Here is a 57671-nt window from a genome sequence, read left to right as displayed (position 1 = left end):
CTCCATGATCACTTTATCACGTTCACTTTCATAATGAACGATATAATCTTTTTTAGCTTTTCGACTATACAAATAGATATTTTCCACATTTTCACCTGGCTTTTTTACTAAGGCAAAATGTTGGCGCTCATTTTGTAGCAAACTCACAAAACGTTCCCACTCAAACTGATCAATTTCCTGTTTTGCTACCATTTGTTTTTGCATATTCGAGCCGATACCCGCTAATAACGCTAGACCCATAGCTGTCACTACTAGCGCAACCGTGGCCTCGATCAAAGTAAAGCCCCTAATCTTTGTGCAATTCAAGTGTAACTGGATGCCCGGCTCGATCTGTGATCTGAACTTCAATTTTTCCCCCTTTAGCTTTTGTCGTTTGTGCTTGACTCTGCACTAGTAACTTTTGAGCTACTTGAACTTGTAAATAAGCTTGTGTTGTCGCTTGATGCAAACGCAGATCTGTCAGATACAATAACGTACTGATGACTAATAACACACTCATCCCACTGAGTGCATCAGCCAACAAAAAAGCCCGTACGTGCACACTATCACCTACCTTTTAACATGTTCTTCGATCCGATATTGTGTGCCATACCCTAATTGAAAATGCACTTGATACTCTTTACCTAAAGTTGAAGTAAAAGTTTCCGTCGTAGGACTAAGTGAACCTAGACCACTCACCGATAACTCTTGGTGATCGGTCGTCGGCGTCAATGATTTTTGGTATATCAGAATTTTTAAGGCCTTTTGGCCAACACTAAACTTGACCTGTTTTGGTTCAAATTGGATCCAAGTATATTGCTTTTGTTGCTCTCCTTGATAGATCGCTGCAAACCAGGTTTGACGCAATTCATTAAAGAACAGCTTTTCTTGTAAACTAGCTAATGTATGCATCCCTGGACCGATCCCAAATAAAAATATACAAGTTGCAATAAAAAGCGTTAAGGTCACTTCAACCAGCGTAAAGCCTTGAACTTTCATGGTCATTGATCTTTCTTTTCGACTTTAAGATGATGTTTTTCGATGGCAGCGACTTGCTTAGCTGTCAAATATCCAGCTTTTTCGAGATCTGTTGGAGCAACATTTTCCATCGCCGTTCCTTTTTCATCGGCATATAGTTGAGCTTGGGTATCCAACTCGGCTTGTAAGGCTTGAGTGTTGACATTTTCAGCATTGGAACGCTGTTTAGCGACGTTAGGAATGATGATCAAGATCAACAAACTGATGATAAAGATCACGATCGCCATTTCCACCAAAGTGAAGGCTTTCATCTTAGTTTTTTTCATTTATATAGTCCCCCTAAACTTGAATATAGCGGTAATAATAACGCTAAGTATGTGCAAATGATCACTATTGCGATCACCATAAACAATAACGGTTGGATCCAAGCTAACAACTGATCCGTTTTCTCTAATAATTTTTGATAGGCGAGTTTGGAATAAGCCAATAGATCTTTACCGATCTCTTCTTTCGAACGACCTTTTTGAAAAAAAAGCGCCAATTCAGGTGAAATAAATGGATAGTACCCCAAGATCTGTGCCAAATTTTCTCCACGGGCTAACCGCCGTGAAAAGGCATGACCCAAGTGATAAAGTAGACTTTTTTCCTCAAACTGTTCTAGCAATCTACAAATTTGTTGAAACTCCAAACCACTTTCGATCAGTAATCCCAAATTAAAGGTCAAATAATAACAATTATATTGACGATATAGGCTACCAACGATCGGTAAGCTGCTATACCAACTGTGCCGCCCCAAGATCGACTGCTTTTTCCACCAGTAAAAAAAGTAGAGTCCCCCTAAGCTTAATAAACTCAACAAGCCCAGACCACCCAATTTAACAAAGTTCAGATAAGAAAATGGATCTTTACCAGTCGTTGAGACTGAAAATTGTGCGATCTCAGGCGCCAACCATATCTTCAAAGCGATCATCAAAAAAAATAATAATCCTAAAATGATCGCTGTGTATAACAACAATGACTGTAACTTCTCACGTTGTTGCACACACTTTTTTTAGGTACTTTCCTAACTGCAAAACACTTTGATCTACACTACCATGTTTTTCAGCAATCACAAGCTGACAGTAAATATTAGTTGTCACCTTAGATCTTAAGGCCTGACTGAAGCTTTGACCGTTTTCTAACTCTGCGATCACCGTCGCCAACCCATTTTTGGGCAAAAACATCTTTAAACTCTGTAAGGCTTGTTTGAGTGAAAAGCCTGCCGTTAAGAGATCAGCTAAGAGATCAAAAAAATTCGCTTGTTGTCGCAAAGTCCACTTAGCCATGTACAAATTTTTTCGCTGTCGCAACGGTAATTTTTCCCTTAGTCGCATTTTGTTCAAGATAGCGCCCCCAATCTGCTGACATCCCACTATTTGCTCGCTCTACATTTGCGCTAAAAAGCTCATCTTGCTGAATGATGTCAAACAAAACCGCTTGGCCTTTTGACTTTAATGGTAGCAAACGTTGATATGAGACCAATTGCAAAACACTTTCCAATTCTGACCACGTGATCCCTAGGTCGGCTAAACGCTCGATAACACCATAAGCACTGGTTGCATGCAATGTACTCAAAACTAAATGCCCACTTAAAGCAGCTGTCAGCACAGCACGAGCAGTTTGCCGATCACGAATCTCACCGACGATAAAGATATCTGGATGATGTCTTAACGCGGCTTTGAGCAAAGTCGAATAATCCATTTGAGCCTTTGGATTTACTTGGACTTGCAAAAAACTATCTTCTCTGATCTCGATCGGATCTTCAATACACATTACCTGCTGTTGCTTTTGATTTTTAGCCAGTTGATACATTGCTGTGGTCTTTCCCGAACCCATCGGACCAGCAAAAATAACCAGTCCCCGTTTTTGACACGCTTGTTCTAAGAGCGTCCATTGCTCGGGTACTAAATATTGATATTTGACGCTTTTTAGTGGATATATCAATCGAATGACCATTGATTCTCGACCTAAAAAATCACCAACTGTCGAAAAACGCAGGTACAGCTGCTGCTTGCCGATCTTTTGTTGCCACGCACCTAATTGTGGCCTCCGATGTTCACTTAGCATCATATCCGCTTTGAACTTAAAAAAGGCCAGCAACTTTTGGGCTTGTTCAAAAGTTAATTCACTTTGGACAAGATAACGATTACGGATAAAGTATTTAACTTGATAACACGTTTTGGTCGGCAAAAGTAAAATATCTAAGGCCGATACAGCTACCGCATCCGTCAATAGTTTCGTTGCTAATTCCATCTTTCATCCCTCCTTCACTTTATAAATACGCAAAGCAGGGAAAAATATTTTTTGAATTTTGGGATAAAAAAAATGACTGCCGCAACAGTCATCAAATGTCGTTATATTATTAAAAATTTGCTTCACCTAAAGCGTCATTGACTTCACTTAATTGTGGGATCGATGGGATCGCCCCCAATTTTTGTACAGCCAAAGCCGAAGCCATGCTAGCAAAAACGATCGCTTCTTCAATATTAGAGAGATCTTTGTGTAATTGCGAACTAAGCGCACCTAGGAAAGTGTCACCTGCTGCTGTCGTATCCAAAGTAGCAACTTTAAAAGCCTTGATAAAGCCTTCAGCAGTTGTCGTCTTATAGTAAGCACCCTTACTTCCTAAAGTGATGATTGTATTTTTCACACCCATTTTAGCTAACTTAGCTGCAGCTTGATGCCAAGATTCTTCTTCATCGATCTTGATCTCAGTCAACAATTCTGTTTCGGTCTCATTTAATACGATCAGATCAACATTTTTAAGCAATGCTTCTGGCACACGTTTGGCCGGTGCAGGATTTAAGATCGTTACCACATCATTTTCTTTAGCATATTTAAAAGCCGTGATCGAAGCTTCGATCGGTGTTTCAAACTGAGTGATCAAGAAATCTGCTGTTGTGATCTTTTCCTTGGCAGCTTCGATATCGTCATCAGTGATCGCTTGATTAGCACCGCCTAAGACGAGAATACTATTTTCACCGTTTTCTTGTAATAAAATAAATGCTTGGCCAGTTTCTTCAGTTGCCAACGTCACACTAGTTGCATCGATCTTTGCATCTTCGAGGTAACCCTTCATCAAACGTCCCTGTTCGTCAGCTCCTACTTTACCGATAAAAGCGGTTTGGGCCCCAGAGCGAGCAGCAGCGATCGCTTGGTTAGCACCCTTGCCTCCTCCTGCAATTTTTTTAGCTGACATCGTCATTGTTTCACCGGGCAACGGCAGACGCTTGACTTGCATGATATTATCGACGTTCAAGCTGCCTAAAACTGTTACTCTATTGACCATAGTTCCCTCCATAAGTTTTATTACTAGCATATCTTTTAACGTAATTTGAAAATCCAAATCTTTAGTCACAGTCCATATTATAGCATAAATAGCGTTAAAATACTTGGCATTCCTGGATTTTTATGTAAAATAAAAGGGCTGCAAAAATTGCAACCCTATGTTTAATTAGTCTTCATCTGGAAATTCAGCTGAAGTAAATACTTCAGACACATCATCTTCGTCTTCAAGGCGATCGATCAAACGTTGTAATTGTTCGACCTTGTCTTCTGGAACTGGGACCGTATTTTGTGGTACCATCGTGATCTCAGCTGAATCTAAGTCATACTTAGCTTGTAAAGCATCACGTACATCTTCGAAGATCTTTGGTTCTGTATAGATCTCAAAGACTTCATCAGATGTTTGCAGATCTTCAGCACCTGCTTCAATCACATCTTCAAACATTTGATCTTCATCCACATCTAGGTCTTCACGCACGATCGCAATGTAACCTTTACGATCAAACATGAAACTAACGGAACCTGTTTCACCTAAGTTACCGCCGTTACGGTTGAAATCAGTCCGCACAGCCGAAGCAGTCCGGTTACGGTTATCTGTCAAAGCGTGAACTAAGATCGCTACCCCAGCTGGGCCATAACCTTCATAAGTGATCTCTTCGTAGTTAGCACCATTTGCACCAGTAGCTTTATCAAGGGCACGTTTGATGTTATCTTTTGGCATGTTAGCAGCACGTGCTTTTTCCATTACAAGGCGCAATTGTGGGTTGGCGTCTGGGTCAGGACCGCCACTCTTTGCAGCCATGTATAGATCTCGCGAGATTTTTTGGAAAATTTTTCCACGTTTTGCATCTTGAGCGTTTTTACGCCCTTGGATGTTATGCCATTTTGAATGTCCTGACATTTCTAATACCTCTTTCCGAAAAGTAAAATTTAGCAATAAGCCGTGTATATTTTAACAAAAAATATTATCCGTTGCAAGATTCTCAACGATTTCGCCGTTTTTGCAACCTATATAAAAACAATACTGCCAACATGACCCCTAATAACGCTCCACAGGAATCTAAGATCACATCTTGGATCAGTGGTGTCCGGTCACCAGTAAACATTTGGTGAAGTTCATCAGTCTCGGCATAAAGCGTTGCTAACGCCCAACTAACAAACGCTACGTGTCCTAACTTAGACCAATAGCGGGCGAGTCCTAAAGCGGTAAGCCCTCCTAGTAGAAAATATGTCCCAAAATGGGCCCCTTTGCGGATAAAAAATTCCACAAATTTATAATAGCCAATATTTGCGATACTGATCTCTTTCCCAGCATATCTGAATGAAATTTGACTTAACCAATTTTCGAGTGGCTTTTGGGCTAGATGCTGTTCTAAAAATGGGACTGAAGTTTGTTTAGTGTAGGGCATTGATGAACTGATAAACAATACGAGTATAATGAGCCCAGCCCCAAATAAACATAAATTTTGCCAATTAAATAATTTGTTTGTTTTCATTTTTTATCCTTATGACCAAAAACGAGCAAGGGCTTTCCCTGTTCGTTAGGTGACTTATTTAGTTGAAGCGCGCTTGATATAGCCGTATGGTAATTCGATCGTCTTTTCATCTGAAGACATATCTTCTTTATTCATCATCTTAGTCAAGAAGCGCATTGAGACCGCACCGATATCATACAGTGGTTGTGTGATCGAAGAAAGCTGTGGTCGAACGATCTCAGTCAACTTAGAATTGTTGCTGGTAATGATCTCAAACTCAGCTGGTACTTTGACCCCTGCATCCTTAGCCCCGTTCAAAACACCACAGGCTAATTCGTCATCCCCGACAAAAGCAGCTGTTGCTTTAGCCGATGCCAACGCAGGCCATAAAACTTCACCTGCACGATAGCTATAGTCTGTTTCAAATACAAGATCTGGATCATATTCGATACCATGCTTAGCCAAAACGTTCTTGTAACCCTTCAAACGGTATTCACCGTTGATCGGATCACTCATTGGTCCGGTGATGAAAGCTACTCGCTTGTTACCGTGGTTGATCAGATCAGCTACGGCTTCTTCGACCGCAGCCACATAGTCAACATGGACACTTTCAACTTCATTTTTAGCATCAACTGAACCCGCTAAGACGATCGGTGTCTTAGAGCGGGTAAATTGTGCGCGTAACTCGTCTGTCAAATTGTTGCCCATAAAGATGATCCCATCAACTTGTTTAGCCAATAAAGTATTTAAAACTTGTGCTTCCTTTTGAGGATTGCCATCGGAGTTAGCTAAAATAATGTTATATTTGTACATTGAAGCTACGTCGTCGATCCCACGAGCTAAAGAAGAAAAATAGACGTTTGTCACATCAGGGATAATGACCCCGACTGTGGTAGTCTTTTTACTTGCCAAGCCACGAGCGACCGCATTTGGACGGTAATCCAAACGATCGATAACTTCAAGCACTTTTTTACGTGTTGCCGGTTTAACATTTGGGTTGCCATTAACGACCCGTGAGACCGTAGCCATTGAGACAGCAGCTTCACGTGCAACATCGTAGATTGTAATTGTTTGTTTTTCCATGGTTTTATCCTCTCACTAATTTTATTTTCAAAATCGTTTTCATTGCGACCCTATTTAATTTATCAAAGTTTTTAGCCAATTGCAAGCGTTTCAAGAATTTGTAAGCTTCTTTTCATGTATTTTCATTTTCAAAGATATCTAGCCATCACTTATTGCTAAAGTGTGTTATAATGTAGTCGCTTTGAAAACAATTAAAGGAAGTGCTTTTATGTCACATCTTAATACTATCCAAACATGGTTGGCTGACAACAACTTGGATATTGCTTATATCAGTGATTGGAAAAACATCCAATATTTTACCGGCTTTGGTAGCGATCCGTTTGAACGGACACTAGCACTCTTTATCTTCCCGGATAAAAATCCTTTCCTCTTCGCACCTGCACTTGAAGTCGAAGCGATCAAAAAAGCCGGCTGGAAATATCCTGTCTATGGCTATTTAGACCATGAAGATCCTTATGCTTTGATCAAAGAACATATCACCGAGTTAGCATCGCCTAAGCATTGGGCTTTGGAAAAAGATAACTTGACGGTAGTTCGCTTTGAAGCTCTCCGCAAATATTTCCCCCAAGCTGAATTTTCCGGCAATCTCTCGCCTGTGATCGAACGTGAAAAGCTCTTTAAGACACCAGAAGAGATCGAATTGCTAAAAACAGCTGGTAAATGGGCTGATGTTGCCTTTGAAGCTGGCTTTAAGGCGCTTTCGACCAAACGGACTGAACAAGACGTTGTGGCCGAGATCGAATACACGATGAAGAAAAACGGTATTATGCATATGAGTTTCGATACGATCATCCAGAGTGGTGCTAATGCTGCTGATCCTCATGGAGCTCCCAAAGCTGATCTTATCAAACCAAATGAACTTTGCTTGTTTGATCTAGGTGTTGATTACAAAGGCTATATGTCTGATGCTTCCCGAACGGTTGCTTTTGGTAAAGTCAGCGATAAAGCTAAGGAGATCTACCAAGTCTGCTTAGAAGCACAATTAGCCGCTCAAGCTGCAGCTAAGCCTGGGATGCGTGCTTTTGAATTAGATAAGATCGCACGTGACATCATCACTAAAGCCGGCTACGGTGAATACTTCATCCATCGCTTAGGACATGGTATCGGTCAAAGCGATCATGAATTTCCATCTATCATGGAAGGAAATGAATTGGTCCTTGAACCTGGCATGTGCTTCTCGATCGAACCTGGGATCTATGTTCCTGGAGTTGCTGGTGTCCGGATCGAAGACTGTGTTTACTTGACTAAAGATGGTAATGAACCATTCACACATACGACCAAAGAACTTCAGATCATCCCTTTAGATTAGAAAATTAGAGTACAAAAATAGCGCTCCAATGATGGGGCGCTATTTTTGTACTCTAATCGTTGTGTGGATAAAATGTTTCAGTTGGTTTTTCGTAAGGTTGATCTTTTTTATCCTTAGCTTCACCAAAAGCAGAACGGCCATCGATCACGATATCGTCGTTCCAATCTTCAGAAGCTTCATCTTCAGCTAGATCATCGAACTTATCTTTAGTATTCTCCAACCGTTCTTTTAAGTCAGAAGTTGCTTGTTTCAATGAAGCCAAAGCATCTTGAACAGCTTGTTCATTCTTGAATTCGTCAGCTCGGCTAATAACTTTTTCTTTTAAGTCATCTACGCCATTTTCTTCCAAGAATTGTTGCAAGTATTGATTATATTTCAATGCCTTTTCGCGTCCGTTCAAGACGGTCTCATCGACTTTCATCGCTAACTTATCTTTTTGGTCAGCAGTCAACTTCTTTGAAGCGACCAAAGCTGCACCTGCACCAGCTGCAAGCATTCCTAGACCAACTAACAATTTCTTACTCATAATACTCCACTCCTTAAAGTTTACTTACTTTGCTTTTGTTTGTGTCGTTGGTAAAAGCCAAGTGCCATTTTACCGACGCGCAATGCAGCACTTGTCTTAGCTGCACTTTCAGTTGAACGTACTACCTTATCAGCCATTGAACGACTTGCTACGTTCAAATCAGATACACTTTCACTTAGCTCAGCCGCCGTTTTAAACAAAGGATCTAATTCGCTTACTTTATGGTTGACATCTTCCATCAAAACATTCGTCTTTACCAAAAGCTCATCCACATTGCCAGCAATACTGTTAGCGTCCTTGGTCAAGATCTGAATGCTGTTATTCATCTCTTTAACAGTCGTCACTAAATGCTTTAGCACTGTACAAATGAAAACAACTAAGATCAAAAATGCTAACGCTGCAATTAACCCAGCAATCTGTCCAAACGTTATTGTCATTTTATACCCTCCATTAAGTCTTCATTGTCTTTAGAATATCATTCAATTACAAAAACTGCAATTATTACGCAAAAAATATTGTTCAAAATAAAAAAACTTCTTTCGCACTTTTCAAAAAAATTTGCTATCATTAGTACATAAATTCTGAACATAAAGGACGGATCATACTTGTATCTATTAGTTGCAACCGATAAGACGCTCTCATCCGACGTTTCAAAACAAGTGGTCAAACAAACGGGCGTCTTGGACAATTACATAAAAAACATCAATTGGGACAACATTATCACTAAGATCATCATGGTGACTATCTCACTTGTTTTGATCTCCCTACTTTTCTTGATCATTCATTCTATCGGGAAAAAGATCATCACTCGCAGTTTTTCTACCGCTAAGAAAAAGAATTCTAATTACTCGATCGGGCGTTTAGGAACGATCTATACGCTGACCCAAAACATCTTTCATTACTGTGTTTTGTTCTTCTACTTTTACGCCATCCTTTCGATCTTAGGCATCCCTGTCAGCACCTTGTTGGCTTCAGCTGGGATCGTCAGTGTGGCGCTTGGTTTAGGGGCTCAAGGCTTTGTCACTGATATTGTGACTGGTTTTTTCATTCTACTCGAACAACAATTTTCTGTCGGCGATGTCGTTAAAATAAATGCGATCACGGGCAAGATCCACGCTGTTGGTCTACGCACAACGCAAGTGATCAGTGATGACGGAACATTAAACTTTATCCCTAACCGCAGTATCACCGTCGTTAGCAACATGTCACGTAACAATATGCAAGCTGTGATCGATATTCGCTTAGATCCTAAAAAAGATGCTAGTGAAATGAAAAAAATCATCGCCCAAGTAAATCAAAAAGTCGTCCCTAATTTACCCGAGATCGTCACAGGCCCAACGATCTTAGGCGTGGTGCCCCTTACAAATGGCGAATTAGTTTTCCGGGTCACTGCATATACTAAAAATGGTGCTCAAGCTACAGTCCAGCGCATTTTACTGGATAACTACTTACGGGCCCTAAAAGATGCAGGCTTCAATATCCCGACTTCACCGTTGAATTTAGGTGCTACTGCATAAAATCAATGCTCAAACTGCAGATCTGTAGTTTGAGCATTTTTTTGGTTATTTTTTTCGACTGTATATTCTTTTTCTAAATCATGCGCTAAATAATTGACAGCTTTCATCACTTCGCGGCGGGTCAAGATCCCGGTAAAGACTCCTTCTTCATCGACGACTGCCAAAAGGGTCTGATCGACTAAAAGATGCAAGATCTCTTCCATTTCATATGGCGGACAGATCGTTGGAACATCTGTCTGCATGACATCTTTGACCTGGATCCGGCCCAAACGAGTCGGATCGATCCCGGTCAAGCCTAACATCGTCTCTGTGATCATCGCCAACGACAATAGTCCCTTGAAATGTTGATCTTGGTCTAAGACGGGGATCTTAGCGTATTTGACCTTACTTAAAACTAAAAATGCATGTTCAAGACTATTATTTTCTTGGACATTAGCTACGATCTCAGCTGGGATCAAAAATTTTTCTTTACGCTGATTTAGCAATTGTGCAACTGCTTTTGATATCATATAACTTTTATTTAAAACTATCCTTTCATCCAAATATTGATACTACTCCTATAATTGTATGCGTTTTAGTGAAAAACACAACCCTTACCCCCTGTTTAGCTCACTAAAACGCTACTTTTTTAGTAAAAAAATATTTCTGAAAGCCTATTGACACCCGCCATTGCAATCATTATAGTTATATGAGTGTATTATTTCATTGTTATTTATTAGGAGGAAAATATGGAGTTCGCATTAAACTCAAGATTAATGGCCGAATTTTTCGGAACAGCCCTCATGATCATGTTGGGTAACGGTTCTGTGGCCAACGTTGAATTGAAAGGAACTAAGGGTTACCACAGTGGTTGGATCGTTATCTCGATCGGTTACGGTTTTGCCGTAATGATCCCAGCTTTGATGTTTGGTAAGATCTCAGGTAACCACATCAACCCCGCATTTACTTTAGGTTTAGCTATCGCAGGCGATTTCCCATGGCATGAAGTCTTACCTTACATAAGTATGCAATTCTTAGGTGCAATTGCCGGACAATTGGTCGTATTAGCTTGTTTCAAGCCACACTACGATATCACCGAAGATCCAGAAGCTGTTTTGGCTACCTTCTCAACGATCGATGCGACTGAAAGTCGTTTCAATGGTTTTGTCAATGAATTCTTTGGTACATTCACCTTAGTTTTCAGTGCTTTAGCGATCACACATTCACCGATCTTCAACCATGGTAACCAAGGTGCCGGCTTTATCGGTATTGGTCTCTTAGTTATGGTTATCGTAACTTCCTTTGGTGGTCCAACTGGTCCTGCTTTGAACCCAGCACGTGACTTGGGTCCTCGTATCGTCCATGCGTTGTTCCCACTTAAGCACAAGGGATCATCCCAATGGCGTTATGCGTGGATCCCAGTTGTCGCACCATTTGCAGCCGGTGCTTGCGCGACCCTTTTATATAAAGCTATTTTTGGGTTATAATACCTATGTTAAGGCTTGACGTCATAACGTCAGCCTTTTTTTATTACACTTTTTACAGAAAGGACTTTACTATGAACTTAAAAACACTAGGAAGTTATGCCTGGCGCACTATCAAATTCATTTTATTAGGCTTGTGCTTGATCTTGCCGCAACAAGTTTTTTCCTTACCTCATATTCTCCCCCAAAACTTCAGTCCGTTAGCGACAAATATTTTGACATGGGGCTTACTTTTACTGGGATATGCACTCGTGATCGTTATTTTTAACTGGCAATTCAAAAAAGATCAGCCTAATACTGATAAGATCTTCCAAAAATTATCTAATCAGGATATCAATGCCATTATCACAGGTTTTATCACTTTGTTTATCATTAAGATCATCTACGGAATGTTCATGAGTCAATTTGGACAGACCCAAAATGATCAAGCTTTACAACAAATGTTTAAACTTTCGACTAATGCCGCACTCATGATGTTTCTGATGACAGCGATCTTTGCTCCGCTATGTGAAGAATTGCTCTTTCGGGGGATTTTTATGCGTTACTTCTTCCCTAAAAATACCGTTTTAGCGATCTTTTTTAGTGGACTAGTCTTTGGCATGCTTCATTTCCATCTCGGTGATATTTTTTGGACGCTCCTTTTATATTGTACTTTGGGCTGGGTCTTAGCATATTATTACAAAAAGACAGGTAAACTCTTGGTCAGCATTATGATCCACTTCCTAAATAATATTTTGCCCGCACTATTCATGCTCTTTTCAGCATTATTTACCAAATAAAAAGATCCGCAAACTGAGATCAGTTTGCGGATCTTTTTTATTAATGCCTATTTATCTAAACGAGCATTCAATTCTTTAGTTAATTCTTCGTAACCTGGGCGACCGAGTAAAGCAAACATGTTCTTCTTGTAAGCTTCAACACCTGGTTGGTTGAATGGGTTGATACCATTCAAGTAGCCTGAAATACCAACTGCGATCTCGAAGAAGTAGATCAAGTAACCTAAAGTATAAGCTGTTTGATCTGGGATGTTAACGATCATGTTAGGCACATCACCATCAGTATGAGCCAACACAACACCTTCCATTGCACGATCGTTGACATAGTTCATTGTCTTACCTTCAAGATAAGCTAAACCGTCCAAGTTTTCTTCTTCCTTAGGAATTTCAGTATCATGTGTTGGTGTTCCAACGTGGATAACTGTTTCCATCAAGTTACGACGGCCTTCTTGGATGTATTGACCCAAGGAGTGCAAGTCAGTTGTAAAATTAGCTGAAGATGGGTAGATACCCTTTTGATCTTTACCTTCAGATTCACCCATCAATTGCTTCCACCATTCAGCGAAGTATTGTAAGGTAGGTTCGTAGTTTTCCAAGATCTCAGTTGTGTAACCCTTGCGATACAAGATGTTACGCAAAGCAGCATATTGGTAAGCTTCGTTTTTAGCAAGATCTGCATCAGTATATTCACTACGAGCATCAGCAGCCCCTTGCATCAAAGCATCGATATCAGCACCTGAAACCGCGATCGGTAATAAACCAACTGGTGTCAAGACTGAGAAACGACCACCAACATCATCAGGGATCACGAATGTTTCGTAACCTTCTGCATCAGCTTCGGTCTTCAATGCGCCACGTGCGCGGTCTGTTGTAGCATAGATCCGCTTCTTAGCGCCTTCTTCACCATATTTTTCGATCAATTTTTCTTTAAAGACACGGAAAGCGATCGATGGTTCAGTTGTTGTACCTGATTTTGAGATCACGTTGACAGAGAAATCTTTGTCCCCGATGAGTTCGACCAAGTCATGAACATATGAACCAGAGATCGAGTTACCTGCAAAGAAAATTTGTGGTGCATTGCGTTTTTCTTGTGGTAACAAGTTGTAGAATGTGTTTTGCAAGAAATCAATTGCAGCACGTGCACCTAAGTAAGAACCACCGATACCGATCACAACTAAAACTTCTGAATCGTTTTGGATCTTTTTAGCTGCTTCTTTGATACGGGCAAATTCTTCTTTATCGTAGTCAACTGGTAGATCTAACCAACCGCGAAAATCTGCGCCTGCACCAGTACCTTGACGAAGTTGTTCGTCAGCGGCATTGACCATTGCTTGCATTTCGTTTAATTCATTGTCGTGAACAAACTTTGTTAAGTTTGAACTATCAAATTTAATGTGTGCCATGTTATAATTCGCTCTCCCTTTACAATTTTATTACGGGTTTAATTATACTATAAAATACAGAATTTTAAAGTCAAAATCAAATATAAATTAAGATTTACGCTTAAAAACCCTTAATTTTACAATTAGACGATCACCACAAATGTAAACGCCACCGTTCTCCATATATAAAAAGCCATGCCGCTCGTGCGCCATGGCATATAGATCATTATTTTAAAAGACCTAACATTACGCCACCGATGATGACCATCAATGAACCAACTGTAACATAGACCATTTCTTTTTTCGTTTTGTGTTCGCCTAAGAGTAAGATCGAACCAAATGTCGAGATAACGATCCCGGTTTGTGAAAGTGAAAAACTTACTGCTAACCCGATCATTGCAGTTGCTTGGAACATACATAAGTTACCTGTGCCCCAAACTAGACCTGTAATGATATTTTTGAAGCTTTCCTTCTTGAATGCATCTTTACCTAAAGCAAACATCGAAGCGCCAGCGACCATCCCTAAAGCTTGAGGTAAGACCATCGCTTGGGCATCAACTTTTAATAAGTTGACAACGACCGTATAGCCTAAGTAACCAGCTGTTGATAGCACTAAAGCAGTCGTTCCTTTTTTCCAGTCTTCATTTTGTTCGCTACTATTAGCACTCTTATCACGTAAAGCCGTTAAAACAGCACCTACGACTAAAATGACTAAAGCTAGTGAACCTAATGATAATTGGCGCGTTGTTGTCCACTCATGGAACAAGAAGATCCCCGCTAAGGCGTTAGTCACCAACTGCGCCCCCGTTGAGATCGGCACAGTCTTGGAGATCCCGACTGCTTTCATTGCGTGGAACTGTTGATTTTGACCTAAACTCCAGAACAAACCAGATAAGATACCGGCTACCCAAAGTTGCCAATTGTTATTTGCTAAAAAGTTTCCTGGAGCAACCACGGTCATTACGATCGCAAAGAGCAAAGCCCCCCAAGTCATCCCTAAGGTTTGTTGATTAGCATTACCACCCAACTTACCACTGATCAATCCAATACTTCCCCATGCTAAAGCGGGGATCAAGGCTATCCACATAATTAATTCCCTCGTTTCTCTTTAATTCTTTTCTCAATAATTCTCATGCAAGATAATATTTTAGCAGTTTTATGCAAACCATTACAAGAAGAATTTTAGGTTAATTCTTTCATTTTATTTTATATGAAAACTTTTTTCACATACTTTTTTTCACAAATTCTCATCTTCATCACCACTAGGCTTTGCCACAGTAGTAATTTGTTTTATGTGAATAAAATATATATTTTTTAAGAAATCCATAATAATTGAAAACGATTTTTCTGTTTTCATAACTTCAAACTTACCCAACGATATCTTTAATATTTGCTAAAATTCCCTTGAAAAATTGACGCTTGACCGCTAACTGGTTTAGAATTAGGTGATATGTCAATTACTTTGAAAGGACGGTTTGCACCTGTGAACTGGACAAAATTACGAAATTTTATCAATACACGGTGGGGCTTTTTTGCACTTGTCTCGTGCCTGTTTTGGTTAAAAACGATCCTAGTTTATTTGATCGATTTTCACCTTGGTGTTCACGGGATCTATCAGTATTTCATCCTATTGATAAACCCGATCGCGACGACACTCTTGCTCTTTAGCATCGCACTTTACATCCGAAAAACGATCCCTGCCTATTTATGTCTATTATTACTTTACATAGCTAATACGGCATTTTTATTGATCAGCGTTATTTATTACCGCGAATTTACTGATTTTATGACTATGAACGTGATCTTTGGGTATTCTTCGGTCTCTCAAGGGCTAAGTGGCAGTTCCTTCTCACTCTTAAAGCCCCAAGACCTTGTGATCATTATCGATGTAGTAGTTGTCTTACTGCTGCTATTAACACGGCAGATCAAGCTCGATAAACGCTTCATCCCCAAAAATCAGGCTGTCGCCATGACATCTTTTTCCTTAATGTTTCTACTATTAAATATCACATTAGGTGAGATCGATCGTCCGCAATTACTGACACGGACCTTTGACCGCAACTATTTAGTCAAATACCTAGGGATCGATGCCTTTACCGTATATGATGGGCTAAAAACAGCTAAGACGAGCCAAACACGGTCTAAAGCTACTGGGGCTGATCTAAACAAGATCATTGATTTTACCCAAGCTAACTATGCTGCTCCCGATCCCAAGATGTTTGGGATCGCTAAAAATAAAAATATCATCGTCATCCATCTTGAAAGTTTCCAACAATTCTTGATCGACTATAAATTAAACGGCCAAGAAGTCACACCGTTTTTAAACAGTCTTTATCACGGTAAAGAGACGTTCTCGTTTGCTAATTTCTTTAATCAAGTCGGACAAGGCAAGACTTCCGATGCTGAAACGATGCTTGAGACTGGCGCATATGGTTTGCCTCAAGGTTCGATGTTTTCAACTTTAGGCACAGATAACACCTTTGAGGCTATGCCCGCGATCTTGAATCAGAGTCAAAACTATTCTTCAGCCGTTTTTCACGGCAATTCCGGTTCATTTTGGAATCGCGACAAGGTGTATAAGAACTTTGGTTACCAATACTTCTTTGATGCAAGCTACTATAACCAAGACGCTAACAACCTAAGTGAATACGGCCTTAAAGATAAGTTGTTGTTCCATGATTCAGTTAAATACTTAGAAAAGTTACAACAACCGTTTTATGCTAAATTCATCACGGTCTCTAATCACTTTCCATTCGGTTTAGACGACCAAAACAAGAGCTTTGAAGCAGCTAATACGGGCGACAGTTCAGTCGATAATTACTTTGTTACGGCCCACTATTTGGACCAAGCCGTTAAAGAATTCTTTGATTATCTCAAAGCGTCTGGACTTTATGATGATTCGGTGATCGTACTTTATGGCGATCATTACGGGATCTCTAACTCACGGAATTTAAAATTAGCTTCTCTTTTAGGCAAATCTTCCTCGACTTGGAGTGACTTTGATAATGTTCAAATGCAACGTGTTCCATTTATGGTCCACATCCCAGGTCAAGAAAATGGTGGGATCTTCGAACAATACGGTGGTGAGATCGACGTCATGCCGACGTTACTTCATCTAGCCGGGATCGATTCGAAAAAATATCTTTTGTTTGGTTCAGATCTCTTCTCAAAAGATCACGATCAAACTGTCGCTTTTAGAAATGAGAATTTCATCACACCAAAATATACCGTTGTTGGTAGCACGACCTACGAAAACAGCACTGGCAATGTGGTGACGCATCCGTCTAAAAAAGTACAAGCTCAACTAAAAGCAGCACAAGAATATGTTAACTCGGCGCTTTCACTTTCAGATTCGCTCAACAATAAGAACCTCTTGCGCTTCTATGTGCCAACTGGTTTTACGCCGGTCGATCCCAAAGATTTCAACTATAAAAACCAAGTTGAGCAATTGGATAAGATCCAAGCCGCGCTCAAGGGACGTTCAACTAGTCTATGGTCTAAAAATAACGATCACACGACGGCTGATAAATATCACTCCGATGCTCCAGAGCTCAAACAAAGTGATAGTGGCGAAAATACTAACGAACAAGCCCCTACCGTTGAATCGACTTTAGAGGATACACAATAACAAAAAGCCCTTATCGAAAATCTTATCGATAAGGGCTTTACTTATGGAGATGGCGGGAGTCGAACCCGCGTCCAAGCATATCGTAACTCAAGTCTCTACGCTCATAGTCATACTATTTGAATTTCATCGTTGATCACGCCGGATGACAGGGCCAATATCAACGACTAGCCTAAAAGTCTCTTCTCAGTATTTCAGGCTAAAACACTGAGCGTAGTCTGCTAATATAGGACCCGCAACTGACACACAGACGATATCAGACGGATCTACGCAGTGCTGACTAGGCAGCTAAAGCGTAAGAGTTGTTATTATTTTTTGCAGTTATAATTTAAACTGAGCGTTTTATAGTAGCCGCAACCTACTAAGCGCAACTCAAGCCCGACCTATACCTGTCGAATCCTAAACATCCCCAAGTTGACTACTGAGTTATTGTAGCACACCTTTTTTAGAAAAGCAAAAAAGTGATTTTTTTAATTGACAACTAATTTTTAGTATAGTACAATTCACTCATAATCAATTCGGAAAGGAAGAGAACTATGAACAAGACAGTTATGCAACTTACAAATATTCGTTGGCAAAGCCAGCACTAGGTTGCTTCTGTGTGCACAGATGCGACCGTACGTAACGTATCGTTCGTATCTGTGCTGGTTCTCTTAGATCGGCCCGCATGGATCAACTACCATGCGGGTCTTGTTAAAAGCACTTCCCGCGCTCAGTGGGAAGTGCTTTTTTTCTTATCGCAATAGATACGAACGTAAAAAATCAAAAGGAGGAATTTACTTATGAAACGCTTAATTAGCACAATTGCAGTTTTATTTTTATTTTTGATCTTTGCATTTTTCCGCTCAACTGATCAAGCAAAAAAAAATCAGACCCCAACTGTTGGGATCTTACAATTAACATCACATCCCGCTTTAGATGAGATCCACCGCGGGATCGTTGCCGCCTTAAAGGAAGAAGGCTTTGTCGCGGGTAAAAACATCAAGATCGATTTTCAAAATGCCCAAAACGATCAAAGCAACCTCAAATCCATGAGCCAACGCTTTGAAAATGAAGATGCCGCGGTCATGATTGGGATCGCGACCCCAGCCGCCCAATCATTAGCTAATACAACTAAGACGACCCCTATCGTTATGGGGGCGATCAGTGATCCGATCGGAGCTGGCCTAGTTAAAGATCTCAAGCATCCCGGTGGTAATATCACGGGAGTTCAGCACCAAGAACCGATCGCCCGCCAACTTCAATTGATCAAAGCGCTCATGCCTGATCTAAAAACCGTTGGCGTCTTACACACTTCAAGCGATGATTCATCGGCAGCTGAAGTCAAAGAGTTCTCAAAACTAGCTCAAAAATCGGGGATCCAAGTCAAAGAATACACGATCACTTCGACTAATGACATCCAACAAGTTTCCGCTACAATGGCAAGCAACGTTCAAGCAATCTATATTCCAAACGACAACACTGTGGCCTCAGGCTTTCAAACGGTCCTCAAAAATGCCAACCAAAATAAGATCCCGATCTTTCCTTCAACTTCTGAAATGACACGTCAAGGTGGACTAGCCACTGTCAGTGTTAGCCAATACGAACTTGGTAAAATGACAGGGAAGATGACCGCTGCGATCTTGAAAGGAAAAGATCCAGCCGACATGGCGATCGAATACCCGACTGAAGGGATTGCCTACCTCAACCAAAAGCAGGCCCAACAACTAGGTATCACTCTCCCTAATGAATTAATTACACAGATCAGTAAAAAAGGAGTTGTTATCAAATGAATCTAATCGTATCAGCAATCGGACAAGGTTTGCTCTGGGGCATCCTTGGTCTCGGACTTTACTTGACCTTTAGGATCTTAAAATTCCCCGATATGACAGTTGAAGGGACCTTTCCCTTTGGCGCCTGTGTCTGTGTTTCCCTGATCACCCAAGGAACATCACCTTTTATCGCAACTTTAGCTTCCTTTGGGGCAGGACTTTTGACCGGTTTTTTGACAGGGATCTTATACACCAAAGGAAAGATTCCTGTGCTATTGGCTGGGATCTTAGTCATGACAGGGATCTACTCGATCAACCTCCGTGTCCTAGGAAAAGCGACCGTTGGCTTACTCAACCAAAATACTTTACTCAACACTGGGATGTTACGCGAACTACCTAACAGTTTTCCTTCAGTAACTCTGGGCTTGATCTTGCTTACCCTTTTGATCTTACTGTTAGCTTTATTTTTAAATACTGATCTAGGACAAGCATTTATCGCGACGGGTGATAACAAACTGATGGCTCGTTCATTAGGGATCAATACGGATAACATGGAGATCTTAGGCTTGATGATCTCTAACGGCTTGATCGGTCTTTGCGGTGGCTTGATCGCCCAAAATGACGGTTATGCCGATGTCAATATGGGGGTCGGTACGATCGTTATCGGCCTAGCTGCGATCATTATCGGTGAAGTTGCCTTTGGTGAACTCAGTTTGACTGCTCGGTTAGTCGCGGTCATCCTAGGTAGCATCTTCTACCGTTTCGTTTTACTTATCGTTTTAAAACTTGGATTTAGTACTAATGATTTCAAATTGCTTTCATCTTTGATCTTAGCATTATGCCTAATGTTACCGGTCTTAGAGAAGAAATTTAATTTCAGCAAGACATTGAAGAAAGGAGTCCAAAAGCCATGACACTCGAATTAAAAAATATTACGACTGTGGTCAACCCCGGAACAAGTGAAGAAAAAAAGATCTTAAAAGACCTTTCACTTACGATCGAAGCCGGTGATTTTATCACACTTCTAGGTACAAACGGTGCTGGAAAATCGACCCTTTTAAATGTGATCAACGGTTCGCTCAAACCAGCTACCGGACAGCTTCTTTTAGACGAACTTGATCTGACCCCACTCTCAGAAGTCAAACGCGCTTCCTATATCGCGCAAGTCTTTCAAGATCCTAAGATGGGCACCGCTCCTCGAATGACAGTCGCTGAAAATCTTTTACTCGCTTTAAAACGTGGGCAAAAACGCACTTTGCGTCCCCGACGCTTACAAGCTCATCTCCCCCAATTCAAAGAATTGACAGCTAAACTCCCTAACAATCTATCCGAGCGATTACAAACTTTCACCGGTGATCTCTCCGGGGGGCAACGGCAAACATTGAGCTTTTTGATGGCAACGATCGCACGCCCAGATATCTTACTCTTAGATGAACATACAGCTGCACTTGACCCTAACACGAGTGCTGAACTATTAAAGCTGACCGATGAAGTGATCACCGAAAAGAATCTGACCTGTCTAATGATCACCCATCGTCTTCAAGATGCTTTACGTTACGGCAATCGTATTATCGTCTTGAATGATGGTCAGATCGTCTTAGATACCCGTGACAAAGAGAATCTAACTGAAGAACAGATCCTGACTTACTTTGCTAATTAAAACAAAAGAGGCGCTAGAAAATTTCTAGCGTCTCTTTTTATATTCTCGTAATAAAAAAATTTGTCCCAACGGTCGCACCCGGCCTGCTTAAAAGCCTAGTGCAAGCTGAAACAACTATCTTACTATTTAGTTGTTGTATCCACTGTCAAACGAACTTGATGGATCGCATCTTCCAAGCTTTTTAAAGGTGCTTCAAGTGTTACATGGTAAAAGCTTTGCAATCCCTCTTTTTTAAATGAAACTAGACCAGCTTCGCGCAAGATCTTTAGATGATGTGAAACTGCCGGTTGGGTAATGGCCATCATTTTGGTGATTTCAGTAACAGTCATTCCTTCATGGAGTCGTTCACATAATAAAAGAATTATCTTTTGCCGATTGCGGTCAGCTAATGCATTTACAGTTTCAAATTCGTTAGCAAATCCTTTTAACGCTCTGCGCTGTTCTGTCGTCAACTGTATCGTTGGCATGAGTACCACTCTCCTTTCTTGAGACACTATCCTCTAAGATAAGGATAACATTAAATAGCACTCGTCGCAAACGCTTCCACCTAAAAATAAAATATTTTTATTTTATAGATAAAAATAGATCGAACAAAACATCAAAGCTGAGCCTAAGATCACCAGCAAATGCCAATAAATATGGACATACTTCAGTTTTAAGCTATAAACGACCGCGCCTAAAGTAAAAGCAACGCCGCCTGCTAACAGCAATAATAACCCGGGAAAACCTAAGACCTGAAATAGTGGTTTAAAGCCTAAGACACACAGCCATCCCGCTAAAACACAGATCACGGTCTCAACGATCTGGCGCCTAGGGTCAGCTAAAGCATGATACAAGATCCCAAAGAGCATCAAAAGAGCTACCGCGATCCATAATCCCCAACCAAACTTGCCGCCGATCCCGATCAGGCAATATGGCATATAGGTACCGGCGATCAGTAAATAAATACTGGAGTGGTCGAATGCTTGAAATAACCGCCTAGCTTTGGTGAAATATAGACAATGAAATAAAGTCGAAGCTAAATACAAGCTCAACAAACACAAACCGTAGACCAAATATGCTATAAAACTGACAATATTTTGTGTTGCGATCCCCTTTAAGATCAATAAAACTAGTAACCAAATACTTAGTCCTACTCCGATACCGTGTGTGATCGCACTCCAAACTTCATTTGTGATCTGTTCACGTCGATCCATATTTGACACCACCTTCTAAAATCTAGTTTCAGTCTACACCTATTGTATATATAAGTCAATTATATATAGATTTAAAGTCTAGTTTAAAAGTTTTTAAAAATCAATAGTTCTTAAAATAATGTGTTATAATACACTTAAACTAGATAAAAGGACGAGCGCGATGGAGAAGTTAAACATCCAAAAGCAATTAGATCGTTTCACGAATAAACGATTGCCCTATTGGGAAGATTTCCCTGATTTCGAACTATATATGGATCAATTGGTCAATCTTGGCAATCGCTATTTGACTGGCTTTTTAGGAGCACCTTTGACGCCTTCAATGATCAACAGTTATGTCAAAAAAGGCCTCATGTCACGTCCCCTTAAGAAAAAGTACAATGCAACTCACTTAGCCGAACTATTGGTAATCAGTCTCTTAAAATCGGTCTATCCTTTAGAAACGATCAAAAATTATAATGAGCAATTGTTACATGAATTTTCGATCAAGGAATCCTATGATAGTTTTGCGCAGATCTTCAATCAAGCACTGCAAAATGGCGGTTATACCAAGCCACTACCCACCGGTCTATCACTGAGCAAACTAACAAAACACGTGATCATCAATGCTGTGATCTACAAAATGGTCGGCGAACAGCTATTGCAATACAAGAGTAAACATGATCATATCTAAAAAAAGGCCCTAGGAAATTTCCTAGGGCCTTTTTGGCAATCTTTAGATTATTTAGCTTCTGGTGTACCGATCCAGTCGATGATTTCTTCAACTGTATCTGTGATAGCTTGTGTACCAGGTGCAAGAAGTTTACGAGGGTCGTAACCTTTACCTTCTTTATCCTTGCCTTCTTCGATGTACTTACGTGTTGCTTCAGCAAATGCGATTTGGCATTCTGTGTTGATGTTAAGCTTGGAAACACCCATTGAGATAGCTTTAACAACTTGTTCTTGAGGGATACCAGAACCACCGTGCAATACTAATGGCATATCTGGCATAGCGTCTGCTAATTCCTTCAAGCGGTCAAAGTTAAGACCTTGCCAGTTTGCTGGGTATTGACCGTGGATGTTACCGATACCGCATGCTAAGTAGTCAACGCCAAGTGCAGCAATTTGTTTTGCTTCTTCAACGTCAGCTAATTCACCAGCACCAACAACACCGTCTTCTTCACCACCGATAGAACCAACTTCAGCTTCAACAGAAATGCCTTTAGCATGTGCTAATTCAACGATTTCTTTTGTCTTAGCCAAGTTTTCTTCGAATGGTAAGTCATGGCCATCAAACATAACTGATGAGAAACCTGCTTCGATACATTCCTTAGCAGCTTCGTAGTTACCATGGTCTAAGTGCATAACAACTGGAACAGTGATGTTCATTGATTCCATTTCGCTTGCAACTAAGTCACGAACTAATTTGTAACCGCCCATGTACTTAGCAGCACCCATTGATACTTGGATCAATACAGGTACGTTCTTTTCTTGAGCGCCTTTAAGAATAGCACGTGTCCATTCCAAGTTATTTGTGTTAAAAGCACCTACTGCATAATGGCCCTTGCGAGCTGCAGAAAAAATTTCACTACCGTTTACGAATGACATAAAACAGCCTCCTAAAGATTTTACAGTAAATTACTCACTTTCGAGTACACATACATTTTAACACACTTGCTTAAGAAAACGTACTATTTTCCCAAGATTTTAATTAAACTTCATCAAGCTAGCGTAAAAATCCTTAGAAATCGTTGCGCCCTAATTCAGTGATCTTACCTTTTTTGGTATATACGATCCATTCCGCGATATTAGTGATATAGTCGCCTGAGCGCTCTAAGTGATTAGCGATCTGCAAGTAATCGATCCCATCACTGGCAAATTTAGGATTTGTTTTGATCAAATCCATCACACGCTTTCTGATATCCAAAAAGATCCCATCATTACCGGCATCCATTTCGGCGATCTTGATCGCTAATTTTTCATCCATTTCAGTGTAGGCTTTCAAAATACTTGCCAGCATCTCTAAAACATTATCACCCATCTTAACGATCATCATATCGATCTCATCGTCACGGCGTTCTTCTTTGAGTAATAACACATTTTTAGCGATACTTACAGCGTGATCGGCTAAACGTTCAAGATCAGAACTAGCTTTTAAGATCGAAATGATCTCACGCAGATCGCCTGCTACTGGACTTTGCAAGGCAATGATCTGAGCTGTCTTTTTCTCTAAATGTGTCTCGTGATTGTTGATCACTTCATCGTGTTCGATGATCTCTTTGGCAGCTTGTTTGTCATCTTCTTTAAGTGAGATGATCGCTTTTTCAAGTGACGCCTTAACTTCAAGGCCCATTGTGATAAATTCCTGACGTAAAGCTTGGATCTGAGTATCAATGTGGCGTTGCATAAAATTCCTCCTTGTTCAATTAACCAAAGCGACCGCTTAAATAGTCATCGGTCTCTTTTTTATTCGGATTAACAAAAATCTGTTTCGTCGGTCCCGTTTCAATCAGATTTCCATTCAAGAAAAATGAAGTCGTATCTGAGATCCGGGAAGCTTGTTGCATATTATGGGTCACGATAATACAAGTATAATCATCTTTTAGCGTCAAAAGCATCTCTTCGACTTTATTACTTGAAACTGGGTCAAGCGCACTCGTCGGTTCATCTAATAAGATAACTTCTGGTTTGACCGCAAGCACCCGGGCAATGCAGACCCGTTGTTGCTGCCCACCTGATAAGGCTAAAGCACTCTTATGCAAGTCATCTTTAACATCATCCCATACGGCTGCTTGCTTCAAACTCGTTTCGACCCGCTCATCCAACAGTTGTTTATCTTTGACCCCAGCGATCCGTAGACCATAGACAACATTTTCATAGATCGAAAACGGGAAAGGATTGGGCTGTTGAAAGACCATACCAACTTTTTTGCGCAATTCGACCGTATCTGTCTTAGGACTATAGATATCTTGCCCGTCTAATTTGATCGCTCCTGTAATTTTAACATTATCGATCAAATCATTCATCCGATTCAAACATCTCAGATAAGTCGACTTCCCACAACCTGAAGGCCCGATCAGCGCATGGATACCAGATTTAGGAAAATCTAGATTGATCCCTTTTAAAGCTTCTTTTTGCCCATAGTACAAATGGACATTTTGACTAGTAATAATTTTTTCTTTTTCCATGATAAACCTCGTCCTAACCAAAATTCCCTGAGATATAATCTTCAGTTGCTTGTATCCGTGGATTGGTAAAGATATTTTTTGTCTTATCGTATTCGATCACATGCCCCATGTGGAAAAAGGCTGTATAGTCACTGGCCCGCGAAGCTTGTTGCATATTATGGGTCACAATGATGATCGTATATTTTTTCTTTAATTCAAGCATCGTTTCTTCAACTTTTAAAGTTGAGATCGGATCAAGCGCACTACAAGGTTCATCCATCAATAAGATATCAGGTCCCATTGCGATCGCCCGCGCAATGCAAAGTCGTTGTTGCTGTCCCCCAGATAAGGCCAAAGCACTCTTATTTAGGTCATCTTTGACTTCATCCCAAAGTGCAGCCCCGCGCAAACTCTTTTCGACGATCTCATCTAATTTTTGCTTATCTTTGATCCCATTTTCCTTGAGTGCAAACGTGATGTTTTCTTTGATCGATTTAGAAAATGGATTAGGTCGTTGGAAAACCATCCCGATCTGTTTACGCATCTCATAGAGGTTGATCTTCTTAGAATTGATATCGATCCCGCGATACATGATCTCACCCGTCACTGTTGCTACATCGTCATTCATCCGGTTCAAAGAACGCAAGAAAGTTGATTTTCCAGATCCCGATGCCCCAACTAGAGCGGTGATCTTATAGCGCTCAAATTGAAGGTTCCCATCAAAAAAAGCGTGTTTGTTACCATAATAAACTTGCAGATCCTGGGTCGAGAGCGCAACTTCTTGAACTTTTGGATCAAATTTTAAGATCGATGTCTCATTTAAATCATATTTACCTACATTCATTGTCATCTTCCTCATCTATTTACTTGCAGTTAAACGTTTATACAAGCGATTACCCAAATAACGCGCCGATAAATTAAAAATCAAAACGGCTACGATCAAAACTGCTGACGCACCAGCTGAGATCTGTTCAGCATCCGGCATAATCCCTTCCGAGTTGATCTTCCAGATATGCACCGCCAAAGTTTCCGCTGGTCGGAAAAGGTTGAGCGGACTGGATTCACTAAAAGGATTCCAATTCATAAAATCGATATTAGTTGCACTTTGACCAGCAGTATAGATCAAGGCTGCTGCTTCACCAAAAACACGGCCGGCACAAAGGACGATCCCGGTAATGATCCCCGGTAAGGCCTCAGGTAAAATGATCTTTGTGACCGTGTGCCATTTAGATAAACCTAAAGCTAAGCCCGCTTCACGTTGCAATTTAGGAACGTTATTCAATGAATCTTCAACATTACGCGTCAATAATGGTAAGTTGAAAAATGTCAAAGCGATCGCACCCGAAATGATCGAAAAGCCCATCTTGAATTGAACAACAAAGAGCAAGAAGCCAAACAAGCCGACAACCACTGACGGTAAAGAACTCAAAACTTCGATCGCCATTCGCACAGTTTCGGTCACACGATTTTTAGGTGCATATTCGGCTAGATAGATCCCAGCGCCTAAAGAAAGTGGAAATGAGATCAACAGCGTCAAGACCAAGAGATAAAAGGAATTGAACAACTGGATCCCGATCCCGCCACCAGCAGTAAAGGAACGTGAAGGTGTCGTCAAGAAATGCCACGAAACATGTGGTAAACCGTTCAATAAGATCCGACCGATCAAAAAGGCTAAGATCAAGACCACGATCCCGGCGATCAATTTGATCACACCTAAAGCAAGTTTATTTACTTTTTTCGTATTCATAGATTACATCTTTCCTTTCCGACTGATAAAGCGCACTGCAATGTTGAAGATAAGTGACATCAACAAGAGGACTAACGCCAATGACCATAAAGCGTTGTTTGAGACAGTGCCCATGACCGTATTACCGATCCCCATCGTCAAGACACTGGTCAAGGTCGAAGCAGGAGCCAATAAGCTTTCTGGTAACAGGGTCGCATTCCCGATGACCATTTGAACAGCTAAAGCTTCACCAAAAGCTCGTGCCATCCCAAAAACGATCGCAGTCATGATCCCCGGCAAGGCCGCGCGTAATAAGACGCGGTAGATCGTTTGCCATTCAGTCGCCCCTAAAGCTAGGGAAGCTGATTTGTAATATTTTGGTACAGCGCGTAAACTATCGACTGTCATTGAAGTGATCGTTGGTAAGACCATCACAAAGAGCACAAACGCCCCGGACAAGATCCCATAACCTGAACCGCCAAAATGATCGCGCACAAAAGGTACCACGACCGTCAATCCGATAAACCCGTAAACAACCGACGGGATACCAACTAATAATTCGATGACACTTTGCATAAACTTTTGACTTCGTTTAGACGAAAGTTCTGTCATGTAAAGTGCTGTCCCGATCGCAAATGGGGTCGCAAACAGCGCAGCCAATAAAGTCACCCCAAAAGATCCTAAGATCATCGGTAATGCTCCTACTAGCGGTCGGCCATTTGGTCCAGTAGCTCCTGGATTCCATTCACTTCCTGTCAAAAATTCCACTAAGCTAGCTTTATTTTGTGTAAAAGTCGCGATCCCCTTCGACGCAACAAATAAAAAGATCGCTAGCACAACTCCGACGATCAAGAAAATACTGGCATAACTCAATGTTTTACCAATGAAGTCTTGGCGCGTCTCCTTAGACGGTTTTAAAATTTTTTCTCTAATTGGATCCATCTTGTTTCACCTCATCTGTGATAATTGGTGTTACTTGGTTATTAGCATCTTTTTGCACTTTCATCTCATTGATCGGAATGTAACCTAATGCTGTCACCAAATTCTTTTGCACGACATCTGAGTACATATAGTCTAAAAACTGTTTTGTCATTTTATCTGGTTTGCCCTTAGTATACATATGTTCATATGCCCAGATCTTCCAAGAATTATCTTTGATATTTTGAGCGGTCGGTTTGACGCCATCCACTTTTAGGGCCGTCATATCCTTATTGATATATGAAAATGATAAATAGCTGATCGCACCAGGCGTACTTACGACCATACGTTGCACCGTCCCATTTGATTCTTGTTCTTGAGCTTTCAACATTTTCTGTCCCTGCATCACGTTATTTTCAAAAGCAACACGTGTCCCACTACCTTGGGCACGATTGATGACCATGATCTTTTGATCTTTACCACCCAACTGCTTCCAGTTAGTATACTTACCAGTAAAGATACCACGTAATTGCGCCATTGTTACTTGTTTTACGCCACTGTCTTTATTGACAACTGGCGCTAGCCCTAAAACTGCCACGGTATGATCGACTAGTTCTTTCGGTTTGATCCCCGGTAATTCTCGGGCAAACACATCTGAGTTACCGATCGTGACCGCCCCAGCCTGAACTTGGCTCAAACCTGTACCTGAACCGCCACCTTGGACTGTGATACTTACATCACTGTGATCGCGTTGATATTCTTCAGCCGCCATTTCTACCATTGGTTGTAAGGCAGTTGATCCAACGATCGTAATATTTTGTTTATCACTCTTTTGTCCCGCACAGCCCGCAAGAAAGAGGACTGCTGTCAAGAGCATTACGAAACTAACAATTGCTTTTTTCATCCTAATTTCTCCTAAAATATTAGAGTTAATTACACCTTTAATTTTATGCCTTTTTTGTAAAAACATGTGGGTCGTTATGTAAAGATTATGTAAAAAAACAAGCGTATTCAACACACAGAACGAACTATAAAAAATACCACGATCACAAAAAAATAGTGTCTAGAAGAACTCGCTCCTAAACACTATTTTTATTTAACAATTATCAGATGTTAGCGTGAGGCTTTCAAACGGTCCAAATTCTTTACCATTGGCCTTAGTCGTCATTGCCCGTAGATTCCATTCATCATGGAATCGCTGTAATTTATCGGTATAGAATATACTTGGTTTTTCACTGGCATTCAACAGATAGACTATCTCACGTCCAGCTTGATAGCGTCCGACTCCAAAGAAACCTTCACCAGCTAGCAGCGTCAACTCTCCCTTGGTCAAAGCGGGTTCAGCTTGACGTTTAACCGTCAATGAACGTACATGTTCCAAAAGAGCGTGATCTTCACGATCCCAAGGATAAAAGCGTCTATTATCTGGATCAGTTCCACCAGGCACCCCAGCTTCATCACCATAATAGATACATGGTACTCCTGGGAACATGAAAAGTAGTTCAAAAGCCCGCTTGACTTTAGTCATATCGCCACCTAAAGCGGTCAAGACCCGCTTTGTATCATGGGTCCCGATATTATTGAGCGAATTTAGATAGAAGTCCAGGGGATAATTTTCCCGTAATTTCATCATCTCTTTAGCGATCGTCTCAGCGGAACGCTTTTGCTCCAATAGATCTAAGATCGCTTCGCGTAAAGGATAGTTCATAACACCATCTAACTCATCACCCTTGACATAGTGGCGACGTTGACTGTAAGCAACTTTATTAGATGCATCTTCCCAAACTTCACCTAACAACAATCGGTCACGATAACCGTCTAAATTCTTACGGATCTTAGCAATAAAAGGATCAGGTAACTCATCGGCGACATCTAACCGCCAACCATCTACACCCAATTGATTCCATTTAGCTAAAACACTGTCTTTTTCACCGTAGATAAACTGTTGAAATTGCGGGTTGTTCTTATCTACAACTGGGAGATCGGCATTGCCCCACCAACAACGGTACTTGTCGGGATAGCGTTCAAAACTAAACCACGGATAATACTCGCTATTCTTATCCTGCGCAGCTCCAACATGTTCACCGTAGTTGCCGTTAAAGTTAAAGTACTTACTGTTACGCCCCACATGCGAGAAGACTCCATCTAAGATCAAGTGGATCCCAGCTTTATGCAACTTAGTCACTAATTCTTTAAAGACTTTTTCATTGCCCAACATCGGATCGATCTTGAAATAATCACTCGTATCATAACGGTGATTACTTGCAGCTTCAAAGATCGGATTCAAATAAATGATCGAGACACCTAATTCCTTTAGATACGGGATCTTTTTAATGATCCCTTTGAGATTTCCACCATAGAAATCCCAGCGGGCAATACTGCCGTCGTGATTTCTGATGTACATCGGATCATCTTGGATCGTTGCATAGATAAAAGTATCCCGCTTTTTACCTTCGATGTAACCATCGAGATTTCCATTGTAAAAACGGTCGGGAAAGATCTGATAACAGATCCCATTTTGATACCATTCAGGTGCATTGACCGTTTTATCATAACAGGTCAGCTGGTAAGAATTATTTTCCAATATTTCGCTACTCTCAGTTAACTGTCCCTGACCACCACCATTAGCACAGTAATAGCGCACAAGTTCATGTTCATTTTGCCGGATCACCAGTTTGAAATAATAGAAGTATAATCCACTTTTTCTTGGGATGTAAGTCGTATAATAACGCCCTGAACTCTTATTTTCCATTCCGATGATCTCCGGGATCAACTTTCCATCAGCATAGACGTAAAGTTCAACACTGGTAACATCAACGTCATAGGCCTCAAGCATGAATTTTACCGGTCGATCGACTTTGATAGCCCCAAATGGTTTTTTATACTTTTCTTGCCACGAATCAAAGTGGATATACATCTTTTGCTTTTCCCCTCATTTCAGTTGAGTTTGGCTTGATATCCCAAATCTCTTTAGCATATTTTTCAACCGTATCATCAGCTGAGAAATAGCCTGCATTGGCAATATTTATCAAACACATCTTGTTCCAGTTTTGCTTATCTTTGTAAGCCTCACTGACAGCCTCTTGCGCTTGGACATAGGAAGCAAAATCACGTAAAACAAAGTATTCATCATTGACCCGCAATAAGGAATCATAGATCTCATGCCCTTCAACTTCAATATTTGGGATCGTTCCATCAACAAAAGCATCTAAGACACGTTTGATGACAGGATTGCTATTGTAGTATTCGGCAGCATAGTAGTGATGATTCTTCTCGTATTCTAAAACTTCATCTTTGGTTAAACCAAAGATAAAGATGTTATCTTCACCAACATGATCTTTGATCTCAATGTTAGCTCCATCTAAGGTCGCCACTGTCAAAGCACCGTTTAACATCAACTTCATGTTAGAAGTCCCTGAAGCTTCCTTAGTTGCAGTCGAGATCTGTTCACCCACATCAGCAGCTGGGATGATTTTTTCTGCCAATGAAACACCGTAGTTTTCCAAGAAGACAACTTTTAACTTATCATTGATCGTCTTATCGTTATTGATCATATTGGCAACTTCATTGATACACTTGATGATTGCCTTTGCATAGTGGTAACTTGGTGCGGCTTTAGCCCCAAAAATAAATACCCGTGGTTCAACATCGCGGTTTGGATCATCTTTAAGATCTAGATACAATTTAACGATGTGTAACAAGTTGAGCAATTGTCGTTTGTAAGCGTGAAGTCGCTTGATCTGAACATCAAAGATCGCATGCGGTGAAACTTCGATCCCGGTATCTTCTTTGATAAAGGCTGCTAACTTTTTCTTATTATCCAGTTTAGCTCTACCGATCTTTTCTAGTAACTTCTTATCGCCGACATGTTTTTCTAGCTCATGTAATTTCTTAGCATCAAAGCGCCAAGCCGTTCCGATAGTTTGATCGATCGTCTTGGACAATTCAGGGTTAGCTACTTGGAGCCAATGCCGAACTGTGATCCCATTTGTCTTATTATTGAAACGTTCAGGGTACAATTCGTAGAAATCACGTAAAACATCATTTTCTAACAGCTCTGTGTGTAATTTAGCTACACCATTAGTGCTATGTGAACCAATAATTGCTAAGTGAGCCATCTTGACCATACCGTCTTTGATAATCCGTGTCCGTTCGATAAAGTCATGATCTTTTTTACCTTCAAGTTCCAAGGCATAGCGCCGATCGATCTCTTGGATGATCTGCAAGATACGTGGTTGGACTGTGGCCAACATTTCAACAGGCCATTTTTCCAAAGCTTCATCCATGATCGTGTGGTTAGTATAACTCATCGTCTTGACTGTTTGTTGCCAAGCTTCATCCCAATCCATGTGTTCTTTATCGAGCAAGATCCGCATGAATTCAGCCACACACATAGCTGGATGCGTATCATTGATATGGATCGCAATATGTTCACTGATCTCATTTAACGGACGATCATATTTCTTATAGTGCCGAATGATACTTTGGATCCCAGCTGAGGTAAAGAAATATTCTTGCTTCAAGCGTAAAATACGTCCTTCGTAGTTCGAATCATCAGGATAAAGCACTGAGGTCAGATCCTCGACCCGACGACGGTCCTCGATCGTTGGATATTTAACTTCTTCAGAAGCTGGGATCTGAGCATCCCAAAGGCGCATCGTATTAACGTGATCATTGCGATAACCGACGATCCCCGTGTCATAAGGGACAGCCTTGATCACATCGGCCCCTTCATAGATCGCTTCTAAATATTTACCATTATCGATCAAGTGGACTTGACCACCCATCAAAACGTCGACCGCTTTACTTTCACGTGCTACAGCCCAATTGTTACCGTCAGTCAGCCATTCATTTGGTAACTCGATCTGGTAACCATCAACAAATTTTTGCTTGAACAAGCCATATTTATAGCGGATACCATTTCCATTACCTGGTAAGCCATCTGAAGCTAAAGCGTCCATAAAGCAAGAAGCTAAACGACCTAAGCCCCCGTTGCCAAGTGCCATATCAACTTCAGACTCCGAGATCTTATCCAGACTAAGTCCCATTTGCTTTAAGCCTTTATCGACCACATCGTACCAACCCATGTTCAAAAGATTGCTCTTTAATAAACGACCTGGTAAAAATTCGATCGAAAAATAATAAACTTGCTTTTGGTCATTTTTGACATAACTCTTCCAAGTATTACGCCAAATTTCGGAGTAACCGGATTTGACCACTGAAACTAAAGTCTGATACAACTCGATCGGAGCAGCATCTTTGACATCTAAAGCAAACTTCTCGGCTAATTGCTTCTTAAACTCGCGTACAAAACGCTCCTGTGTGATTTTCATTAAGTATCCTCCCTTATAAACCGATAGCTGACAAACTCCTTGCGACTATCTTAAAATCTGTGTATACAAGTCCAAATAATTTTGACTTGCACTATCCCAACTAAAATCTGATTCCATTGCAATGCGCATCATCTTTTGCCAAACCTTTTGTTGATCATTGTAAACGCTAAGCGCCAACTTGATCTCTTCCATCATCCAAAATGAAGAGAATTTCTCAAAACCAAAGCCGGTCCCGACCTGTTCAATTGGATTATAAGCCCACACACTGTCACGTAACCCCCCGATCTGATGAACGATCGGCAAAGTACCGTAACGCATTGAGATCAATTGTGATAATCCACATGGTTCAAAAGCAGATGGCATCAAGAACATGTCACAGCCAGCATAGATCTGCTGAGCTAAATTAACATCAAAGTCGATGCTGACGCTGCATTTATCTGGATAACGTCCTGCAAAATAAGTAAAGTCATGCTCAAAATTCTCATATCCGGTGCCCAACAAGACAAATTGGACGTCAAATTGCATCAAATTTGCCATCTCTTGGACTACCAACTGAAAGCCCTTTTGATAAGTCAAGCGACTGACGACCCCGATCAATGGGACATCTTTTCTGACTGGCAACCCAAATTTCTTTTGCAAAGCAGCCTTATTTTTAGCTTTACCCTTTAAGTTCTTACGGTCGAATTTATACGGCAATGCCTTATCAGTCTTAGGATCAAAAGTATCATAATCGATCCCATTCAAGATACCTGAGAGCTTGTAATTGACCATCCGTAAAACTTCATCTAAGCCACATCCAAATTCAGGCGTCTGGATCTCAGCGGCATAAGATGGACTGACCGTATTGACCCGATCAGAATAAAAAATACCTGCTTTCATAAAGTTTACGGCTGTGCCCATTTGGATCGTTCCATCATCGTAGCGTTTAGTCGACATGCCAAAGAGTTCAGGCAAAACTTCACGCCCATACTGCCCTTGAAATTCAAGGTTGTGGATCGTAAGCACAGTTGCAATGCGGCTGAATGCTTCGATCCAACCGTATTTTTCCCGTAACAAGAAAGGAATAAAGGCAGTATGATAGTCATTGACATGTAAGATGTCAGGAATATAATTGATCCGCCCCATCAATTCGATCACGGCTTGTTGGAAGAAAGCAAAACGTTCGCCATCATCGTAATAGCCATAAAGATCAGGGCGATCAAAATAATACTTGTTATCTAAGAAATAATATTCGACCCCGTCTAATTCTAAAACTTTGACACCACAATACTCATTGCGCCAACCAACAGCAACATAAAAATTAAAGAGATCAGTCAACTGTGACTGATATTTTTCTGGCATTTTTGTGTAAAAAGGTAAAAAGACTTTAACTTCATTGCCCTTTTTAGCCATGCTCTTAGGTAACGCCCCGGCCACATCACCGAGACCCCCCGTTTTAAAAAATGGTGCGCATTCCGCTGCGGTAAATAAGATCTTCACTAGTTTTCGCCCCCGTAGATATCTGCCACAATATGACTATCTTTTGTGATCACAACTGGATTTTCAGGTGTTCCTTGAATGGTGACGCCAGCTTCTACTTCAACGTTTTTATCTAAGATCGCATATTGCAACTTAGCTCCGCGTTTGATCTGCGCATTACTCATGATCACAGAATCTTTGACACGCGCACCCTCTTCGATCGTAGTCCGTCGTGAGACCAAACTGCGATCGACTTTACCTTTGATGACACAGCCAGTCGCAAATTGACTGGAGTTGACATCAGAAGAATCGTAAAAGTGGGTCGCCACTTCGTTTTTAGTCCGAGTGATCACACGCTGACTGGAGAACAACAAAGTGTTGAAATGCTCTGGATCAAGCATATCCATGTTGGCATCATAGTAGCTCTTGATGTCATAAATATTGCTCAAGTAACCCGTATATTCGTAAGCACGTGTGTTGGTCCGTGTCATCTCACGGTTCAATAATTCCTGCACACTTGCTGGTGCACCTGCATTTTGACCCTTGTGTAACAGATCGATCAACCAATCAGTTTTGACTAAAAAGATGCTCATCGATAAGTTGTAAAGGTCAGAAGCTTCATCAAGCTCGCTGAAAATATCTGCTTGCTTAACTCTATTATCGTCTTCAAGCGTCAAAATGCAATCATCGGGCGCTATCTTTTCTTTAGGTACCCGTTTAAAGACGACCGTGATCTTGCTATCGTGAGCTTGATGAACATCCAAGATCGAACGCAAGTCGACATTACATAACATCTTATTGCCAAAGAAAACCGTATATTCTGATTTTGATTTCTTCAAAAAGCCGATCATATCACTAAAATATGGTTTACCTTCAACTTTTTTACGTAAGATATTTTGATAAAAGCCAAGATATTGGTAACTCCCGATGCTATCCAAGCCCCATTCACGACTACCACCTAAATGATCAAAAACTGACTTAAAGCGCCCGTCATTTAAGATCATGTAAACTGTCCTGATATTGGCATTGACAGCACTTGATAGTGCAAAGTCCATGATCCGATATTTACAATCAAAATAAAGTGTAGAGAGTGGGCGATTTGCCGTTAATGGCAATAACCCGTTATATTCATGCTCATTACCTAAAATCGCACACATCTTATTAGCCTTCATTAATTGTCACCCCTAATACTTCTGAATTGCCTACGACTGCGATCTCATCAGTTCCGTCGATCACAGAACCATCACCAATAATTGCATTTTCACCGATGATCGCACGGTTGATGATCACATTTTTACCGATCGAAGCGCCCGTCATCACAACACTATCCTTCACGACTGAGCCTTCTTTGACTTGTACATTAGCTGCTAAAATACTGTGATCGATCCTACCTGAGATAAAGCAACCATCCACGATCATCGAGTTTTTAACGCGTGCAGTGTTAGTGATGAATTGCGGTGGTGCGATCGGATTTTTCGAATAGATCGGCCACGTCTTGTCGCGCACATCTAGATCGCCTTCATTGTCGATAAATTCCATGTTGGTCGTCCATAAAGAATCGATCGTCCCAACATCTTTCCAGTAACCTGAGAAGTGATAAGCCTGCACATTATCGCCACTTTTAATGTAAAATGGAATAACGTTTTTACCAAAATCATACATATCAACGTCTTTTTTGAAACTATTCAACAAGACATCGCGCAAACGAGCCCAAGTAAAGATATAGATCCCCATTGAAGCGTGGTTGCTCTTTGGCTTTTCGGGTTTTTCTTCAAATTCAATGATCCGGTCATTTTCGTCGGTATTCATGATTCCAAAACGACTAGCTTCATCCCAAGGAACATCGATCACGGCCACACTGAGAGTTGCATTGCTCTTTTTGTGTTTAGCTAACATATCTTCATAATCCATCTTGTAGATATGATCACCTGAGAGAACTAAGAGATACTCTGGGTCCATTGAATCAATGTAGTCGATATTTTGGTAAATTGCATGTGAGGTACCTTCAAACCACTTAGAACCCTCATTATTTGAATAAGGTTGCAAGATCGTGACCCCAGAATCCAAACGATCCAAGCCCCAACTAGCACCATTACCGATATGATTATTTAAAACGAGCGGTTGATATTGGGTCACGACCCCAATATTTTTGATCCCTGAATTGACACAGTTACTCAAAGTAAAATCGATGATACGATACCGTCCCCCAAACGGTACGGCGGGTTTAGCGATATTTTGCGTTAATTTCCCTAGTCTGGTACCCTTACCACCAGCTAAGATCATTGCTAACATTTCGTTTTTCATTATTTTTTCGGACGCTTCACCTGACGTCCTTTACCTCCCTTAGCTTGTTGTTTTTGCTTTTTAGCGACTGTTTTTGCTTTAACTTTCTTTGGTTCTTTAGGTTCGAGATATTTCTTGTTGATGTAGCGCAAATTCACATCTTCTGGTTTTAAGATCACGACGCCTAGAGCCGGAACCGTTAAGCTGATCACTTGATCATAGTTCTTAAAGACTTTTTCTTTCGTCTTAGCCAATGGGTTATGTTTAGTCCAAGTCCCACCGAATTCTTCCATTTCCGTGTTCCAAACTTCACGATAACTCCCTGGATAGGGTACGCCGATCTCGAAGTTTTGTTGCTCGATCGTGGTGAGATTCATGACCACCACTAAGAAATCTTTCTTCCGCTTGCCATGGCGAATAAAACTCAAGATGGTCGCCGTCTTGTTATTAGCATCGATCACTTCTAAACTCTCTTCTTTATCCTCTAACTCCCATAGCGCACGGTGTTCACGATAAAATTCATTGAGTTTAGCTGTGAAATGTTGCATTTTCTTATTCAGTTCGTCATCTAAACTATCCCAAGTCAACCCTTCGTAGTAGCGCCATTCGATAAATTGACCAAATTCGCCCCCCATAAAGAGTAATTTTTTTCCGGGGTGTGTTATTTGATAAGTGAGTAAATTCCTAAGTTGGGCAAATTGCTTGTAGCGATCCCCACCCCACATTTTGTGCAACAGGCTCTTCTTACCATGAACGACTTCATCATGAGATAATGGCAAAATATAATTTTCCGATAAGCGATACATCCAAGAAAAGGTCAACATATCTAAGTGATCTCCTCTAAAGAGTGGATCCATTTGATAAAAGTTCAAGACATCATTCATCCAGCCCATATTCCACTTGTAATCAAAGCCTAATGAATCTTCTTCTAACATGCCCGTCACTTTCGTCCCAGCCGAACTTTCTTCAGCAATCAAGATCACCTTAGGATGCGCAAACTTGACTTCTTTGTTCAACTTGCGCAAAAAGTGCCAACCCTCTAAATTTCTGTTTCCACCATAAATGTTTGGTTTCCAAGGACCTTCATCATAATCCAGATAGATCATATTGGAGACCGCATCGACCCGTAAACCATCTAGATGGAATTTTTCGATCCAGAAAAAGGCACTTGAAAGCAAGAAGGATTGAACTTCTGGTTTGCCCAAGTCAAAGTTTTGCGAACCCCAACCGATATTTTTGGCGCGATCGGGATCTTCATATTCAAAAGTCGGCGTCCCATCGTAATATGGCAAGGTATCATCATTGATACAAAAATGACCTGGGACCCAATCCACGATCACTCCGATATTTTCTTTATGACATGCATCAACGAATGCTTGGAATTCTTCAGGAGTTCCATAAGCGGAACTGACCGCAAAATACCCGATCAATTGATACCCCCAAGAAGCACCTAAGGGATGTTCCATTAAAGGCATAAATTCAACATGGGTATAATTCATTTTCTTTAAGTATGGGATCAACTCTTTTGTTAGATCACCGATCGTATACGGGGTACCATCAGCATGTGACTTCCATGAACCGGGATGGATCTCATAAATGTTCATTGGACGTTCAAAGTAATTCGAACGTTTATGACGTCCGCGCCATAGTCCATCATGCCATTTATATTCTGGAATATCATAGATGATCGAAGCATCATTTGGACGTTCTTCAAAGCGAAAGGCAAATGGATCGATCTTATATACGATACGCCCATCATGTTGTTTGACTTTAAATTTGTACATTTGGCCACGTTTGGCATTGGGAGCCACCGCACTCCAAATACCATGATCTCCCAACTTCATTGGTAGATCTTCTTCCCAATCATTAAACTCACCAACTAGCCAAATTTGTTGAGCTTTTGGGGCCCACACGCGAAAGACATATCCCGCTTCTGCAGCTGGATGTGCCCCCAAAAAAGTTTGCGCATGAAAATTTTCGCCTCGGGCAAACGTTTCCATTTCCTGAGACAAATCAAAACCAGCGGTCATTCCTCTTTCCTCCTTATCAAAATAATTAACACATATCCTGTATACATAATAACATATCAATGTAAAAAACATTAAAAATATACCCTGTATTTTTAACAAAAAAATATATAACATTCTGTTAAGATATTTAAAAATATCCGTATTTTTACAGGTTTTTTGTTTGATACTCACTCCCACAAGGTGTATAATTGAATTTTAAGAATTAATTGAGACTTTAATTAACATTTTACTAATATATAAAATATTAAAGATAAAATAAAAACCAGAGTTTTGAGAATATCATCTCTTGACTCTGGTTTTTATATATAATTAGGCAATATGATTTTCCCGCAAGATCGTATTTACAACTTCTTGCATTTCAGGTGTTTTGACCCATTCCTCAAAATGATCAAAATCTTCAGCTGGCATTTCAAAATTTTCATTGATATATTTTTCGTACTTGATCAAACTACTTGAACGTGGGATATTCAGTTGTAAGATCCTAACGCTCTCAATAAATCCCCGTACAGCCGCTAATTCAGCCCGACCGTTTTGCGGAATATTGGAGATCTCGTAATATTTAGTGCCATCTTTACGCGTGATCTCTTCGATCAAATTCAAAGTTTCATTACTTTTCATCTAATAGCGTCCTCCCTTTTATCAAAAGTCCCATTCATTATACACAAAAACCGCTGTAGCTTCTAGTAAGACTACTAAGACTACAGCGGTTGCATAAGAGAGAAAGAGAATTGATTAGAAGGTAATTAATCATACCTTACACTCTTACGATATACCTTTTTGAAAGCGATGTCAAACTTTAACTCTCAAACTTTTAAATTTTTATTGTCCTTCAAAAAATCCCTACTCAAGTCAGCTTATCCATATTATAATAAATCTATAGTTCTAACACTTTAGACTTCACTAGTCTAAACGTTTTAGTAATAGATAAAGAAAGGATTCGCTATTTAAACTAACGCAGATAGCCTGGCTACTATTCATGATCAATCGTACTCAATTTAAAGCAAGCCTCTACTTAGGATTCTTCATTTCGCTTATTCGTCTAGTTTTTTTACTCTTAGATCAAACAAAGGGCGCTAAGGCTGAACTTCAGACTATGTTAGTCTTGTTTCATACCAATGCTTGGTTTGTTCCGATCTTATTTGCCCTACTTTACTTTTTCATCGTAACTAGCTGTATCTACTTGGCATTCAGGGTCTTAAATTACATAATCAATTTATTTAGATAAAGTGAAATATTAAAAAAGCAGGTATACACACCTGCTTTTTTTGATACTATTCTTCGATACCCATTTCAGCCTTAACGACATCTACGATCTGCATCACGTAGTCGTGGACCAATTCTTTAGTTGGTGCTTCTGCCATTACACGCAAAAGATCTTCGGTACCACTAGGGCGAACCAACACACGTCCTTCATTTCCCATTTGTTCTTCAACTTGTGCGATAACATCCTTGATTGCTTGATTTTCAAGGGCTAATTTCTTATCTGTTACACGAACGTTGACTAATTCTTGTGGATAAGTCATCACTTCGGCAGCCAATTCTGAAAGTGGCTTACCAGTTTGTTTGATCACATTCAATAATTGAAGTGCTGTTAACATCCCATCACCAGTTGTGTTGAAATCCAAGAAGACTACGTGTCCTGATTGTTCACCACCAACATTATAGCCACTCTTACGCATTTCTTCGACCACATAGCGGTCACCGACCTTTGTCTTGACCGAATTTAGTTCATGTTGTTCCATTGCCTTATACAAACCAATGTTACTCATGACGGTCGTTACGATCGTATCCTTCTTCAAACGGCCACGTTCACTCATATATTTCCCACAGATATACATGATCTTGTCACCATCGATGATATTTCCTAATTCATCGACTGCGATACAGCGATCGCCATCACCATCAAATGCTACCCCAACTTGAGCTTTAGTTTCTAAAACAAACTTAGCCAAAGCTTCTGGATGAGTAGAACCTACCCCAGCATTGATATTTAGACCATCTGGACTTGTAGCCATTGTTTCAAATTCAGCCCCCAGATCAGCAAACAACCGTGAAACTAAAGCACTAGTTGCACCATTAGCCCCGTCAACTGCGATCCGCATTCCACTGAGATCATCTGGGATCGTTTGTTCTAAGAATTGCGTATACTTTAAGGCACCTTCACGATAATTATTCAAAGTTCCTAAGCCTTCAGCTGCTGGACGCGGTAAGATATCTTCATCTTTTTCAAGTAATGCTTCGATCTCTTCTTCTTGATCGTCGGATAATTTGTAACCATCGCCCCCAAAGAACTTGATCCCATTATCTTGAACTGGATTATGCGAAGCTGAGATCATGACCCCTGCATCAGCGGCTTGTAAACGAACTAAGTAAGCAACACCTGGAGTTGTGATCACACCAAGTGAAAAAACTTCGATCCCGACTGAAAGTAGACCTGCGATCAACGCCTGTTCTAACATTTGGCCCGAGATCCGGGTATCACGTGCGACTAAGACCCGTGGTGGTTGTTCGCTATTTTTAGCGTGTTGCGTCAAAACATAGCCCCCACAGCGTCCTAACTTAAATGCTAATTCTGGTGTTAATGTTTGATTTGCAATCCCTCTGACACCATCAGTCCCAAAATATTTCATCTTAAATCCTCATTTCTTTATATACTCATTTTCAATTAGTAGTTTGATCGCTTGAATCTTCTGAACTACTTGTTGCACTGGAAGTTTCAGTCGTATCTTTTTTTGACTCATCCGTTGAACTTGGCTGACTTGAACTTGTGCTTTCCGCCGCTTTACTTGAACTCGAACTCGTTGGTAGTGAGCGTTCGAGCGGAGCATCAGCTTGCTCATCGCCAACTGTTATTTGCACAACGACCGAAGCTGGCGTAACACTGGCTACTCCCGCTTGGGTCGGACTCAAGCTGACCGTCTTAGTCGTTGATTCATTGACCCCAGTAACTGAGACTGGGACCCGCAAGCTATTTATCTTATTTAAAGCACTCTTAGTCCCTCGCAATTTGATCGACTTAGTTTCCGTTGAAAGCTGATACGTTTTACCAGGAACGCCGTTATTCTCGGTCACTAATTCTAATTTGACTTCCTTAGTTGCGGTGGCTTGGCTGATCGGTAAATTGACCTTGACCGTTTCTGGCGATAAGCTGACGGGCAAAGGATGCCCTTCTTTATCTAACGCCTGCAATAAAACGGTCCGACCATAATCGCCGTGACTATTTTCAGGTAAATTGAGGTTAGCTACCACACTATCCAACTTATTGATATCGACTTTAGCCCCGGTCACATCGACTGTTTGGGTACTTAGTGACGGGCTGCCCGCCACATAACCATTTTGGATCAAGCTGGTATCATATCTGACCTGGATCGGCATCTTGACCGTCTTTTTAGGCGCGATCTTGACTTTGATCTTTTCAGGCGATAAAGCTACACTCAATTCTTTATTGAAACCGCTCGTCTTTAACTTAACGGTGTGTGTACCTGACTTTAGATCTGATAGATCGGCATAGACTTCAAAATTCCGGGTATTGTCCAAGGCCGTGACCAGCGCACTAGGTCCTGAAATATCAACTTTGACTTGTTCAGGATAACCCGTAACGTAATACTTACTATTGTCAACATTTAAGGTCAACGGCACTTTAAGTGATAACGTCTTAGTCGTCGTCAATTTCGAATTAGCAACTTCTTTATCCGAGATCCGCGTCGTTCCTAGCCTTTGATAGCTAACATAGAAAAATAAGAGCAGTGCAAAAAACAGCGAGAGTAACCGATACATATTTTTAGTACCTAAAATTTTGTCAAATTTCAATGTTTTTGCCCCCTCTTACCAAAGATCTCAGTAAAAAAGCGCGCAACGGCATTCGTCTTTTCTTCTTGTGTTGGTACTAATTCATTATACAAGAGTTTACGATAATCTTGTTGCGTTAGATCACGGATCAATTCATTATTTTTAGTGATCGTCACACCACCAGTCTCTTCGGATACAACGATCGTCAAAGCATCAGTCACTTCGCTGATCCCAACAGCTGCTCGGTGGCGCGTACCTAATTCCTTTGGGATCAAATTACTTTCAGATAAAGGTAAGTAAGCCGCAGCAACGGCGATCCGATTATCTTTAATGATAACAGCCCCATCGTGTAACGGAGTATTAGGGATAAAGATATTGATCAATAATGCCCCGCTGACATCCGCATCCAGTGGGATCCCGGTTTCGATATAATCATCTAGCCCTGTATTCATTTGAACCGTGATCAAGGCACCGATCCGCCTTTTTGACATATATTGGATCGCTTGATCAAGGGCATCGACCAATTTTATCTCGGCTTCATTTTCTTTCTTATTATAGTTAGCAAATAACGACCCACGACCTAGATGCTCTAACCCGCGCCTGATCTCGGGCTGGAAGATCACGATGATCGCGATGATCCCCCAATTGATCACTTGGTCCATGATCCAAGAAACAGTCTCAAGTCCGATATACCAACTTGCCAACTTGATCAAGATAATAACTACGATCCCACGAAAAAGTTGGACCGCTTTGGTTCCGCGTAAGAGCATCATCAGCATGTAGATCACATACCAAACGACCAGAACATCTAGTAAGCTAACTAGATGCTGCCATGAAAATAGATTGCTCCAATCAAAAGACATAATTTCCCCCCTCTGCTACATTTCAACAATTTGTATTATAGCATGGATCACAAACTTTGGGGCAGGGAATACTTACTCACCCAATAATTTAAGATTTCGCTAAATCGAGTCAAAGATTACTCATCGTCCCTGATTTTTGCTACAATAGAGGGCAATAATGGCAGGTGATTTTTATGACAAAAAAATTGACTTGGATCGTTAGGGTCACGTTTTGGCTATATATGCTCTACGTTTACTTGACCGTTTATCGGCAAGGATCGTTTTACAGCTTTCTTTTGCTCAATACATTCCTCGGCTATATTCCGATCGAGATCGCTATGCATATGCACAAAACACAACCTAAACTGATCTACTGGGGGTTATTTTTACTATGGCTTTTATTCTATCCCAATGCCCCTTATGTGATCACCGATCTTTTTCACTTAGCGCGGATGGATCCGTATAATCCCACCAACGGATTAATGAGCTTTGATCTTCATATGTGGCTCAACTTTACCAATCTAGTTGCCAGCGCCTTTGGTTGTGCACTGATGGGGATGTGGAGTTTGGAGCATGTTACCCAGACGCTGCAAGCCCGTTTCAAATTACGAGGCTGGATCCCGCGCACATCGCTTGCTTTGATCTTGACTTTAGCCGCTTCGATCGGGATCTATGTGGGGCGTTTCTTACGCCTTCACACAGCTTATCTTTTTATCGAGCCTGATGCCGTCATCAAGCAACTCATTGCGATGTGGAACCCACGCATGTTGATCTTTGTGATCTTTATGACGATCATTCAACTCATCATTTGGGCTGCGATCGCCATTGGTCGCCAGTTGATCAACCAATATGACAGTCAAAATAAGCTTCTCTAACATAAATGGTTAGCAAAAGACCCAGTATGGTACAAATCATGCTGGGTCTTTTACTACATTCTTATTTTATTTTTCTTCACCGATGATCCGGACCTCAGTCTCCAATCGAACATCGAATTCTTTTAAGATCACAGCTTGAATATGCTTGATCACAGCCAAATAATCTGTCGCTGTTGCTCCACCGATATTCACGATAAAGCCAGCATGTTTTTTAGATACTTGCGCCCCACCGATCGTAAAACCTTGAAGTCCTGCATCGTGGATCAATTTCCCCGTAAAATGGCCAACTGGACGCTTAAAGACGCTCCCACATGACGGATACTCCAGTGGTTGTTTAGATGCCCGCAAGAAATTGAGTTCATCCATCCGTTGCCGGATCTGTTGCTTATCGCCTGTTGCCAATTCAAAGGCAGCTTCTAATACGATATCGTCTTCGGCTTGTAAACGGCTCATCCGATAACCAAATCTTAATTCTTCGTTAGTGTAAGTTTTTAGCTCGCCTTGAGGTGTCACCACGGTAACTTGGGCTAAGACATCCTTGATCTCGCCCCCGTAAGCACCAGCGTTCATAAAGACCGCGCCACCGATCGAACCGGGGATCCCCGCGGCAAATTCCAAACCGGTCAAACCGTGTTGATATGCCACTTCAGTCGTTTCGATCAAAGAAGCCCCAGCAGTCGCGTGAACTTTGTTTCCATCACACCAGATCTCATTTAATTCGGTCAAGATCATCACTAATCCACGGATGCCACCATCTTGGACGATCAAATTGCTAGCATTGCCGATCACGGTCAAAGGCAGATCATTTCCCTTAGCAAATACAACTAAAGCTTGGGCTTGTTTGCCCGTTGTGGGAAATGCTACGATATCCGCTGGCCCACCGGTTTTTGTGTTGGTGTACAAAGATAACGGTTCAGCTAAACGGATCTTGATCTCTGGAAATTCATTTATGATTTTTTCATTTATTGTCATTGTCATGTTTTACACCTTTAAATCTCTTTTATCTTCTTAATTTTACCATTTTTTATTTTGACTTGCGATAGTCCTTGCCTTATCCTTAGGTAAATAAGTTTATTTAATAGTGAGGCGTGCTGATGAAATTTATTTCGTGGAATGTGAATGGCTTGCGAGCTGTTTTAAAGAAAAATTTTTTAGAAGTTTTTACCGACTTAGATGCTGACTTCTTCTGCTTACAAGAAACTAAACTCCAAGCAGGTCAAGTTGACCTAGATCTACCTGATTACTATCAATATTGGAATTATGCGCAAAAAAAGGGCTATTCCGGAACAGCTATCTTCACCAAGAAAAAGCCACTGGCTGTAACTAAAGGACTCGGACTTGCTGAATTCGATCAAGAAGGTCGGGTTTTAACGTTAGAATATGAAGATTTTTATCTCGTAAATTGTTATACCCCTAATTCGCAAGATAAATTAAAGCGCTTGGATTTTCGCCTTCAATGGGAAGCAGCTTTTAGCGATCATCTAACCAACTTAGCAACCAAAAAGCCCGTTATCTTATGCGGCGACCTAAATGTGGCTCATAATGAGATCGACCTCAAAAATCCTAAACCAAATCAAAAAAATGCCGGGTTTAGTATCCAAGAACGCCAAGCGATGACCGCCTTATTAGCACGGGGCTTCACCGACACTTTCAGACACATTTACCTTGATAAAACTGGCGCTTACTCGTGGTGGAGCTACCGGTTCAATGCTAGAGCACGCAATGCTGGTTGGCGGATCGATTATTTCATCTGCTCCAATGCTCTACTCCCCCAAGTAAAGGACAGTCAGATCCTACCTGAGATCTTAGGTTCTGATCACTGCCCCGTAATGCTAGAGACCAATGAACTAAATTAAATTTATCATACTATGAAAGGAAGTTATCAATGAATTTTATTGCTTTTGATTTCGAAACTGCTAATGCTAAACGCAGTAGTGCCTGTTCATTAGCCCTTTCTGTTGTTCGCGATGGTCAAATCGTTGATGAGCTTTATTCTTTGATCGATCCCCAGACTTATTTTTCGAGCTTTAACACTAAGATCCACGGTATTACCGCCAAAGACGTCGCCAATGCCCCAACGTTTGTGGAGCTCTGGCCCCATATCAGTGACTTTTTTACTCCCGATCAATTAGTGGTAGCCCATAATGCTCCATTTGACTGTAGCGTCTTAAACAGGACCCTAGCAGCTTATGATCTAGCGACCCCGAGCTTCATGGTCCTAGATACAGTCAAAACCAGCAAGAAATTTTATCAAGATCTCCCCAACCATAAGCTAAACACCGTCTGTGATAGCCTAGGTATCGACTTAAAACATCACCACAATGCGCTTTTTGACAGTCATGCTTGTGCTGAGATCTTATTGCACCAAGCTAAGGAATTTGGGACAACAAAGTTAAAGCCTTTTGTGCGTCAATACAATAAATAGTAAAAACGTTCAATACCGTATAAACAACAAGGGACCTAGCATGAATTTACATCGTACTAGGTCCCTTGTTGTATTGAATTTTACCCGCTATAAGTTGGCTATCAATTGTTCATAGTGAGCTCCATGTGGTTCAAAGACTAGTGTCCGCTTGTCATCGTCTGTTTCGTCTTTTAACAGCTTGACGACCAAATATTGCGCTGGAAGTTCATCAGCAACAAATTGTGACCACTCGACCACACTGACACCTTCACCATTAAAATATTCTTCTAACCCTAGATCAGCTCCACCAGTATCTTCTAAACGATAAACATCCATATGATACAAAGGCAAACGACCTTCATGGTACTCACGGATCAAAGTAAAAGTCGGACTTTTAACATTTTTTTTGATCCCAAGTCCCTTAGCTAAGCCCTTTGTAAAAGTCGTCTTTCCCGCTCCAAGATCACCATCTAATAAGATAAGATCTTGGGGCTTTAAATATGACGCCAATTTTTGAGCGAGCGCTTGTGTTTCTTCTGCATTACTTACTTGAAATTCCATGTTACTTCCCATCTGCTGCCTGTGCGGCTGTGATCAATGATACTTTGTAGACTTCTTCTTCGTCACATCCCCGTGACAAGTCTGAAACTGGTTGATTCAAGCCTTGTAAGATCGGACCGACCGCTTCAAAGCCGCCTAAACGTTGGGCGATCTTATATCCGATATTACCTGATTGTAATTCCGGAAAGACAAAGACATTGGCTTTTCCAGCTACCGGTGATTCGGGTGTTTTTTTAGCAGCAACTCCGGGTACAAAAGCAGCGTCAAATTGTAATTCACCATCGATCTCTTCTTCGGGTGCTAATTTTTGAGCGATCTTAGTTGCTTCGATCACTTTTTCAACTAATGGTGATTTAGCAGAACCCTTAGTCGAAAAACTCATCAAAGCGATCCGGGGTTCAATATCAAATAAGCGTGCTGTTTTAGCACTTTCAACCGCGATCTCAGCTAGATCTTGGGCATCGGGATCGATATTGATCGCACAATCTGAAAAAATGTATTTTTCATCGCCTCGTAGCATCAAGAAAGCCCCACTTGTCCGTCTGACATTTGGCTTTGTCTTGATGATCTGTAACGCTGGTCGAACTGTGGCCCCAGTTGAGTGGATCGCCCCCGAGACCATTCCATCGGCTTGACCTAAATAAACCAGCATCGTCCCAAAATAGTTTACGTCCTTTAACATCTCGGCAGCTTGCTCGGGCGTATTTTTGCCCTTCCGGCGCTCCACAAAAGCAGCCACTAACTTATCAAATTCTTCTTTAGGATAAGTTTCTGGATCTAAAGCTTGTAAATTTTGTGGTAAAGGCTCACGGCTATGCGCTTGAACTTGTTCTCTAGAGCCTAACACGATCGGCGTCAATAATTCTTCTTTGGCTAGACGAACCGCTGCATTGACGACCCGACTGTCATTTCCTTCTGGGAAGACCAACGTCAGTGTTTGCTTACTTACTTTTTGCTTTAATGTTTCTAAGATCTCCATTTAAAATCCTCCTTTTTGTGACACATTTACGGTCTGTGGCAATTGCCAGTCGATCGGTGTTTCCCCCATTGCCTCTAAGGCTGCATTCGTTTTTGAAAATGGTTTTGAACCAAAAAATCCCCGACTTGCCGATAACGGACTCGGATGTGATGACATGATGACTACATTTTTACTCTGATCGATCAAAGCCAGCTTATTTTGTGCTGCTTTTCCCCACAAGACAAACACAACTGGCATAGGTCGCTTGGACAATTCCTGGATGGCTAGATCTGTTAAAGCTTCCCAGCCTTGACCACGATGAGAAAATGCTTGCCCATCTCGGACAGTCAAGACCGAATTGAGCAATAATACACCTTGCTTAGCCCACTTTTCGAGATAACCATGGTTTACCGGTGCGATCCCTAAGTCACTTTGCAATTCTTTATAGATATTTTGCAGTGACGGTGGGACTTTGACTCCAGGTAAAACTGAGAAACTCAAACCATGAGCTTGATCGGGGCCATGATACGGATCTTGGCCTAAGATCACCACTTTGACTTGTGAAAAAGGTGTCCATTCAAAGGCCTCGAAGATGTGGTACATATCTGGATGGATCGCGTAATGACCATATTCATATTTTAAAAAGTTATGCAGTTTGGCATAGTTTTCCGATTCGAACACTGGCGCTAAAACTTGCTGCCAATCATTATGAATCAATTCTTTCAATATATTACACCTCGCATTAATTTTACCATAACTGAAAAATAATAACACCGTTAGCGCTTACAAGTGCTAGGTGTGTAAAATTTTTACTTTCATGTTAGAATAAAGTCATTAGATAAATTAAGGTGGGATATTATACTATGGTTCAAATTATTGCGTCTGACATGGACGGAACATTGTTAAACGACAAAATGGTCATTTCCAAGCGAAATGCTGCTGCAGTCAAGGAAGCACAAAAACAAGGGGTCCATTTTATCGTTTCAACTGGACGTGCTTATGATGAAGTTAAACCGTTGATCACCGAAGCAGGCTTTAACTGCCCAATGATCACCTTGAATGGAGCCTTTGTTTTAGACGAAGAAGGTAAAGAGATCAGCGCTGCTCCGATCCCAGACTCCATTGCCAAAAAGATCATGTTGACTTTGAAGAAAAATGGACTCTACTTTGAAGTGATCACAGCTAAAGGCGTTTGCTCTGATAACAAGGCTAAACGGATCGAAAATTTTGCTGAATTATTAGCTAGCATCAGTCCTGATACCCCTTATAAATTAGCTGTGACTCTGGCTTCGGCCCGCATGGAACTTATGAATATCAATTACGTTGACAACTATATGGACTTAGTTGATGATCCTAAAACTGTTATCGGTAAGATCGTGGTCTTTAGTCCTGAAGGCCAAAAAGTTTTAGGACCGATCAAAGATGAACTTTCTAAAAATGACAATCTTGTGATCACATCTTCGGGTCCCGGAAATATCGAGATCAACCACGTCAATGCACAAAAGGGTGTCGCACTCCAAGCTTATGCGGATAGCTTGAACATCCCAATGGACAATGTAATGGCGATCGGTGATAACAACAATGACGTCTCGATGCTCAAAGCTGCTGGGATCAGCTATGCCATGGGCAACGGTAGTGATGAAGTTAAGATGTTAGCTAAATACATCACTGCACCTAACACCGAAGATGGCGCTGGGATCGCGATCGAAGAAGTTTTGGCTAAGAAAAATTAAAGTCAATCAGTGCTAGCAAGAGCGAGGTGCTTAATGTGCGCAATCTATATACTCGACGCACCGAACTGTCCAATCGTGGGACCATCCGCGTCAAAGATAGTTCTGGTCGCCTGATCTACCTATTAGTTGGCAAATGGGGCCTTTCACCTGGCGTCTTATCAGTCTATGACGTTACAGGTAAGCGACTAGCCGAGATCAAACAGCGGACCCTGGGCCTTTTTCCAAAATTTGATCTCTATGACAAACGCCACCATGTTGGTTCTTTGCGACGTTATTATGGTATCAGCCATGAAATGCTCTTTGTCAAAGGGCTCAATTGGTTTATCATCGGTAATCTAATGACATTTAACTACAAAGTCTACCATGGACGCCAATGTATCATGACGATCTCAGAAGTTCAAACCGCTACTGGGACTGCCTTAGAATTTCATATTGCTGAACAGGCCGATGAACCGCTATGTTTTTGTATTGCTGCGATCCTCGATCACTGGGCACGTCTTGACCTAAAAGCCAAGAACAAAGCTTACTATGGTAAATTAGCTTGGTGACTTGACACACTGAATGGGTGATAAGAATACAAATTTTTTTACTAACTGTCGGTGGATCATTTTTAGTGCTATGTATTCAATTTTTTAGAGGTAAATGGTTACGTTTGCTGGCTGGTAACACTTTTGGTGACATTTCACCGCTAGCAGCCACTAAAGCTGGTAAACATGTTGCTTTGATCATGCTCAGCTTTGGCTTGGCTTTGATCTTATTAGCTTTTGCTGACTCTAGGACAGATATGTTAAGCCTGATCTTGTTTAGCGTAGGTACGATCTATACTATAAGCTTAGTCATTTTGACTTACTACTTTTGGCTCAAGAGCTGATAAAAAAGAGCATTCGAAATTCTTTAAATTTCGAACGCTCTTTTTTTATCCCAGTTTTGCGACCAATTCTTCTAATTTTGTAGTGATCTCAACGGGTAATTCTTCTTGTGGATGCGTCTTGGTGTAATTATTTACCCAATCTAGACGATCTTGCAAACGTTGGCGTAATTTTTTAGCATAGGCGGTATCATTTAAATCAACCTCATACCCTGGAAGACTTAGATAACTCATCTGTGGTAATGCACCAAATTCAGTCCAATCAGCTGTTTCATTGGCGATCGCTTCTAAAATGCCCAACGTCGTATCTTTATCGATATTTTTACCGTTATACGAATCCGTATTGATGATATAACAATTAGCCTGCTGTTTTTCAAAGAGTTCCTTGAAGTCTTGATAATCCTCTGTCAGCGGATAGACTCTAAATGGGTTAGCAAACGGCTCGATCACTAGCTTATTGCGGGATTCACCGATAACATTTTCCGCCGTCGAACGCTTAGTCGCTAAAGTCAATCCAAAGGTCGCTGCGATCACGGGATCCGATAATTTAACGACTGGTGGCAAACTGTCATCTTTCATGATCCAAAAGATCGAATCAAGTGGTGCTTGTTCACGATCGACCCGATTTTTAGCCGAATAACGTGATTTGATCGTACGACCATTACCGTTGCGCAAGTCATCAGTTACTAAGATCTTCTTGCCCTGCATATCTTGTGTAACTCCAACATTCATTACGGTAGTGAAGTATTCCATTTCTTTTGATCCAGGTAAATAATCACTTGTCTTGTCAAAATATGCTGGTTCAAGCGCGATCGAACTCCCATCCTTACGATCAATGATAAAAGCATCATCGTGTAAGATCGTGATATCATCGAATTTTCCAGCATGTTTGGCATGAGTCAGAGTCGACTTGCCTGAACCAGAAAGACCGTAGAAGGCAAAGACTTTATCCTCTTTATCTTTGAAATGAAATGTCTTTTCCCCTCCATGACATGCAGTATAGCCATTGCGATGCGCTGTTGCCCAAGCAAGGGTCAAAGTTGCCTTTTTTAACTCACCAAAATAGCGTAGCCCTAGGATCGCAGCTACATTATGTTCGGGATCAAAAAGCGCTAAGCCATCTGGATATTGAGGATCATTCCATTCAGGATCACAGTAAAGATAGATATCGTCTTCACTGTACGCTTTAGAAGCTGCATAGCGCTTAGCATACTCTGAATCAAGGATCTGGAAATTCAGTAAATACGATAGCAAATTGACCTCATAACCCTTTGGTACCATCAGATGCGCTTTTAACATGAACTCTTCATCCAAGCCTACGATCGCTTGTGCTTGATAAAATTGACGCTCATTTCCTTGATAGACTGCTTCACGCAAAACGGCCTCTAATTCATCATTATCTACTCCAGGGCGACCTAAGATCTTCCGTGCAGCTGCTGTTCGACCCACGATCCGTCCATGATTATCGACTAACATCACAGCATCTTTAGGTAAACCTAGTTCACTGGTATGCTTGATCGGTTGATCGGTCACGATCGTTTTTGGACTCTTTTTAGCTAGCTCGTATGCCATCTTTAAGTCAGTTACCGCCTGAACATTATTTCCATAGAAGGCAGTCTCAATGATCGTTTTAGTTGGCGAAAATAAGCGATTACGCCCATTTATTTCAGTCGTTTCAAATCTTTCACGTGTACTCATCTTCCGCTACACCCCATTCTCTAAATATTTAGTAAACCTTTAAAAATAGCAATTAAAGCACTTACATTAACAAGAATAGTTTAGCACAGATCGTATCAAAATAGTTAAATTTTATACCTTAAAAAAAGAGTAAGAATTACTTCTCACCCTTTTAAAACTATAAACGTTCTTTTTTATTGATCTTTTGGACATCGATCAGCGGACAGCCGGCATTGTGGCACGAACTACATTCGCTGTTTTTTTGCTTAATGATCCTAGTATACACGACCCATGCAACTAGCCCAAAGATCACTAGACCCAAGATCACCGTTGCGACCATTCTGAATCCCTCATTTCTATTGCTTGTTCTAACGGTTGTGGTTTACTTTTCTTGATAAATAAGCCGTAAACGATCAATGTGATACCTAATAAAACAAGGATCACATTATAGCTTGAATAATCACCACTTGCAAGGACTGAGATCTGATAGATCAACATGGCTGCTAAATAAGCTAAAAACGTTTGGTAACCGATAGCACGCCAAGTCCAACTCGCATCCCCATATTCTTTATGCATTGCTCCGATCGCAGCAAAACACGGCGCACATAACAGATTGAACGCCAGAAAAGCATAGGCTGCCATTGGGGTATAGGCTGCTGTCAAAAGTTGGTCAAAGCGCGCTTGGGTCGGCGGATTGCCAAAAGCCACTTGAAGAGTCGCGACACAATTTTCTTTAGCGATCAAACCAGTCAAGACAGCTGAGACAGCACGCCAATCGCCAAATCCAAGGGGCACAAATACTGGAGCTAATAAGCTTCCGATACTCTTCAACATACTGCTTTCTTGGGGAACTTGTTCTAATCTAAAATTGAAATTCGATAAAAACCAGATCACGACCATTGAAGCAAAAATGATCGTTCCTGCTTTTTGGACGAAACCTTTACTCTTTAGCCAAACATACCGTACGATATTATCTAATCTGGGGAGATGATAAGCGGGTAACTCCATCACAAAGGGCTGAGGATCGCCAGCAAATAAAGCCGTTTTTTTCAAATAGATCCCCGAGCCGATCACAGCAATGATCCCTAAAAAATAAGCCGCTGGAGCAGCTAAACTTTGACCCTTAAAAAAAGTCCCCACGATCAAAGCAATCACGGTCAATTTAGCCGAACATGGCATAAAAGTCGTTAGCATGATCGTCATCTTGCGATCTTTTTCGGCTTCGATCGTTCGGGTCGCCATGATCCCAGGAACTCCACAGCCCGTAGAAACTAATAGCGGGATAAACGATTTGCCCGATAAATTGAAACGCCGAAAGATCCGATCCATCACGAAGGCGATCCGAGACATATAGCCACAGTCTTCTAAGATCCCTAAACATAAAAAAAGCATCATGATCTGTGGCAAAAAGCCGAGCACCGCTCCGACCCCACCGATGATCCCATCAATGATCAGTCCTTGCATAAACGGAGCTACTTGCCATGAGCTAAGCAGATCTGCGGTAAATTTAGGAATATACTCTCCAAATAAAACATCATTTAACCAATCCGATCCAGCTGTTCCAATAACTTGGATCGATAAATAATAAACAGCCCACATGACTCCAAAAAAGATCGGCAATGCCAAAAAGCGATTCGTCACGAAAAGATCGATCCGATCAGAGATGCTCAATGAAAAATCGCCTTCATCGATCACACATTGATCCATAACGCGTGAAATAAAGTCATAGCGGGCATTAATGATAATACTGCTACTCTCATCGTCAAAAATCTTTTCTGCTGTTTGGATCAAGTCAGCGATCGTTTCTCGGCGTTTAGCATCTAACTTCAATTCAGCCCGGATCTGTTCATCGCGTTCAAACAACTTGATCGCGTAAAACCGCAACTCATCTTTGGCTACGATCCCCTGTAACTGGTCTGTTATTTGAGCTAAAGCTGATTCTAACCGGGGATCGTATTTGGGAATGATCTCTGGTGGGGCTTGCTTTTTTTGTATCTCCCCCACTAATATATCGATATTTTTCCGTTTGAGCGCACTGATCTTGATCACTGGGATCCCCAAAAGATAAGCTAACTTTTTCGTATTGATCCGTCGCCCTTGTTTTTTTAAGAGATCGGCCATATTTAACGCCAATACAAGCGGTATCTTAGTTTCTAATAATTGCAAAGTTAAGTATAAATTGCGCTCGATATTGGTCGCATCAACTACATCAACGATCTTCGCTGGTCGTTTTTCCAATAAATACTTACGTGTGACTAATTCTTCTGGTGTATATGGTGATAGTGAATAGATCCCAGGTAGATCTTGTAATAAGATCGCCTTATCCTTTTTTAAATACCCTGCCTTACGCTCGACCGTAACCCCTGGCCAATTTCCAACGCGCTGATTAGCTCCAGTCAAATAATTGAATAAAGTCGTTTTACCACTATTGGCATTTCCGGCTAGTGCTATTTCTTTCATATGCTTATCTCCCTTACCATGATCAACTCAGCTTCCGATCGACGTAAGGTCAGCTTATAGCCCCGTAACAAGATCTCGAGCGGGTCGCCTAATGGTGCTGTGTTTACTAGAGTAACTAAAGTATTTTGCGTCAATCCCATATCCATCAGGCGCCGCTTTAATTCTTTTTTACCACCTATCTTGGCAACTAAACAGCTTTGTTTTAAATTCAACTGGGAAAGCGGCTTTAATTCTTGCTCCGCTAGCTCATTAACACTTAAAACCTCAATACAACTTGCAATACTATCACTTAAAGCTAGACGTTGCCCTTGAAAATGGATCATAGCCCCATTGGCCTGCATATTTTGAGTGATCACTGTTAAAACTTTACCTCGCACCATCCCCATCTCGCTGAGACGTTTTTTCAATTGATGCTCCGCCGTCACTTGAGCTACGACATATTTGCCCCGCGTCATTACTTCAGATAATTTTTGCATTATCTCACCCCCCAATTCTAATTGAGAATTATTTTCAATTACAATTTAAAAATAGCATAATTCCGCTTTCATTTCAAACAAAGACCTGTAAAAATAGCGTACTATCAGCAGATAGTACGCCATTAACTAAAAGAATAATTTAGCAGCCCCAGCGGCTAAGATCAATAATACGATCGAAGAGATCAAAGCTGCTGTAAAGACGCTTTTACCACGTTTAGCAATCACCGCAAAGTTGACCGACATTCCTAAAGCAGCCATTGCCATTCCCAAGAAAATATAAGCTGCTTGAACTAAACCATCGATCAAAACTTGAGGTAACGGAATAAAAGTTCCAATGATACTTGAGATCAAGAAACCAGCCATAAACCATGGAATTGGTAATTTTTGTTTTCCAGTAGTCGTTGTGCCCTTAGCTTGATTTCTTTTAGCAAGTAGTTTTTGATACCAAATACCGATCAATAACGCTACGGGAGCTAACAATAAGACACGTGATAGTTTCATGATCAAAGCATCATCTAAACTAAGTGTCCCCCCAGCTCCACCAGCAGCAACGGCATGGGCGATCTCATGTAGTGAGCCCCCTGCCATGATCCCAAACTGCGACTGTGTCATATGTAATACTGGCTTTAATCCGATCTCGATCAAAGTAAATAAAGTCCCCATCACGCAGACCACTGCGATCGCTAAAACTTCATTTTCTCGCTTAGTCTCTTCATCAACACCATCACCGGTGATCTGTGGTGAAACACCCATAACAGCAGCCGCGCCACAGATACCACAACCGGCAGCTGTTAAGATCGCTAAATCACTTTCCGCTCCAAAACGTTCACAGAGATAATACGTTAAACAGATCGTCACGGCAACTAAGAAAATAGCGATCAAGATCGTTTTAACACCAGCCTGAGCTAATTTCATCAAATTGAGTCTAAACCCTAACAAAATGATCCCTAGCCGTAAAAATTTATTAGAAATAAAACCAATCCCTGTTTTGGAAGCATTGATCCAACTAGGTTTAACTTGTAAAGCCATCCCTAATAACAAGGCGATCACTAATGTCCCGACTAATTTTAACCCTGGCAGTTTAGCAAGTAACACCCCTAATACAGCACAAGCTAGCGTTAAAACCGCAGCTTGCCAAAAGGAACGTGTTTTAAGTACTTTCAACATTCTCACTCCTATATGGTAATATTTATTGTATATATTAGCCTAAAAATACTAGCTTTATTTAAAAAACTTGGTAATACTAGATTCTTAAACAAAGCATCATAATTTACACCAACATTAACATAATAAATTATAACTAATTTTTTTGCACGAAAAAAGGCTAGATTTAATATCTAGCCTTTAAAATGATACCGGTGATCGGGGTCGAACCGATACGTCCTCAACGGACACTGGATTTTGAGTCCAGCGCGTCTGCCAATTCCGCCACACCGGCATAATTAAATTTTATTAGTTACCTTATATTAAGCCAACAAAAGGCGGTAACCGGATTTGAACCGGTGATAAAGGTTTTGCAGACCTCTGCCTTACCACTTGGCTATACCGCCATTTCAAAAGGAACAAATCCCTAAACTGGGGTAGCTGGATTCGAACCAGCGCATGAGGGAGTCAAAGTCCCTTGCCTTACCGCTTGGCTATACCCCAATCAAAGGGCGATAGGTGGGAATCGAACCCACGCGTGCCGGAGCCACAATCCGGTGCGTTAACCACTTCGCCACTATCGCCATCATGGCAGGGATAGTAGGAATTGAACCCACACCGACGGTTTTGGAGACCGTAGTTCTACCTTTAAACTATATCCCTATCATAAAAAATGGAAGGGAGTGGATTCGAACCACCGAACCCGAAGGAGCGGATTTACAGTCCGCCGCGTTTAGCCAGACTTCGCTACCCTTCCATGGTGGCGCGGGACGGAATCGAACCGCCGACACAAGGAGCTTCAATCCTTTGCTCTACCAACTGAGCTACCGAGCCACAACAATATTTAAAATGCAATCAATAATTGCAACGGTCCTAACCGGATTCGAACCGGTGATCTCCTGCGTGACAGGCAGGCGTGATAACCCCTACACCATAGGACCATAATTATA

At 41.1% G+C, this 57671-nt stretch carries 59 protein-coding genes, 8 tRNA genes and 1 other RNA gene (1 of these 68 only partly in view); 15 read left to right on the top strand and 53 right to left on the bottom strand.

Annotated features, from left to right (window positions below):
- From FC30_RS07660 to ccpA, 11 genes are all read right to left on the bottom strand, one after another.
- Positions 1-276, bottom strand: partial view of a ComGF family competence protein gene (locus tag FC30_RS07660; RefSeq protein WP_010688042.1) — the 5' portion only. Its footprint begins 153 nt before the window's first position; the window shows 276 of its 429 coding nt (coding positions 1-276); its start codon is at positions 274-276; its stop codon lies beyond the left edge, outside the window.
- A 10-nt stretch (positions 277-286) separates the two neighbouring features.
- On the bottom strand, positions 287-541 hold the full coding sequence (locus FC30_RS07655; protein WP_010688043.1) for a hypothetical protein: 255 nt from the start codon (positions 539-541) through the stop codon (positions 287-289).
- Positions 542-549: 8 nt separating this feature from the next.
- Positions 550-984, bottom strand: a complete 435-nt coding sequence (locus FC30_RS07650; protein ID WP_235804188.1) for a comG operon protein 4 (comGD) — start codon at positions 982-984, stop codon at positions 550-552.
- Complete coding sequence (locus tag FC30_RS07645) at positions 981-1283, bottom strand: prepilin-type N-terminal cleavage/methylation domain-containing protein (RefSeq protein WP_010688045.1); 303 nt, start codon at positions 1281-1283, stop codon at positions 981-983. Before FC30_RS07645 ends, FC30_RS07650 begins: the two co-directional genes overlap by 4 nt.
- A complete protein-coding gene (locus FC30_RS07640; RefSeq protein WP_050778936.1) occupies positions 1280-1972 on the bottom strand; it encodes a type II secretion system F family protein in 693 nt (230 codons plus the stop codon). The genes FC30_RS07645 and FC30_RS07640 overlap by 4 nt, the downstream gene beginning before the upstream one ends.
- 13 nt (positions 1973-1985) lie before the next feature.
- Positions 1986-2282: a type II secretion system F family protein gene (locus FC30_RS07635; RefSeq protein ID WP_050778937.1), complete on the bottom strand. Its 297-nt coding sequence runs from the start codon at positions 2280-2282 to the stop codon at positions 1986-1988.
- The gene (gene comGA, locus FC30_RS07630; protein WP_010688046.1) at positions 2275-3249 is read right to left on the bottom strand and encodes a competence type IV pilus ATPase ComGA; all 975 of its coding nucleotides are present in this window, start codon (positions 3247-3249) and stop codon (positions 2275-2277) included. Before comGA ends, FC30_RS07635 begins: the two co-directional genes overlap by 8 nt.
- 109 nt (positions 3250-3358) lie before the next feature.
- Positions 3359-4285, bottom strand: coding sequence for a ribokinase (gene rbsK / locus FC30_RS07625; RefSeq protein ID WP_010688047.1), 927 nt, complete (start codon positions 4283-4285; stop codon positions 3359-3361).
- Between the two features lie 165 nt (positions 4286-4450).
- The gene (locus FC30_RS07620) at positions 4451-5182 is read right to left on the bottom strand and encodes a YebC/PmpR family DNA-binding transcriptional regulator (protein ID WP_004051694.1); all 732 of its coding nucleotides are present in this window, start codon (positions 5180-5182) and stop codon (positions 4451-4453) included.
- Between the two features lie 82 nt (positions 5183-5264).
- Positions 5265-5777, bottom strand: coding sequence for a VanZ family protein (locus FC30_RS07615; RefSeq protein ID WP_010688048.1), 513 nt, complete (start codon positions 5775-5777; stop codon positions 5265-5267).
- Positions 5778-5831: 54 nt separating this feature from the next.
- Entirely contained in the window at positions 5832-6839 is a 1008-nt protein-coding gene (gene ccpA, locus FC30_RS07610; RefSeq protein ID WP_010688049.1) for a catabolite control protein A, read from the bottom strand.
- Between the two features lie 208 nt (positions 6840-7047).
- Here ccpA and FC30_RS07605 point away from each other — a divergent pair, with 208 nt between their 5' ends.
- Positions 7048-8148 (top strand): M24 family metallopeptidase, encoded by a 1101-nt coding sequence (locus FC30_RS07605; protein ID WP_010688050.1) that lies wholly within the window; start codon positions 7048-7050, stop codon positions 8146-8148.
- Between the two features lie 52 nt (positions 8149-8200).
- On the opposite strand, the gene FC30_RS07600 is transcribed toward FC30_RS07605, so the two are convergent.
- Together FC30_RS07600 and FC30_RS07595 are read right to left on the bottom strand one after the other, a co-directional pair.
- Complete coding sequence (locus FC30_RS07600) at positions 8201-8674, bottom strand: hypothetical protein (protein ID WP_010688051.1); 474 nt, start codon at positions 8672-8674, stop codon at positions 8201-8203.
- Positions 8675-8694: 20 nt separating this feature from the next.
- Positions 8695-9111: a DUF948 domain-containing protein gene (locus FC30_RS07595; RefSeq protein ID WP_010688052.1), complete on the bottom strand. Its 417-nt coding sequence runs from the start codon at positions 9109-9111 to the stop codon at positions 8695-8697.
- 168 nt (positions 9112-9279) lie between these two features.
- On the opposite strand from FC30_RS07595, the gene FC30_RS07590 reads away from it, so the two are divergent.
- Positions 9280-10191 (top strand): mechanosensitive ion channel family protein, encoded by a 912-nt coding sequence (locus FC30_RS07590; protein WP_010688053.1) that lies wholly within the window; start codon positions 9280-9282, stop codon positions 10189-10191.
- A gap of 2 nt (positions 10192-10193) precedes the next feature.
- On the opposite strand, the gene cbpB is transcribed toward FC30_RS07590, so the two are convergent.
- Positions 10194-10700 (bottom strand): cyclic-di-AMP-binding protein CbpB, encoded by a 507-nt coding sequence (gene cbpB, locus FC30_RS07585; protein ID WP_033192971.1) that lies wholly within the window; start codon positions 10698-10700, stop codon positions 10194-10196.
- A 219-nt stretch (positions 10701-10919) separates the two neighbouring features.
- On the opposite strand from cbpB, the gene FC30_RS07580 reads away from it, so the two are divergent.
- Complete coding sequence (locus FC30_RS07580) at positions 10920-11657, top strand: MIP/aquaporin family protein (RefSeq protein ID WP_010688055.1); 738 nt, start codon at positions 10920-10922, stop codon at positions 11655-11657.
- A gap of 71 nt (positions 11658-11728) precedes the next feature.
- Positions 11729-12433 carry a CPBP family intramembrane glutamic endopeptidase gene (locus tag FC30_RS07575; RefSeq protein ID WP_010688056.1) on the top strand — a complete coding sequence of 235 codons (705 nt, stop codon included), beginning with the start codon at positions 11729-11731 and terminating at the stop codon, positions 12431-12433.
- Positions 12434-12480: 47 nt separating this feature from the next.
- Here FC30_RS07575 and FC30_RS07570 read toward each other — a convergent pair whose 3' ends face one another.
- Positions 12481-13833, bottom strand: coding sequence for a glucose-6-phosphate isomerase (locus FC30_RS07570; RefSeq protein WP_010688057.1), 1353 nt, complete (start codon positions 13831-13833; stop codon positions 12481-12483).
- A 205-nt stretch (positions 13834-14038) separates the two neighbouring features.
- The gene (locus tag FC30_RS07565) at positions 14039-14899 is read right to left on the bottom strand and encodes a GRP family sugar transporter (protein ID WP_010688058.1); all 861 of its coding nucleotides are present in this window, start codon (positions 14897-14899) and stop codon (positions 14039-14041) included.
- 396 nt (positions 14900-15295) lie between these two features.
- Here FC30_RS07565 and FC30_RS07560 point away from each other — a divergent pair, with 396 nt between their 5' ends.
- Positions 15296-17440 carry an LTA synthase family protein gene (locus tag FC30_RS07560; RefSeq protein WP_010688060.1) on the top strand — a complete coding sequence of 715 codons (2145 nt, stop codon included), beginning with the start codon at positions 15296-15298 and terminating at the stop codon, positions 17438-17440.
- 41 nt (positions 17441-17481) lie between these two features.
- On the opposite strand, the gene ssrA is transcribed toward FC30_RS07560, so the two are convergent.
- Positions 17482-17848: a transfer-messenger RNA gene (ssrA, locus tag FC30_RS09375) on the bottom strand.
- Positions 17849-18219: 371 nt separating this feature from the next.
- On the opposite strand from ssrA, the gene trpX reads away from it, so the two are divergent.
- The 3 genes from trpX to FC30_RS07545 are packed head-to-tail and all read left to right on the top strand — an operon-like array spanning position 18220 to position 20848.
- The gene (gene trpX, locus FC30_RS07555) at positions 18220-19209 is read left to right on the top strand and encodes a tryptophan ABC transporter substrate-binding protein (protein ID WP_056938499.1); all 990 of its coding nucleotides are present in this window, start codon (positions 18220-18222) and stop codon (positions 19207-19209) included.
- Entirely contained in the window at positions 19206-20102 is an 897-nt protein-coding gene (locus FC30_RS07550) for an ABC transporter permease (protein ID WP_004051661.1), read from the top strand. The genes trpX and FC30_RS07550 overlap by 4 nt, the downstream gene beginning before the upstream one ends.
- A complete protein-coding gene (locus FC30_RS07545; protein ID WP_010688063.1) occupies positions 20099-20848 on the top strand; it encodes an ABC transporter ATP-binding protein in 750 nt (249 codons plus the stop codon). The genes FC30_RS07550 and FC30_RS07545 overlap by 4 nt, the downstream gene beginning before the upstream one ends.
- Before the next feature lie 122 nt (positions 20849-20970).
- Here the strand turns inward: FC30_RS07545 and FC30_RS07540 are convergent, their stop codons facing one another.
- Entirely contained in the window at positions 20971-21315 is a 345-nt protein-coding gene (locus tag FC30_RS07540; RefSeq protein WP_010688064.1) for an ArsR/SmtB family transcription factor, read from the bottom strand.
- 102 nt (positions 21316-21417) lie between these two features.
- Positions 21418-22044, bottom strand: coding sequence for a PAQR family membrane homeostasis protein TrhA (gene trhA, locus FC30_RS07535; RefSeq protein ID WP_010688065.1), 627 nt, complete (start codon positions 22042-22044; stop codon positions 21418-21420).
- Between the two features lie 160 nt (positions 22045-22204).
- Here trhA and FC30_RS07530 point away from each other — a divergent pair, with 160 nt between their 5' ends.
- Complete coding sequence (locus tag FC30_RS07530; protein WP_010688066.1) at positions 22205-22714, top strand: DUF1836 domain-containing protein; 510 nt, start codon at positions 22205-22207, stop codon at positions 22712-22714.
- A 47-nt stretch (positions 22715-22761) separates the two neighbouring features.
- Here the strand turns inward: FC30_RS07530 and FC30_RS07525 are convergent, their stop codons facing one another.
- From FC30_RS07525 to cdaA, 17 genes are all read right to left on the bottom strand, one after another.
- The gene (locus FC30_RS07525) at positions 22762-23628 is read right to left on the bottom strand and encodes a class II fructose-bisphosphate aldolase (protein ID WP_010688067.1); all 867 of its coding nucleotides are present in this window, start codon (positions 23626-23628) and stop codon (positions 22762-22764) included.
- Between the two features lie 133 nt (positions 23629-23761).
- Positions 23762-24427 (bottom strand): phosphate signaling complex protein PhoU, encoded by a 666-nt coding sequence (gene phoU, locus FC30_RS07520; RefSeq protein WP_010688068.1) that lies wholly within the window; start codon positions 24425-24427, stop codon positions 23762-23764.
- Between the two features lie 19 nt (positions 24428-24446).
- Positions 24447-25208 carry a phosphate ABC transporter ATP-binding protein PstB gene (gene pstB, locus FC30_RS07515; protein ID WP_056938498.1) on the bottom strand — a complete coding sequence of 254 codons (762 nt, stop codon included), beginning with the start codon at positions 25206-25208 and terminating at the stop codon, positions 24447-24449.
- Between the two features lie 13 nt (positions 25209-25221).
- On the bottom strand, positions 25222-26031 hold the full coding sequence (pstB, locus tag FC30_RS07510) for a phosphate ABC transporter ATP-binding protein PstB (protein ID WP_010688070.1): 810 nt from the start codon (positions 26029-26031) through the stop codon (positions 25222-25224).
- Between the two features lie 15 nt (positions 26032-26046).
- Complete coding sequence (gene pstA / locus FC30_RS07505) at positions 26047-26934, bottom strand: phosphate ABC transporter permease PstA (protein ID WP_004051651.1); 888 nt, start codon at positions 26932-26934, stop codon at positions 26047-26049.
- Between the two features lie 3 nt (positions 26935-26937).
- Positions 26938-27855, bottom strand: a complete 918-nt coding sequence (gene pstC, locus FC30_RS07500) for a phosphate ABC transporter permease subunit PstC (protein WP_010688071.1) — start codon at positions 27853-27855, stop codon at positions 26938-26940.
- Entirely contained in the window at positions 27842-28735 is an 894-nt protein-coding gene (locus FC30_RS07495) for a phosphate ABC transporter substrate-binding protein PstS family protein (protein WP_010688072.1), read from the bottom strand. The genes pstC and FC30_RS07495 overlap by 14 nt, the downstream gene beginning before the upstream one ends.
- A gap of 192 nt (positions 28736-28927) precedes the next feature.
- Complete coding sequence (locus tag FC30_RS07490; RefSeq protein WP_010688073.1) at positions 28928-30748, bottom strand: glycoside hydrolase family 13 protein; 1821 nt, start codon at positions 30746-30748, stop codon at positions 28928-28930.
- A complete protein-coding gene (locus FC30_RS07485; protein WP_010688074.1) occupies positions 30732-33164 on the bottom strand; it encodes a glycogen/starch/alpha-glucan phosphorylase in 2433 nt (810 codons plus the stop codon). The genes FC30_RS07490 and FC30_RS07485 overlap by 17 nt, the downstream gene beginning before the upstream one ends.
- A gap of 45 nt (positions 33165-33209) precedes the next feature.
- Positions 33210-34643 (bottom strand): glycogen synthase GlgA, encoded by a 1434-nt coding sequence (gene glgA / locus FC30_RS07480; RefSeq protein WP_010688075.1) that lies wholly within the window; start codon positions 34641-34643, stop codon positions 33210-33212.
- Positions 34643-35794, bottom strand: a complete 1152-nt coding sequence (gene glgD, locus FC30_RS07475; RefSeq protein WP_056938497.1) for a glucose-1-phosphate adenylyltransferase subunit GlgD — start codon at positions 35792-35794, stop codon at positions 34643-34645. The genes glgA and glgD overlap by 1 nt, the downstream gene beginning before the upstream one ends.
- Positions 35784-36926, bottom strand: coding sequence for a glucose-1-phosphate adenylyltransferase (locus tag FC30_RS07470; RefSeq protein ID WP_010688076.1), 1143 nt, complete (start codon positions 36924-36926; stop codon positions 35784-35786). The genes glgD and FC30_RS07470 overlap by 11 nt, the downstream gene beginning before the upstream one ends.
- Positions 36926-38935 carry a 1,4-alpha-glucan branching protein GlgB gene (gene glgB / locus FC30_RS07465; protein ID WP_010688077.1) on the bottom strand — a complete coding sequence of 670 codons (2010 nt, stop codon included), beginning with the start codon at positions 38933-38935 and terminating at the stop codon, positions 36926-36928. Before glgB ends, FC30_RS07470 begins: the two co-directional genes overlap by 1 nt.
- A 309-nt stretch (positions 38936-39244) precedes the next feature.
- Positions 39245-39553: a hypothetical protein gene (locus tag FC30_RS07460; RefSeq protein WP_004051641.1), complete on the bottom strand. Its 309-nt coding sequence runs from the start codon at positions 39551-39553 to the stop codon at positions 39245-39247.
- Positions 39554-40206: 653 nt separating this feature from the next.
- Complete coding sequence (gene glmM, locus FC30_RS07455; RefSeq protein ID WP_010688078.1) at positions 40207-41565, bottom strand: phosphoglucosamine mutase; 1359 nt, start codon at positions 41563-41565, stop codon at positions 40207-40209.
- 31 nt (positions 41566-41596) lie between these two features.
- Entirely contained in the window at positions 41597-42745 is a 1149-nt protein-coding gene (locus FC30_RS07450) for a CdaR family protein (RefSeq protein WP_010688079.1), read from the bottom strand.
- Positions 42742-43587, bottom strand: a complete 846-nt coding sequence (gene cdaA / locus FC30_RS07445) for a diadenylate cyclase CdaA (protein WP_010688080.1) — start codon at positions 43585-43587, stop codon at positions 42742-42744. Before cdaA ends, FC30_RS07450 begins: the two co-directional genes overlap by 4 nt.
- A gap of 173 nt (positions 43588-43760) precedes the next feature.
- Here cdaA and FC30_RS07440 point away from each other — a divergent pair, with 173 nt between their 5' ends.
- Positions 43761-44441 (top strand): DUF1361 domain-containing protein, encoded by a 681-nt coding sequence (locus FC30_RS07440; protein WP_010688081.1) that lies wholly within the window; start codon positions 43761-43763, stop codon positions 44439-44441.
- Positions 44442-44507: 66 nt separating this feature from the next.
- Here FC30_RS07440 and murB read toward each other — a convergent pair whose 3' ends face one another.
- On the bottom strand, positions 44508-45413 hold the full coding sequence (murB, locus tag FC30_RS07435) for a UDP-N-acetylmuramate dehydrogenase (protein WP_029507262.1): 906 nt from the start codon (positions 45411-45413) through the stop codon (positions 44508-44510).
- Positions 45414-45535: 122 nt separating this feature from the next.
- Here murB and FC30_RS07430 point away from each other — a divergent pair, with 122 nt between their 5' ends.
- Positions 45536-46297 (top strand): exodeoxyribonuclease III, encoded by a 762-nt coding sequence (locus FC30_RS07430; protein WP_010688083.1) that lies wholly within the window; start codon positions 45536-45538, stop codon positions 46295-46297.
- 29 nt (positions 46298-46326) lie between these two features.
- Positions 46327-46866 (top strand): 3'-5' exonuclease, encoded by a 540-nt coding sequence (locus FC30_RS07425; protein WP_010688084.1) that lies wholly within the window; start codon positions 46327-46329, stop codon positions 46864-46866.
- Positions 46867-46953: 87 nt separating this feature from the next.
- On the opposite strand, the gene tsaE is transcribed toward FC30_RS07425, so the two are convergent.
- From tsaE to FC30_RS07410, 3 genes are read right to left on the bottom strand one after another with little or no spacing between them, the layout of a single operon-like run.
- A complete protein-coding gene (gene tsaE, locus FC30_RS07420; protein ID WP_010688085.1) occupies positions 46954-47406 on the bottom strand; it encodes a tRNA (adenosine(37)-N6)-threonylcarbamoyltransferase complex ATPase subunit type 1 TsaE in 453 nt (150 codons plus the stop codon).
- A gap of 1 nt (position 47407) precedes the next feature.
- Positions 47408-48385 (bottom strand): phosphate acetyltransferase, encoded by a 978-nt coding sequence (gene pta, locus FC30_RS07415; protein ID WP_010688086.1) that lies wholly within the window; start codon positions 48383-48385, stop codon positions 47408-47410.
- Positions 48386-49090 (bottom strand): uracil-DNA glycosylase, encoded by a 705-nt coding sequence (locus FC30_RS07410; RefSeq protein WP_010688087.1) that lies wholly within the window; start codon positions 49088-49090, stop codon positions 48386-48388. It lies immediately after the preceding gene.
- Between the two features lie 137 nt (positions 49091-49227).
- Between FC30_RS07410 and FC30_RS07405 the strand changes: the two genes are divergently transcribed.
- The 3 genes from FC30_RS07405 (at position 49228) to FC30_RS07395 (ending at position 50968) form a co-directional block, all read left to right on the top strand.
- Positions 49228-50097: a Cof-type HAD-IIB family hydrolase gene (locus FC30_RS07405; protein ID WP_010688088.1), complete on the top strand. Its 870-nt coding sequence runs from the start codon at positions 49228-49230 to the stop codon at positions 50095-50097.
- Between the two features lie 35 nt (positions 50098-50132).
- Positions 50133-50645 (top strand): LURP-one-related/scramblase family protein, encoded by a 513-nt coding sequence (locus tag FC30_RS07400; RefSeq protein ID WP_010688089.1) that lies wholly within the window; start codon positions 50133-50135, stop codon positions 50643-50645.
- A gap of 65 nt (positions 50646-50710) precedes the next feature.
- Positions 50711-50968, top strand: a complete 258-nt coding sequence (locus tag FC30_RS07395) for a hypothetical protein (RefSeq protein ID WP_143828558.1) — start codon at positions 50711-50713, stop codon at positions 50966-50968.
- Positions 50969-51013: 45 nt separating this feature from the next.
- On the opposite strand, the gene FC30_RS07390 is transcribed toward FC30_RS07395, so the two are convergent.
- From FC30_RS07390 to FC30_RS07335, 13 genes are all read right to left on the bottom strand, one after another.
- Positions 51014-52663: a phosphoenolpyruvate carboxykinase (ATP) gene (locus FC30_RS07390; RefSeq protein WP_010688091.1), complete on the bottom strand. Its 1650-nt coding sequence runs from the start codon at positions 52661-52663 to the stop codon at positions 51014-51016.
- A gap of 157 nt (positions 52664-52820) precedes the next feature.
- Positions 52821-52982 carry a FeoB-associated Cys-rich membrane protein gene (locus FC30_RS09370; protein WP_010688092.1) on the bottom strand — a complete coding sequence of 54 codons (162 nt, stop codon included), beginning with the start codon at positions 52980-52982 and terminating at the stop codon, positions 52821-52823.
- On the bottom strand, positions 52967-55102 hold the full coding sequence (gene feoB, locus FC30_RS07385) for a ferrous iron transport protein B (protein ID WP_010688093.1): 2136 nt from the start codon (positions 55100-55102) through the stop codon (positions 52967-52969). The genes FC30_RS09370 and feoB overlap by 16 nt, the downstream gene beginning before the upstream one ends.
- Complete coding sequence (locus tag FC30_RS07380; protein ID WP_010688094.1) at positions 55099-55578, bottom strand: ferrous iron transport protein A; 480 nt, start codon at positions 55576-55578, stop codon at positions 55099-55101. The genes feoB and FC30_RS07380 overlap by 4 nt, the downstream gene beginning before the upstream one ends.
- A 126-nt stretch (positions 55579-55704) precedes the next feature.
- Positions 55705-56745, bottom strand: a complete 1041-nt coding sequence (locus tag FC30_RS07375; protein ID WP_010688095.1) for a YeiH family protein — start codon at positions 56743-56745, stop codon at positions 55705-55707.
- 186 nt (positions 56746-56931) lie between these two features.
- A tRNA-Leu gene (locus FC30_RS07370) sits at positions 56932-57016 on the bottom strand.
- A 41-nt stretch (positions 57017-57057) separates the two neighbouring features.
- A tRNA-Cys gene (locus tag FC30_RS07365) sits at positions 57058-57128 on the bottom strand.
- A gap of 25 nt (positions 57129-57153) precedes the next feature.
- Positions 57154-57225 (bottom strand) — tRNA-Gln (locus FC30_RS07360).
- A gap of 7 nt (positions 57226-57232) precedes the next feature.
- Positions 57233-57305 (bottom strand) — tRNA-His (locus tag FC30_RS07355).
- A 5-nt stretch (positions 57306-57310) separates the two neighbouring features.
- Positions 57311-57384: transfer RNA gene (locus tag FC30_RS07350), tRNA-Trp, on the bottom strand.
- An 11-nt stretch (positions 57385-57395) separates the two neighbouring features.
- Positions 57396-57478, bottom strand: a tRNA-Tyr gene (locus FC30_RS07345).
- A gap of 1 nt (position 57479) precedes the next feature.
- Positions 57480-57555, bottom strand: a tRNA-Phe gene (locus tag FC30_RS07340).
- A 34-nt stretch (positions 57556-57589) separates the two neighbouring features.
- Positions 57590-57662, bottom strand: a tRNA-Asp gene (locus FC30_RS07335).
- Between the last annotated feature and the right edge of the window lie 9 nt (positions 57663-57671).

The organism is Ligilactobacillus animalis KCTC 3501 = DSM 20602, from assembly GCF_001434535.1.
GTDB classification, from domain to species: domain Bacteria; phylum Bacillota; class Bacilli; order Lactobacillales; family Lactobacillaceae; genus Ligilactobacillus; species Ligilactobacillus animalis.
This window is presented reverse-complemented; position numbering and strand designations above follow the sequence as displayed.

Coding starts and splice junctions, on each gene's coding strand:
- glgB (WP_010688077.1), bottom strand. CDS start 38,935: ATGACCGCTGGTTTTGATTTGTCTCAGGAAATGGAAACGTTTGCCCGA.
- glgD (WP_056938497.1), bottom strand. CDS start 35,794: ATGAAGGCTAATAAGATGTGTGCGATTTTAGGTAATGAGCATGAATAT.
- rbsK (WP_010688047.1), bottom strand. CDS start 4,285: ATGGTCAATAGAGTAACAGTTTTAGGCAGCTTGAACGTCGATAATATC.
- comGA (WP_010688046.1), bottom strand. CDS start 3,249: ATGGAATTAGCAACGAAACTATTGACGGATGCGGTAGCTGTATCGGCC.
- pstB (WP_010688070.1), bottom strand. CDS start 26,031: ATGAATGTAGGTAAATATGATTTAAATGAGACATCGATCTTAAAATTT.
- FC30_RS07490 (WP_010688073.1), bottom strand. CDS start 30,748: ATGTATATCCACTTTGATTCGTGGCAAGAAAAGTATAAAAAACCATTT.
- pstC (WP_010688071.1), bottom strand. CDS start 27,855: ATGGATCCAATTAGAGAAAAAATTTTAAAACCGTCTAAGGAGACGCGC.
- FC30_RS07570 (WP_010688057.1), bottom strand. CDS start 13,833: ATGGCACACATTAAATTTGATAGTTCAAACTTAACAAAGTTTGTTCAC.
- FC30_RS07650 (WP_235804188.1), bottom strand. CDS start 984: ATGACCATGAAAGTTCAAGGCTTTACGCTGGTTGAAGTGACCTTAACG.
- FC30_RS07470 (WP_010688076.1), bottom strand. CDS start 36,926: ATGAAAAACGAAATGTTAGCAATGATCTTAGCTGGTGGTAAGGGTACC.
- FC30_RS07405 (WP_010688088.1), top strand. CDS start 49,228: ATGGTTCAAATTATTGCGTCTGACATGGACGGAACATTGTTAAACGAC.
- trhA (WP_010688065.1), bottom strand. CDS start 22,044: ATGGATCGACGTGAACAGATCACAAATGAAGTTTGGAGTGCGATCACA.
- phoU (WP_010688068.1), bottom strand. CDS start 24,427: ATGCAACGCCACATTGATACTCAGATCCAAGCTTTACGTCAGGAATTT.
- FC30_RS07605 (WP_010688050.1), top strand. CDS start 7,048: ATGTCACATCTTAATACTATCCAAACATGGTTGGCTGACAACAACTTG.
- FC30_RS07595 (WP_010688052.1), bottom strand. CDS start 9,111: ATGACAATAACGTTTGGACAGATTGCTGGGTTAATTGCAGCGTTAGCA.
- glmM (WP_010688078.1), bottom strand. CDS start 41,565: ATGAAATATTTTGGGACTGATGGTGTCAGAGGGATTGCAAATCAAACA.
- FC30_RS07550 (WP_004051661.1), top strand. CDS start 19,206: ATGAATCTAATCGTATCAGCAATCGGACAAGGTTTGCTCTGGGGCATC.
- FC30_RS07620 (WP_004051694.1), bottom strand. CDS start 5,182: ATGTCAGGACATTCAAAATGGCATAACATCCAAGGGCGTAAAAACGCT.
- tsaE (WP_010688085.1), bottom strand. CDS start 47,406: ATGGAATTTCAAGTAAGTAATGCAGAAGAAACACAAGCGCTCGCTCAA.
- FC30_RS07600 (WP_010688051.1), bottom strand. CDS start 8,674: ATGAGTAAGAAATTGTTAGTTGGTCTAGGAATGCTTGCAGCTGGTGCA.
- murB (WP_029507262.1), bottom strand. CDS start 45,413: ATGACAATAAATGAAAAAATCATAAATGAATTTCCAGAGATCAAGATC.
- FC30_RS07575 (WP_010688056.1), top strand. CDS start 11,729: ATGAACTTAAAAACACTAGGAAGTTATGCCTGGCGCACTATCAAATTC.
- FC30_RS07485 (WP_010688074.1), bottom strand. CDS start 33,164: ATGAAAATCACACAGGAGCGTTTTGTACGCGAGTTTAAGAAGCAATTA.
- FC30_RS07635 (WP_050778937.1), bottom strand. CDS start 2,282: ATGGCTAAGTGGACTTTGCGACAACAAGCGAATTTTTTTGATCTCTTA.
- FC30_RS07430 (WP_010688083.1), top strand. CDS start 45,536: ATGAAATTTATTTCGTGGAATGTGAATGGCTTGCGAGCTGTTTTAAAG.
- FC30_RS07390 (WP_010688091.1), bottom strand. CDS start 52,663: ATGAGTACACGTGAAAGATTTGAAACGACTGAAATAAATGGGCGTAAT.
- FC30_RS07380 (WP_010688094.1), bottom strand. CDS start 55,578: ATGCAAAAATTATCTGAAGTAATGACGCGGGGCAAATATGTCGTAGCT.
- ccpA (WP_010688049.1), bottom strand. CDS start 6,839: ATGGAAAAACAAACAATTACAATCTACGATGTTGCACGTGAAGCTGCT.
- pta (WP_010688086.1), bottom strand. CDS start 48,385: ATGGAGATCTTAGAAACATTAAAGCAAAAAGTAAGTAAGCAAACACTG.
- feoB (WP_010688093.1), bottom strand. CDS start 55,102: ATGAAAGAAATAGCACTAGCCGGAAATGCCAATAGTGGTAAAACGACT.
- FC30_RS07530 (WP_010688066.1), top strand. CDS start 22,205: ATGGAGAAGTTAAACATCCAAAAGCAATTAGATCGTTTCACGAATAAA.
- FC30_RS09370 (WP_010688092.1), bottom strand. CDS start 52,982: ATGGTCGCAACGGTGATCTTGGGTCTAGTGATCTTTGGGCTAGTTGCA.
- cdaA (WP_010688080.1), bottom strand. CDS start 43,587: ATGTCTTTTGATTGGAGCAATCTATTTTCATGGCAGCATCTAGTTAGC.
- FC30_RS07615 (WP_010688048.1), bottom strand. CDS start 5,777: ATGAAAACAAACAAATTATTTAATTGGCAAAATTTATGTTTATTTGGG.
- FC30_RS07375 (WP_010688095.1), bottom strand. CDS start 56,745: ATGTTGAAAGTACTTAAAACACGTTCCTTTTGGCAAGCTGCGGTTTTA.
- pstA (WP_004051651.1), bottom strand. CDS start 26,934: ATGAATACGAAAAAAGTAAATAAACTTGCTTTAGGTGTGATCAAATTG.
- FC30_RS07565 (WP_010688058.1), bottom strand. CDS start 14,899: ATGTGGATAGCCTTGATCCCCGCTTTAGCATGGGGAAGTATTGGATTG.
- FC30_RS07525 (WP_010688067.1), bottom strand. CDS start 23,628: ATGTCATTCGTAAACGGTAGTGAAATTTTTTCTGCAGCTCGCAAGGGC.
- FC30_RS07580 (WP_010688055.1), top strand. CDS start 10,920: ATGGAGTTCGCATTAAACTCAAGATTAATGGCCGAATTTTTCGGAACA.
- FC30_RS07545 (WP_010688063.1), top strand. CDS start 20,099: ATGACACTCGAATTAAAAAATATTACGACTGTGGTCAACCCCGGAACA.
- FC30_RS07495 (WP_010688072.1), bottom strand. CDS start 28,735: ATGAAAAAAGCAATTGTTAGTTTCGTAATGCTCTTGACAGCAGTCCTC.
- FC30_RS07425 (WP_010688084.1), top strand. CDS start 46,327: ATGAATTTTATTGCTTTTGATTTCGAAACTGCTAATGCTAAACGCAGT.
- trpX (WP_056938499.1), top strand. CDS start 18,220: ATGAAACGCTTAATTAGCACAATTGCAGTTTTATTTTTATTTTTGATC.
- FC30_RS07645 (WP_010688045.1), bottom strand. CDS start 1,283: ATGAAAAAAACTAAGATGAAAGCCTTCACTTTGGTGGAAATGGCGATC.
- pstB (WP_056938498.1), bottom strand. CDS start 25,208: ATGGAAAAAGAAAAAATTATTACTAGTCAAAATGTCCATTTGTACTAT.
- FC30_RS07460 (WP_004051641.1), bottom strand. CDS start 39,553: ATGAAAAGTAATGAAACTTTGAATTTGATCGAAGAGATCACGCGTAAA.
- FC30_RS07540 (WP_010688064.1), bottom strand. CDS start 21,315: ATGCCAACGATACAGTTGACGACAGAACAGCGCAGAGCGTTAAAAGGA.
- FC30_RS07440 (WP_010688081.1), top strand. CDS start 43,761: ATGACAAAAAAATTGACTTGGATCGTTAGGGTCACGTTTTGGCTATAT.
- cbpB (WP_033192971.1), bottom strand. CDS start 10,700: ATGATATCAAAAGCAGTTGCACAATTGCTAAATCAGCGTAAAGAAAAA.